Origin of the sequence: Streptomyces xylophagus (genome assembly GCF_000716435.1) — a bacterium.
GTDB lineage: Bacteria > Actinomycetota > Actinomycetes > Streptomycetales > Streptomycetaceae > Streptomyces > Streptomyces xylophagus.
On the sequence record NZ_JNWO01000006.1, the window covers coordinates 230687 to 287816 of the forward strand.

51 protein-coding genes (2 of these 51 cut by a window edge) are annotated in these 57130 nt (G+C 71.1%); 23 read left to right on the forward strand and 28 right to left on the reverse strand.

Going from position 1 to position 57130, the window contains the following annotated elements; translation table 11 throughout:
* The 5 genes from OO70_RS14480 to OO70_RS14500 form a co-directional block, all read left to right on the forward strand.
* On the forward strand, positions 1-150 hold the 3' portion of the coding sequence (locus tag OO70_RS14480) for a Cys-Gln thioester bond-forming surface protein (RefSeq protein WP_234336842.1). Its footprint begins 1266 nt before the window's first position; 150 of the gene's 1416 nt are visible here — the last part of the coding sequence; the start codon falls outside the window, past its left edge; it ends in the stop codon at positions 148-150.
* Between the two features lie 74 nt (positions 151-224).
* A complete protein-coding gene (locus tag OO70_RS14485; protein ID WP_043669620.1) occupies positions 225-845 on the forward strand; it encodes a hypothetical protein in 621 nt (206 codons plus the stop codon).
* 127 nt (positions 846-972) lie between these two features.
* Positions 973-2637 (forward strand): energy-dependent translational throttle protein EttA, encoded by a 1665-nt coding sequence (gene ettA, locus OO70_RS14490; RefSeq protein WP_078651408.1) that lies wholly within the window; start codon positions 973-975, stop codon positions 2635-2637.
* A 5-nt stretch (positions 2638-2642) separates the two neighbouring features.
* Complete coding sequence (locus OO70_RS14495; protein WP_043669622.1) at positions 2643-3056, forward strand: acyl-CoA thioesterase; 414 nt, start codon at positions 2643-2645, stop codon at positions 3054-3056.
* Positions 3053-3721 carry a hypothetical protein gene (locus OO70_RS14500; protein WP_043669625.1) on the forward strand — a complete coding sequence of 223 codons (669 nt, stop codon included), beginning with the start codon at positions 3053-3055 and terminating at the stop codon, positions 3719-3721. Before OO70_RS14495 ends, OO70_RS14500 begins: the two co-directional genes overlap by 4 nt.
* Before the next feature lie 6 nt (positions 3722-3727).
* On the opposite strand, the gene OO70_RS14505 is transcribed toward OO70_RS14500, so the two are convergent.
* The 6 genes from OO70_RS14505 to OO70_RS14520 all read right to left on the reverse strand — a co-directional run bounded on the left by OO70_RS14505 (position 3728) and on the right by OO70_RS14520 (position 11741).
* Positions 3728-4684, reverse strand: coding sequence for an ABC transporter ATP-binding protein (locus tag OO70_RS14505; protein ID WP_043669628.1), 957 nt, complete (start codon positions 4682-4684; stop codon positions 3728-3730).
* Between the two features lie 127 nt (positions 4685-4811).
* Entirely contained in the window at positions 4812-7535 is a 2724-nt protein-coding gene (locus OO70_RS14510; protein ID WP_043669632.1) for an FtsX-like permease family protein, read from the reverse strand.
* A 1-nt stretch (position 7536) separates the two neighbouring features.
* Positions 7537-7722: a hypothetical protein gene (locus tag OO70_RS54590; RefSeq protein ID WP_158711476.1), complete on the reverse strand. Its 186-nt coding sequence runs from the start codon at positions 7720-7722 to the stop codon at positions 7537-7539.
* 1 nt (position 7723) lies between these two features.
* Positions 7724-7918: a hypothetical protein gene (locus tag OO70_RS54595; RefSeq protein ID WP_158711477.1), complete on the reverse strand. Its 195-nt coding sequence runs from the start codon at positions 7916-7918 to the stop codon at positions 7724-7726.
* On the reverse strand, positions 7911-11144 hold the full coding sequence (locus tag OO70_RS14515) for an ABC transporter permease (protein ID WP_043669635.1): 3234 nt from the start codon (positions 11142-11144) through the stop codon (positions 7911-7913). Before OO70_RS14515 ends, OO70_RS54595 begins: the two co-directional genes overlap by 8 nt.
* 192 nt (positions 11145-11336) lie before the next feature.
* Positions 11337-11741, reverse strand: a complete 405-nt coding sequence (locus OO70_RS14520) for a globin (RefSeq protein WP_043669638.1) — start codon at positions 11739-11741, stop codon at positions 11337-11339.
* 85 nt (positions 11742-11826) lie between these two features.
* Here OO70_RS14520 and OO70_RS14525 point away from each other — a divergent pair, with 85 nt between their 5' ends.
* Positions 11827-12825, forward strand: coding sequence for a methyltransferase domain-containing protein (locus OO70_RS14525; protein WP_051741198.1), 999 nt, complete (start codon positions 11827-11829; stop codon positions 12823-12825).
* Here OO70_RS14525 and add read toward each other — a convergent pair.
* Positions 12822-13835, reverse strand: a complete 1014-nt coding sequence (gene add, locus OO70_RS14530; RefSeq protein ID WP_043669641.1) for an adenosine deaminase — start codon at positions 13833-13835, stop codon at positions 12822-12824. The genes OO70_RS14525 and add overlap by 4 nt on opposite strands.
* A 531-nt stretch (positions 13836-14366) precedes the next feature.
* Here add and OO70_RS14535 point away from each other — a divergent pair.
* The 6 genes from OO70_RS14535 (at position 14367) to OO70_RS14560 (ending at position 20168) form a co-directional block, all read left to right on the forward strand.
* On the forward strand, positions 14367-15407 hold the full coding sequence (locus OO70_RS14535; protein WP_043669643.1) for an aromatic ring-hydroxylating oxygenase subunit alpha: 1041 nt from the start codon (positions 14367-14369) through the stop codon (positions 15405-15407).
* A gap of 9 nt (positions 15408-15416) precedes the next feature.
* Positions 15417-16382: a PDR/VanB family oxidoreductase gene (locus OO70_RS14540; protein WP_051741200.1), complete on the forward strand. Its 966-nt coding sequence runs from the start codon at positions 15417-15419 to the stop codon at positions 16380-16382.
* Between the two features lie 129 nt (positions 16383-16511).
* Positions 16512-17615, forward strand: a complete 1104-nt coding sequence (locus tag OO70_RS14545; RefSeq protein ID WP_051741202.1) for an ABC transporter substrate-binding protein — start codon at positions 16512-16514, stop codon at positions 17613-17615.
* 86 nt (positions 17616-17701) lie between these two features.
* Positions 17702-18562, forward strand: a complete 861-nt coding sequence (locus tag OO70_RS14550; RefSeq protein ID WP_043669654.1) for an ABC transporter ATP-binding protein — start codon at positions 17702-17704, stop codon at positions 18560-18562.
* Positions 18559-19338: an ABC transporter permease gene (locus OO70_RS14555; RefSeq protein ID WP_043669657.1), complete on the forward strand. Its 780-nt coding sequence runs from the start codon at positions 18559-18561 to the stop codon at positions 19336-19338. The genes OO70_RS14550 and OO70_RS14555 overlap by 4 nt, the downstream gene beginning before the upstream one ends.
* Complete coding sequence (locus OO70_RS14560; RefSeq protein ID WP_043669660.1) at positions 19335-20168, forward strand: ABC transporter permease; 834 nt, start codon at positions 19335-19337, stop codon at positions 20166-20168. Before OO70_RS14555 ends, OO70_RS14560 begins: the two co-directional genes overlap by 4 nt.
* 82 nt (positions 20169-20250) lie before the next feature.
* On the opposite strand, the gene OO70_RS14565 is transcribed toward OO70_RS14560, so the two are convergent.
* From OO70_RS14565 to OO70_RS14635, 14 genes are all read right to left on the reverse strand, one after another.
* Complete coding sequence (locus OO70_RS14565) at positions 20251-22161, reverse strand: FHA domain-containing protein (RefSeq protein ID WP_043669663.1); 1911 nt, start codon at positions 22159-22161, stop codon at positions 20251-20253.
* Between the two features lie 61 nt (positions 22162-22222).
* Complete coding sequence (locus tag OO70_RS14570; RefSeq protein ID WP_043669666.1) at positions 22223-23569, reverse strand: vWA domain-containing protein; 1347 nt, start codon at positions 23567-23569, stop codon at positions 22223-22225.
* A 98-nt stretch (positions 23570-23667) separates the two neighbouring features.
* Positions 23668-25020: a PP2C family serine/threonine-protein phosphatase gene (locus tag OO70_RS14575; RefSeq protein WP_051741204.1), complete on the reverse strand. Its 1353-nt coding sequence runs from the start codon at positions 25018-25020 to the stop codon at positions 23668-23670.
* The gene (locus tag OO70_RS14580) at positions 25021-27555 is read right to left on the reverse strand and encodes a serine/threonine-protein kinase (protein WP_078651409.1); all 2535 of its coding nucleotides are present in this window, start codon (positions 27553-27555) and stop codon (positions 25021-25023) included.
* A gap of 26 nt (positions 27556-27581) precedes the next feature.
* Positions 27582-28910, reverse strand: coding sequence for a hypothetical protein (locus tag OO70_RS14590; RefSeq protein ID WP_199827310.1), 1329 nt, complete (start codon positions 28908-28910; stop codon positions 27582-27584).
* A 74-nt stretch (positions 28911-28984) separates the two neighbouring features.
* On the reverse strand, positions 28985-29959 hold the full coding sequence (locus OO70_RS14595; protein WP_106971681.1) for a glutamate ABC transporter substrate-binding protein: 975 nt from the start codon (positions 29957-29959) through the stop codon (positions 28985-28987).
* Between the two features lie 101 nt (positions 29960-30060).
* Positions 30061-31452, reverse strand: a complete 1392-nt coding sequence (locus tag OO70_RS14600) for a hypothetical protein (protein WP_051741253.1) — start codon at positions 31450-31452, stop codon at positions 30061-30063.
* Between the two features lie 239 nt (positions 31453-31691).
* Complete coding sequence (locus tag OO70_RS14605; protein WP_043669682.1) at positions 31692-32663, reverse strand: N-acetylglucosamine kinase; 972 nt, start codon at positions 32661-32663, stop codon at positions 31692-31694.
* A complete protein-coding gene (locus OO70_RS14610) occupies positions 32654-33919 on the reverse strand; it encodes a 6-phospho-beta-glucosidase (protein ID WP_043669685.1) in 1266 nt (421 codons plus the stop codon). The genes OO70_RS14605 and OO70_RS14610 overlap by 10 nt, the downstream gene beginning before the upstream one ends.
* A gap of 6 nt (positions 33920-33925) precedes the next feature.
* Positions 33926-34819: a carbohydrate ABC transporter permease gene (locus tag OO70_RS14615; RefSeq protein WP_043669688.1), complete on the reverse strand. Its 894-nt coding sequence runs from the start codon at positions 34817-34819 to the stop codon at positions 33926-33928.
* Positions 34820-34822: 3 nt separating this feature from the next.
* Positions 34823-35764 (reverse strand): carbohydrate ABC transporter permease, encoded by a 942-nt coding sequence (locus OO70_RS14620; protein ID WP_019065641.1) that lies wholly within the window; start codon positions 35762-35764, stop codon positions 34823-34825.
* A 7-nt stretch (positions 35765-35771) separates the two neighbouring features.
* Positions 35772-37109, reverse strand: coding sequence for an ABC transporter substrate-binding protein (locus tag OO70_RS14625; protein ID WP_043669691.1), 1338 nt, complete (start codon positions 37107-37109; stop codon positions 35772-35774).
* Between the two features lie 81 nt (positions 37110-37190).
* Positions 37191-38402: an ROK family transcriptional regulator gene (locus tag OO70_RS14630; RefSeq protein ID WP_043669695.1), complete on the reverse strand. Its 1212-nt coding sequence runs from the start codon at positions 38400-38402 to the stop codon at positions 37191-37193.
* 214 nt (positions 38403-38616) lie between these two features.
* On the reverse strand, positions 38617-39450 hold the full coding sequence (locus OO70_RS14635) for a hypothetical protein (protein WP_043669698.1): 834 nt from the start codon (positions 39448-39450) through the stop codon (positions 38617-38619).
* A gap of 351 nt (positions 39451-39801) precedes the next feature.
* Here OO70_RS14635 and OO70_RS14640 point away from each other — a divergent pair, with 351 nt between their 5' ends.
* The 3 genes from OO70_RS14640 (at position 39802) to OO70_RS14655 (ending at position 41761) form a co-directional block, all read left to right on the forward strand.
* Entirely contained in the window at positions 39802-40290 is a 489-nt protein-coding gene (locus OO70_RS14640) for a hypothetical protein (RefSeq protein ID WP_051741206.1), read from the forward strand.
* Positions 40291-40329: 39 nt separating this feature from the next.
* Positions 40330-40578: a hypothetical protein gene (locus OO70_RS14645; RefSeq protein ID WP_043669702.1), complete on the forward strand. Its 249-nt coding sequence runs from the start codon at positions 40330-40332 to the stop codon at positions 40576-40578.
* Positions 40579-41176: 598 nt separating this feature from the next.
* Complete coding sequence (locus OO70_RS14655) at positions 41177-41761, forward strand: DinB family protein (RefSeq protein WP_043669705.1); 585 nt, start codon at positions 41177-41179, stop codon at positions 41759-41761.
* A gap of 199 nt (positions 41762-41960) precedes the next feature.
* Here OO70_RS14655 and OO70_RS14660 read toward each other — a convergent pair whose 3' ends face one another.
* Positions 41961-43055, reverse strand: a complete 1095-nt coding sequence (locus OO70_RS14660; RefSeq protein ID WP_043669707.1) for a mechanosensitive ion channel family protein — start codon at positions 43053-43055, stop codon at positions 41961-41963.
* Between the two features lie 322 nt (positions 43056-43377).
* Between OO70_RS14660 and OO70_RS14665 the strand changes: the two genes are divergently transcribed.
* Positions 43378-43914: an HNH endonuclease gene (locus OO70_RS14665; RefSeq protein WP_019065631.1), complete on the forward strand. Its 537-nt coding sequence runs from the start codon at positions 43378-43380 to the stop codon at positions 43912-43914.
* Between the two features lie 92 nt (positions 43915-44006).
* Here the strand turns inward: OO70_RS14665 and OO70_RS14670 are convergent, their stop codons facing one another.
* The 3 genes from OO70_RS14670 to OO70_RS14680 are packed head-to-tail and all read right to left on the reverse strand — an operon-like array spanning position 44007 to position 46596.
* Positions 44007-45356, reverse strand: a complete 1350-nt coding sequence (locus OO70_RS14670; RefSeq protein WP_043669712.1) for a hypothetical protein — start codon at positions 45354-45356, stop codon at positions 44007-44009.
* Positions 45353-46066, reverse strand: coding sequence for an ABC transporter ATP-binding protein (locus OO70_RS14675; protein WP_043669716.1), 714 nt, complete (start codon positions 46064-46066; stop codon positions 45353-45355). The genes OO70_RS14670 and OO70_RS14675 overlap by 4 nt, the downstream gene beginning before the upstream one ends.
* The gene (locus tag OO70_RS14680; protein ID WP_043669718.1) at positions 46063-46596 is read right to left on the reverse strand and encodes a PadR family transcriptional regulator; all 534 of its coding nucleotides are present in this window, start codon (positions 46594-46596) and stop codon (positions 46063-46065) included. Before OO70_RS14680 ends, OO70_RS14675 begins: the two co-directional genes overlap by 4 nt.
* 183 nt (positions 46597-46779) lie before the next feature.
* Between OO70_RS14680 and OO70_RS55980 the strand changes: the two genes are divergently transcribed.
* The 3 genes from OO70_RS55980 (at position 46780) to OO70_RS14695 (ending at position 49641) form a co-directional block, all read left to right on the forward strand.
* Entirely contained in the window at positions 46780-47109 is a 330-nt protein-coding gene (locus OO70_RS55980; RefSeq protein ID WP_234336843.1) for a hypothetical protein, read from the forward strand.
* Complete coding sequence (malQ, locus tag OO70_RS14690) at positions 47110-49278, forward strand: 4-alpha-glucanotransferase (protein ID WP_051741208.1); 2169 nt, start codon at positions 47110-47112, stop codon at positions 49276-49278.
* A 99-nt stretch (positions 49279-49377) separates the two neighbouring features.
* Entirely contained in the window at positions 49378-49641 is a 264-nt protein-coding gene (locus tag OO70_RS14695; RefSeq protein WP_043669721.1) for a hypothetical protein, read from the forward strand.
* 67 nt (positions 49642-49708) lie between these two features.
* Here OO70_RS14695 and OO70_RS14700 read toward each other — a convergent pair whose 3' ends face one another.
* Positions 49709-50317, reverse strand: coding sequence for a TetR/AcrR family transcriptional regulator (locus tag OO70_RS14700; RefSeq protein WP_043669724.1), 609 nt, complete (start codon positions 50315-50317; stop codon positions 49709-49711).
* Between the two features lie 121 nt (positions 50318-50438).
* Between OO70_RS14700 and OO70_RS14705 the strand changes: the two genes are divergently transcribed.
* Positions 50439-51914 carry an FAD-dependent monooxygenase gene (locus tag OO70_RS14705; protein WP_043669727.1) on the forward strand — a complete coding sequence of 492 codons (1476 nt, stop codon included), beginning with the start codon at positions 50439-50441 and terminating at the stop codon, positions 51912-51914.
* Positions 51915-51939: 25 nt separating this feature from the next.
* Here the strand turns inward: OO70_RS14705 and OO70_RS14710 are convergent, their stop codons facing one another.
* Positions 51940-52434, reverse strand: a complete 495-nt coding sequence (locus OO70_RS14710; protein ID WP_043669730.1) for a MarR family winged helix-turn-helix transcriptional regulator — start codon at positions 52432-52434, stop codon at positions 51940-51942.
* Positions 52435-52555: 121 nt separating this feature from the next.
* Between OO70_RS14710 and OO70_RS14715 the strand changes: the two genes are divergently transcribed.
* The 3 genes from OO70_RS14715 to OO70_RS14725 all read left to right on the forward strand — a co-directional run bounded on the left by OO70_RS14715 (position 52556) and on the right by OO70_RS14725 (position 55703).
* On the forward strand, positions 52556-53503 hold the full coding sequence (locus tag OO70_RS14715; protein ID WP_051741210.1) for an EamA family transporter: 948 nt from the start codon (positions 52556-52558) through the stop codon (positions 53501-53503).
* A gap of 19 nt (positions 53504-53522) precedes the next feature.
* Complete coding sequence (locus tag OO70_RS14720; RefSeq protein WP_043669733.1) at positions 53523-54836, forward strand: sigma-70 family RNA polymerase sigma factor; 1314 nt, start codon at positions 53523-53525, stop codon at positions 54834-54836.
* 93 nt (positions 54837-54929) lie between these two features.
* Entirely contained in the window at positions 54930-55703 is a 774-nt protein-coding gene (locus OO70_RS14725) for an SDR family NAD(P)-dependent oxidoreductase (protein WP_043669981.1), read from the forward strand.
* A gap of 53 nt (positions 55704-55756) precedes the next feature.
* Here OO70_RS14725 and pepN read toward each other — a convergent pair whose 3' ends face one another.
* Positions 55757-57130, reverse strand: the 3' portion of a protein-coding gene (gene pepN / locus OO70_RS14730) for an aminopeptidase N (RefSeq protein WP_043669737.1). 1200 nt of this gene lie beyond the right edge of the window; only the last 1374 of its 2574 coding nucleotides appear in the window; its start codon lies beyond the right edge, outside the window — the gene reads right to left on this strand; it ends in the stop codon at positions 55757-55759.

The window sequence follows — 57130 nt, forward strand, 5'->3', positions numbered from 1 at the left end:
ACGGTGGGCGGCACCACCGTCGACACGAACCTCGCCGAGACCGGCGGCTCCGGCATCACCCCGATGATCACGGTCGTCGCCCTCGGCCTGGTCGGCATCGGCGCCACGACCCTGGTCCTGCTGCGGGACCGGAAGCCCGGGCAGGGCTGAGGAGACACCGACCGTCCGGCGGTGTCCCGGCTTCTCGGCGCAACTGTCGGCGCCTTCGGGAAGTCGTACCCGCCATGACCGAAGCACGGATACAGCACGGCGAGGGGTTGTCGCCCGGCACCCTCACCGCGGCGGGCGTCGGGAGCCTGGCTTTCGCCGCCTGGGCGAGCTGGAGCAACCTCCTGCTGCTGGTGTGGGGGCACGTGGTCCCCGGCTGGGGGGTGAGCGGGGTTCTCCTGGTGCTCGCGCTCGTTCTGTGGCGGACCTGCCTCCGGGCGGCCCGCCGGGCGGAGGTCGCGCGGCTCCTGGGGACGCGAGCCAGTTGGTGGGTGGGGCTGGTGAGCAGGGTGCTGATCGTCGTGGCGGTGTTCGGCGTCGTATGGGGAGCGGCGGGCGACCTGATCAACGAGGCGGAGTACCACGTGCTGCGCCCCACGGGACCGGGCGGCTGCACGGCCGTAGTACGGGAGACGTCGTTCCTCATGATCGGCAACGGTGAGGCGTACGCGGTGGGCCGTACCGGCCTGGCCTGGGGCGAGGCGGGCTCCTGGGTGGTCGACGACGGGTACCGGCCCGTCGCCGGCGGCACGTACAAGGTGGACTGGGAGCGGGACGGCGGTCTGCTGCTGATCAGCGGTACGAGTACCGATCCGGTGATCCGAGGGGGAATGACCGACATCGACTGCGGGTGGTGAGACAGGGCACCGACCGAACCCCCAGCTCACAGCCCCCCGACCAAACGAGTTACCACCCAGGCCGGGACCTCAGGCAGTATGGACTACATCTGCCCACTCCAGATTTCAAGCTGCCGGACGGTTTCTCTTGGCTGAGTACATCTACACCATGCGCAAGACGCGCAAGGCGCACGGCGACAAGGTCATCCTTGACGACGTGACGCTGAGCTTCCTGCCCGGCGCGAAGATCGGTGTGGTCGGGCCGAACGGTGCCGGTAAGTCCACCGTTCTCAAGATCATGGCGGGCCTCGAGCAGCCCTCCAACGGCGACGCCTTCCTGTCACCCGGTTTCAGCGTCGGCATCCTCATGCAGGAGCCGGAGCTGGACGAGACCAAGACGGTCCTGGAGAACGTCCAGGACGGCGCCTCCGAGATCATGGGCAAGCTCAACCGCTTCAACGAGGTCGCCGAGCTGATGGCGACCGACTACTCGGACGCCCTGCTCGACGAGATGGGCAAGCTCCAGGAGGACCTGGACCACGCCAACGCCTGGGACCTCGACGGGCAGCTGGAGCAGGCCATGGACGCGCTGGGCTGCCCGCCCGGCGACTGGCCGGTCGTCAACCTCTCCGGCGGTGAGAAGCGCCGCGTCGCGCTCTGCAAGCTGCTGATCGAGGCCCCGGACCTGCTCCTCCTCGACGAGCCCACCAACCACCTCGACGCCGAGTCGGTGAACTGGCTGGAGCAGCACCTCCAGAAGTACGCGGGCGCCGTCGTCGCCGTGACTCACGACCGGTACTTCCTGAACAACGTCGCCGAGTGGATCCTCGAACTGGACCGCGGCCGCGCGATTCCCTACGAGGGCAACTACTCCACGTACCTCGACAAGAAGTCCACCCGCCTCAAGGTCGAGGGCCGCAAGGACGAGAAGCGCCAGAAGCGGCTCAAGGAGGAGTTGGAGTGGGTTCGCTCCAACGCCAAGGGCCGTCAGACCAAGTCCAAGGCGCGCCTCGCCCGTTACGAGGAGATGGCAGCCGAGGCCGACAAGATGCGGAAGCTGGACTTCGAGGAGATCCAGATCCCGCCGGGCCCGCGTCTGGGCTCGATCGTCGTCGAGGTCCAGAGCCTTTCCAAGGCGTTCGGCGACAAGGTTCTCATCGATGACCTGAGCTTCACGCTGCCGCGTAACGGCATCGTCGGGGTCATCGGTCCCAACGGCGCGGGCAAGACCACGCTGTTCAAGATGATCCAGGGCCTCGAGACCCCGGACTCCGGCTCCATCAAGGTCGGCGACACCGTCAAGATCAGTTACGTCGACCAGAGCCGCGCCAACATCGACCCCAAGAAGTCGCTGTGGGCCGTCGTCTCCGACGAGCTCGACTACATCAACGTCGGACAGGTCGAGATGCCGTCGCGGGCCTATGTGTCCGCCTTCGGCTTCAAGGGCCCGGACCAGCAGAAGCCGGCCGGTGTCCTCTCCGGTGGTGAGCGCAACCGCCTGAACCTGGCGCTGACCCTCAAGGAGGGCGGCAACCTGCTGCTCCTCGACGAGCCCACCAACGACCTCGACGTGGAGACCCTGTCGTCGCTGGAGAACGCGCTGCTCGAGTTCCCCGGTGCGGCCGTGGTCATCTCCCACGACCGCTGGTTCCTGGACCGGGTCGCGACGCACATCCTCGCGTACGAGGGCGAGTCGAAGTGGTACTGGTTCGAGGGCAACTTCGAGTCGTACGAGAAGAACAAGGTCGAGCGACTCGGTGCGGACGCGGCGCGTCCGCACCGCGCCACCTACAAGAAGCTGACCCGGGGCTGATCTTCTTGCGCCACATCTACCGTTGCCCACTGCGCTGGGCGGACATGGACGCGTACGGCCACGTCAACAACGTGGTCTTCCTCCGCTATCTGGAGGAAGCCCGTATCGACTTCCTGTTCCGCCCGGAGAAGGACTTCCAGCAGGGCTCGGTGGTGTCGCGCCACGAGATCGACTACAAACGCCAGCTCGTCCACCGGCACACGCCCGTGGACATCGAGCTGTGGATCACGGAGATCAGGGCGGCGTCCTTCACCATCACCTACGAGGTGAAGGACGGCGACCAGATCTACGTCCGCGCCTCCACGGTCGTCGTCCCGTTCGACTTCGCGGCACAGCGCCCGCGCCGGATCACCGCCGAGGAACGGGAGTTCCTGGAGGAATACCGGGACGACGACGAGGAGGAGGCCGTCGCCGCATGACGGTCCTCCACCTCGCCGACGAAGGGGAGACGGCGGACTTCGCGGCCTTCCTCTCCCGGCTGCTCCACTACGACCGTGGGGCAGCGGTCCGGCTGCAGGCGGCCGGCACGGCACTCGCCGTCTTCGGCCGGCCGCCGTCCTTCGAGGTCCTCGCCATCCGCGCGGTGCGCCTCGCCAAGCCCTACGAGAACGGCCTCGACGTCACGCTCGACGTGACCGTCTCCGCCGGTGAACTCCTGGAATCCCTCGACGAGTTGGCAGCGACGGCCGGCGTACCGGCCGCGGTGACCGGCCCGCCGTGGGCCGGGGTGCTGCCGCCCCGCAGCGGCTGGACCCCCGAGCCCGGCCTGCCGGGACCGCAGGCCCTGAGCGGGATGATCGCGGCCGGGGTCGCCGAATTCCGTTCCCGCACCGAGGAGTTGACCCCCGAGGGCCGTACGCGCGCCGAACTCGACCGCATAGGGCGGGAGATCTGGTCCCGCACGGTCGGGGACACCTCACTGCCGGTCCGCGCCGTGCACGCGGCACAGTCGCTCGGATTCCTGCGCCCCGGCGGGGAGTCCGGCCTCTTCTCGTCGGGCGCGTGGCTACGACTGCGCACACCCTACGGCTCGATCGCCGTCCGCAGAGCGGGACTTGGCGCCCTCGGCGTCAGCGTGCGCTGAACAGTCTCAGTTCTGCCCGCTGTCGTCCGGCCATACGCCGATGTGGTCCGACTCCAGTTCCAGGGCCACGCGGTCCCGCATATCCAGGGCCTCGGTGTATTCGGCGGGGAGTTGGAGTCGTCCCGCCCGGTCGAGCATGGCGTACTCCCTCGCTACGACCGTCTCGTGGCCCGTCGTCGCGTCGACCTCGCTGCGCCGCAGCACCTCGGTGGAGGTGCGGCCGTCGCGGATGGCGACCGTGCGGCGGACCTCGGTGGCGACCGCCTGGTCGTGGGTGACGATCACGATGGTGGTGCCCAACTGCTCGTTCGCGGTGCGGAACGCGGCGAAGACCTGTTCGGCGGTGTGGGAGTCGAGTTCACCGGTGGGCTCGTCGGCGAGCAGGACGGCCGGGGCGTTGGCGAGGGCCACGCCGATCGCCACCCGCTGCTGCTGGCCGCCGGACATCTCCTGCGGGCGCCGGTCACGGCAGTCGGCGACCTCCAGCAACTCCAGGAGTTCCAGGGCGCGTTCGGCCTTCGCGCGGCGCCCGGAGCGGATGCCGGACAACTGCATGGGCAGGGCGATGTTCTGAGCAGCCGTCAGATAGGGCAGCAGATTCCGGGAGGTCTGCTGCCAGACGAACCCGACGACCTCGCGACGATAGGCGAGCCGGTCCTTGGCGGTCATCGTCAGCAGATCCCGGCCGGCGACCCGGGCCGCACCGGCGGTGGGCGTGTCCAGCCCGGCCAGGATGTTCATCAGCGTCGACTTGCCACTGCCCGAGGCCCCCACCAGGGCCATCAACTCGCCCTCCCGGACCAGGAGATCGAGCCCCTGCAGCGCCTGCACCTCGACCCCGTCCGTGGTGAAGATACGGACCAGCCGGTCGCAGGTGATGAGCGCGTCATGCCCGTAGGCGGGCCGGTTCCGGCTCTCGGCGGCGCGGGTGGCCAGGTCGGCGAGGGTGGGGTTCGTGGTCATCGACGCTCTCCTCGGTCACAGCCGACTGTTCGGCGACAGCCTTCAACGCGAACGCCTCCAATGTGAACGCCTTCACTACGAACGCCTTCACTACGAACGCCTTCACCACGAATGACTTCGCTACGACTCACCGCGCATCCCCCGCCCTCAACTCCCGTACGGAGCCCCGCCGTCCGGACCACCACGCCTGCACCCCCGCGACCCCCACCGCCACCACCAGCACCCCGATCGCGGGGACGGCCAGCGACACCGGATCGGTTCTCAACTGGGCCTCCCCGACAGGGTTCTGCGCCGACGCGAGTGCCACCGACGTCAGGTCGAAGCCCGGGGCGAGCAGCCGGATCGTCGCCCAGCCGGTGAGTGCGCCGCCGGCCGCCGCCAACAGGGCCTGGGGCAAGGACTCCAGCACCAGCAGACGGCGCCCCTGCGCTCGCGTGAGGCCCATCGTGCGGAGGCGGGCCAGCAGGGCGGCGCGTTCCGGGGCCGCGCGCAGGAGGGAGAGGAGCAGGGCCAGTACGGCGTACCCGGCGCCCGCCAACACCGCTGCCGTGTAGATGCGTTCGGCGCCGGACTGGAGGGGCGAGTCGACGTACCGGGCGCGTTCCTCGGCCCGTACCGTCACCCCGGCCGAGGAACCGGCCGCCTTGCGCAGCGCGGCCCCGCTCACCCGGTCGCCGGTCACCAACAGCGAGGTCGGCCGGGCCGCCGTACCGGACAGTCCGGCGCGGTCCACGACCAGGAAGTCGGCGCCGGACACGGCCGGGGTCTCGTCCCGGACGAGCGCGATCCGCACGGTGACGGCGGTGGTGTCCGGCAGCCGTACGAGGAAGGGGCGGGTGCCGTAGGCGGTCGCGACGGAAGGGGAGGCGAGGGCAGGGAGTACGGAGCCCGACCGCGTCAACTGGCTCTCGGTGAAGGCGCCCAGGCCCGTCCGGCTCGCCAACTCCGCATAGGTGCCCGGGTTCACGCCCACCAGCGGTACCGCGTCCTGACCGTCCCTCGGCTTCGCCTGGTCCGTGATGCTCACCTCGGCGAGCCCCTGGACCCCCGGCAACCGCCTTACCCTGCCGGGCAGTTCGGTCGGCAAGGGGGCGGTCGCGTCGAGGCGGGCGTCCGCGCCGACGGCGAGCAGCGCCGCGTGGTCGCGGGCGTCGCTCACGCCCGCCAGTACCGAGCCGCCGAACGCGGCCGTGGTGAGGGCGGTGAGCAGGGCGAGGAGCGGCAGGACGGCGGAGACGGAGGTGCGGCCCGCTCGGGCCAGCGACAGAGGTCCCACCACGCCCCGCAGCCGGCCGGCCGGACGGGCCAGTCGGCGCAGCAGCAGCGGATACACCCGGACCAGGACCAGTGCCGCGATCACACCCACCAACACCGGTGCCAGCGCCACCAGTTGATCGCCCGCCGAGCCGGACGTGCCGCGTCTGCGCAGGGCCTCCACCGCGCCGGACGCCACGACCAGCAGGGTGAGTTCGGCGACCGTGCGGCGCCGGGACGGGCGTACGGCCGTCACGTCCTCGCGCGGGCCGTGGACGCGTACCACCCGATGGGTCAGCGCGGCGCGTACGGGGAGTGCGGCGGACGCGGTGAGGGTGACCGCGAGGGCGGCGACGACGGCGTAGGAGCGGCGGCCCTCGGGGAGGGCGAGCAGGGCGGCGGTCAGGCCAAGTGCGCCTGCCGGTACGGCTGTTACCGCCGTCTCGGCGAGCAGGCGGGCGGTGAGGCCACGCAGGGAGGCGCCGCGGGCGCGGAGCAGGGCGAGTTCGGTGCGGCGGCGGTCCGCGGTGAGGCCGCCCGCCATGAGCAGGACGACGACGGCGACCGTGCCGGTGCCGAAGGCCGCGACGGCGGTCAACGGGCGGATACCGGAGCGGAGTTCGCCGAAGGTGGTGAACACCTCGTCGAGGCCGGTGCTCAGGTCGGTGTCGGGGGTGGTGTCGGTGCGGACCTGCTGGAGACCGGGGCCCGATTCGAGCGCGGCGACGGCGGTCTTCAGGCCGGTGAGGTCGCGGGCGTGCAGGGCGGTCGGGTCGGGGGCCAACTGCCAGTACGGGCCCGGTTTCGCGCCGGTGCCGAGAAGTGCGGGGGCCGCGTCCTGGGCCAACAGCAGTGCGCCCAGCCAGTACTTGGGCTGGTCCGGCGTCGGCAGGACGACCAGGGTCGGGGTGCGCAGCAGCGGCTGGGTCGACCAGTAGGCGCCAGCGGGGTCGCGCGGGGTGAGGATGCCGGTGATGCGGACGGCGAGCGGGGCGCGGCCCTCGCCGGGTACGTGGATGACCGAACCCACCCTGATGTGCAGGCTGTTGGCGGTCGCAGCGGTGACTGTGGCCTCGATCTCGGCGGTCTGTGAGGTGACTTGGCCGGAGGTGCGCGGCAACCGCCCTTCCCGTACGGTCGCGTGCCCGGCGAGGTCGCTCTGGGTGGCGAGGTAGACCTGCGCGGGCAGGCCGTTCGGGCGCGGTATCCAACTGTCCGGCACAGCGGGGTTGTCGGCGGGGCGCACGCCGTACGCGGACTGGGCGGGGTCGATGACCAGGGGACGGCCGACGGCCGTGCGGACCTTGTCGTACTGCGTGCGCAGTGCGGCCGGGCGCAGGGCCGCCTCGCGCTGCTCCTGCGGGAGCGTGAAGTCGGGCTGCGGGCCGGAGAGTTGGACGGAGGTCCGGCCGGGACCCGCCTCCCGCGCGGCATGGCGCAGCCCGGCGTCCTCGTACCGGTCCAGCGCACGCGGGAACGCGGCGGCCAGACACGCGGTCACGGCGACGAGCAGGGCCAGCGCCCAGGCGGTACCGGGGGCGGAGCGCAGCCGGGTGCGGATCCAGGGGGCGGGCACGGAGGAGCGCGCGGTGTCCATCTCACTCGCCTCCCTGTTCGCGGAGCGAGGTTGCCGGGTCGGGCCGTCGTAGCGCGAGCGTCGGCGTCATGGCCAGCGGTGAATTCGCCACCGGGACGAGCAGAGTCGGTGCCCAGGCGGCACCCGGGGCGGAGCGCAGGTGGGTGCGGGCCCAGGGGGCGGTTACCGAAGAGGTCGCATTCCCCATCTCACTCACCCCCCTGTTCGCGGAGCGAGGTTGCCGGGTCGGGCCGTCGTAGCGCGAGCGTCGGCGTCATGGCCAGCGGTGAATTCGCCACCGGGACGAGCAGAGTCGGCGCCAAGGCGGCACCCGGGGCGGAGCGCAGGTGGGTGCGGGCCCAGGGGGCGGTCACCGAAGAGGTCACATTTCCCATCTCACTCACCCCCCTGCTCCCGGAGCGACGTGGCCGGGTCGGCCCGTCGCAGCGCCAGCGTTGCCGTCACGATCAGTGGGGTCACCGCGACCGCCACGATCAGCAACGCCACACGGTTGACGGGCAGTTCGACCAGGACGCGCGGTACCGGGCGGGTGGCCTGGGCCGTGAGGACGATCAGGGGGATCACCGCGCGGGTCAGTACGGTCCCCAGGGCCACGCCCACGACGAGGGCCAGCGCGAGCAGGACGCCCTGTTCGGCGGCGATCATCCGGGCCAGCTGGCGGCGCGGGGCGCCCAGCGCGCGCAGCACGGCGAACTCGGCGCCGCGCTCCCGCAGGGACCCCGCCGCGCTCACCGCGAAGCCGACCGCCGCGAGCGCCGCCGCCACCAGGGCCGCCGCGGCGAACGCGGCCTCGGGGCCGGCGCCGAACGGGTCGTCGCGCAGCTCCTCGGCGATCTCCTCCCGCACCACGACCTCCCCGGGATCGACATCGGGCAGCGCGCGTACCGCCGCGGCCACCGTCGTCGCGTCGCCCGGCGCGGTCCGCAGCCACCACTCGGTGGGCGTGACGCTCGTGCCGTAGCGCGTCTCCAACACCCGGTTCACGGACCGGAGATCGACCAGCAGCGCACCGCCGTCACCGTCCTCGACGTCACCCGTCGTCGGCAGTCCGCGCACCGCCGCCACGATCCGCACCGGCAGGTTCTGCCCGCCGAGCGTCACCTGCACCTGCTGCCCGGTGCGCGCGCCCGCCGAGGTCAGGAAGCGGTCGGTGGCGACGGCCGTGATCTCGGGCGGCGCGGGCTGCACGACTCGTAGTTGCACGGAGACGGAGGCGACCGTCCAGAAGTCCTTGTCCGGGATGTACCCCGTGCCGTAGTCGACGGTCAGCGGTGCGGCCGAACTCACCTTCGGCGCGGTCGGGTTGGCGGTCGGGCCGAACGTCGCGCTGACGGACGCCCGCCCCGTCCAGGCGGCGGGCAGCGTCAGCCGCCGTACCTTTCCCGCCGGGTCCGTGGCGCTCAACTCGCTGACGGTCAGGTGGTGTTGGGAGGCGTGGTTGCCCGGCTGGGGCATGTCCAGTTGGAGTCCGGTGAGGGTCAGGGGGCCGGGTGACGCGGAGACGTCCAGCTTCAGGTCGTACTGCCGTCCGTCGGTGGGGAGTTGGCCGAGCGGCTCCTGGTACGGGGTGCCGTAGCGGTCCTCGATCGTGGCCGTGACGTCGACCGTCGTCTCCGGGCCCGTGCTGCGGATGCCCGCTCTCATCGTCAACTGAGCTGTTCCCGCCGGGATTTGGGCGCCTTTGACGCTGCCCTTCGGCGCCAGGCCGGCCAACAGGGGACCGGCGGGGCGCCCGGCCGTCAGGTCCCGCCGTACCAGTACCGCGTCCGACGCGTGTGCCGTGTCCAGCGCGAGCACCGTCGCCGTGCGGTCGCCCGAGAGGGACTGGGAGGTGCGGACTGCGGGGGCGGCCTCCCGTACGTGGGGGAGGTTCGCGTAGGTCTCCGTGCGGCCCAACCCGCCGTCCCCGGTGGCCAGTACGCGCACCGGCACACCGGCCTGGAAGTCGGCCTGGTCGCTCTGCGAGCGGTTCCAGGAGGCGCTCTGCCCGATGGCGAGCATGCCCAGCGCCAGGGCGAGCACGAGCAGCAGGACCGGCCCGGCGCCGCGCATCGGGCGGCGGCTGAACTGCCAGCCCGCCAGCGCCACCGGCAGCCCCCGCCCGGCGGTGGCCCGGCGCTCGGCGAGCCGTGCCACCGGCGGCAGCAGCCGTAGCGTCAGGACCGTGCCCGCGAGCAGGGCTAGCGCGGGGGCCGCGACCAGCATGGGATCGATGCCCAGGGTCCCGGAGTTGTCGGCGCTGACGGCGCCCGAGGTCTGCCGGTTCAGCTGCCAGTAGGCGACCCCGGCCACGACCAGCAGGCCGATGTCCGCGCCCGCGCGCAGCGGAGCGGGGAGTGCGCGGGCCCGGCCGCCCTCGAAGGAGGACGTGAGCGCGGGGAGCGTCACCGCGAGCGCGCAGCCGAGCGCGACTGCTGCCGCGACCAGCCAGACGCCTGCCCGGCCGCCCGCCGGGGTGTCCAGCCGCAGGCCGATCCGGGCCAACGCGCCGTGCCCGGCCAGCAGTTCGGTGAGCGGCCCCGCGAGCAGCGGGGCAACTGCCGTGGCCGGTACGGCGAGCAGCAGCGCCTCCGCCGCCGACAGGCCCGCGATCCGCGCCCGTGAACCGCCGCGCGCCCGCAACAACCGGCTCTCGCCCGCCCGTTCGGTGCTCAGCAGCCGGGCCACGAGCAGCAGGGCGTAGCCGGCGAGCAGCGCGAGTTGGAGCGCGACGATGAGGAGAGTGGAGCGGGAGACGAGCAACGAGCGGTCGAGCCGGTCCAGTACGTCCGGCAACGATGTCGTCGCGGCCGTCGTCCCGCTCAGCACGCTCGCCCTGCGCACTGACGCGCTGCCGGTGCGGGCCGCCTCGCGCAGCGCGCCGATCCGCCCGGTCGTCACCGTGGAGAAGTCGGCCGACGCGAGCCACGCGGACGGCCCGGCGCTCAACCCGGCGAGGCTCGTGGGATCGGTGAGCAGCGGGCCGTAGGTCGTGAAGCCCGCCGTGCTGAGGCCGCGGCCGCGCAGGTCGTCCAGGAGCCAGTAGGCGGCGCTCGCGACGGCGGGCCGGTAGACGCCGGTGACGAGGATGTGGGCCTTGGGACCGCTGAGCCGGTTCGCGAGGGTGAGGCGCGTACCGGGTTTCACGCCGAGGCCCTCGGCGGCGGTGCGCGGCAGCGCGACCTCGATGTCCCCGGAGCCGGAGCCCGCCGCGTGCGGGAACCGCCCCGCCACCAGCCGCACCTGCGTCCGGTCCAGCGCCCCGAAGTAGGTGAGATCCGGGTCCCCGGACCGCTCGGCGCGCGGCTGGAGCGAACGCGGCAGCGCGTACGGCCCCGACCGCTTCAGCGTCCGCACGGTCACCGGCAGCCCGTCGAAGGTCCGCCCGGCCGCTTTCCGTACGGCGGTGTCGGCGGCCGCGCGGTCGGCGGGCGGGACGTCGGCCTTGACGATCAGGGCGGTGTCGGGGGCGTTGCGGGCGTCGTTCAGGGAGTGCTGGAGCGCCGCGTCGCCGATCGCGCCCGAGTAGGCGGTGAGCGTCGTGAGGACCGCCGTGGTGAGCAGGACGGTGAGCAGCGCGGCGGCCAGCAGCAGGCGGTGCGCCCGCGCGCGCACCAGGACGAACCCCACCCGGCCCCCCGCCGTCGTCCGGATCTACCCTGGCGATGCTGCCAGAGGGGACCGGCGGTGAGTAACCGTTTGCGACCACTGCTTGACCGGATCGTGATCGGATATCGGCGCCCTGTGACCGGAATCCGACGTTCAGTGAACGGCGATCAGCCGACCGTGTTCAGGCCCCGACGCATTCACTCCCCGCCGTGGTCAGCCCGCCGTGTTCACCATCGAAGCGGCGGCGTACGTCAGGTAGTTCCACAGCGTGTGCTCGTGCTCCTCGGACAGCCCGAGCTCGTCGACGGCGACCCGCATGTGGCTCAGCCACGCGTCGTGCGCGGCCTGGTCGACCTGGAACGGCGCGTGACGCATCCGCAGACGCGGGTGACCGCGGTTGTCGCTGTACGTCGTCGGGCCGCCCCAGTACTGCATCAGGAACAGGGTGAAGCGCTCCTCGGCCGGGCCCAGATCCTCCTCCGGGTACATCGCCCTCAGCAGCGGGTCCTCGGCGACACCCTCGTAGAAACGGTGCACGAGCCGGCGGAAGGTCTCCTCCCCGCCGACCTGCTCGTAGAAGGTCTGCTCCTGAAGCGTGCCGCGCGGAATCTCTTTCACGCTCCCATGGTCTCAGACAGGGTGACCCAGGACTCCAGACTTAGGACCGCTCGCCTCCCGCCCCCCACCGCAGGACAGTGGACGTATGACCGCGCACGCTCTCGACAAGGATCTGGAGGCCGTCGCCGTCTCCGCGCGGGCGGAGCTGGTGCGGGTGATCGGGGCGAGCGGGGCCTGGGACGCGGAGCCGGGGTGGCGGGCGGTGTTCGAGGCGGTGCCTCGGCATGTGTTCGTGCCGTACTACTACGTCGGGTCCGCGGGCGGGTACGAGCGGCTGTGGCGGGACAGTCCCGACCCGTGGACGCGGGAGCGGTGGCTGCGCGGGGTGTACGCCGACGCGCCGCTGGCCACGCGGTTGCGGGACGGGGAGTTGGTGTCGTCCAGCAGTCAACCCTCGCTGATGGCAAGGATGTTGGTCGAGCTGGGGGTGGCGGACGGCGACCGGGTGCTGGAGATCGGCGCCGGCACCGGCTACAACGCGGCGCTGCTCGCCCACCGGCTCGGCGACGACCTGGTGACCACCGTCGATCTGGAACCGGAGATCACCGAGTCCGCGCGCACCCACCTCGCCGACGCCGGGTACCGCCCGGCCGTCGTCACCGGCGACGGCACCCGAGGAGTCCCCGAACACGGCCCCTACGACCGGATCATCGCGACCTGCACCCTGCCGACGATCCCGCGCGGCTGGCTCGCCCAGTGCAATCCCGGCGCCCGCATCCTCGCCCCGCTCGCCACCGGCCTGATCGCGCTCACCGTGCGGGACGCCGAGCACGCCGAGGGCACCTTCCTGAACACGGCCGCGTACTTCGTGCCGCTGCGCGGCGCCGAGCCCGGCCCCGGGGACGACATCCCGCACCGGGCCGGCGACCACGAGCTGTTCCGCTTCCTGCTGACCCTCACCCACGGGACCCTCGAACCGCAGGACGCGCGTGAGTTGTGGGAGCGCGAACTCCGGCCCAGGCGTGAGCGCTACGGCGTCACGGTCGCCGGTGAGCGGGTATGGGCGTGGCTGGACGATCCGGAAGGGCCGTACATCTGGCCCCTCCGCTCCGGGCGACGACGGGAATGCGACGACAGGGCCTAGGGAGTGCGGTAGCCGGCCAGTTCGGCGAGGTAGGTGTCCTTGACGGCGTCGGGCAGCCAGGCCACCTCGAACGCGTTGCGCTGCAGTTGTACGAGCTCTGCCGGGGTGAGCGGAGTGGTGGCCTGCACCGCGAGAAGGTTCTCGGTGACGTAGCAGCCGTTCATGTAGGCCGGATCGTCGGAGCTGACGGTGACCCGAAGTCCGTCGTCGAGCATCTCGCGCACGACGGCCAGGCCGTCGGGGCCGCGCACATAGCTGTTGGAGACCGGGCAGACGGTCAGGCCCAGGCCGCGTGCCTTGATCTCGTTCCGCAGGTCCTCGCTCTCCAGGCAGTTCACGCCGTGGTCGATCCGGTCCACCCCGATGACGTCCAGGCACTGACGGATGTGGTCGAGGGAGTTCTTCTGGTCCAGGTCGCAGTGCATCGTCAGCTGGTAGCCCTCCGCCCGTGCGCGTGCGAAGACGGCGGCGAACTTGGCCGGGGGGTTGTCCCGTTCGTCCGAGTCCAGCCCGACCCCGATGATCCATTCCCGGTGGGGAAGGGACTCCATCAGCGTGGCCATCGCGTACTCGGCGGAGAAGTCCCGCATGAAGCACATGATGAGCTGTGCCCGTACGTCGAGCAGTCGGCGCGCGTCCATCAGCGCCCGGCGCAGACCGCGGATCACCGTGCCGAACTCGACGCCGCGGGAGGTGTGGGCCTGCGGGTCGAAGAAGATCTCCGCATACCGGATGTTCTGCTCCTTCGCCTTGCTCAGGTAGGCCCACGCCAGGTCGTAGAAGTCGGCCTCCGTCAGCAGGACCGACATGCCCTCGTAGTAGCAGGCGAGGAACGACGGAAGGTCGTTGAACACATAACCGGCCCGCATCTCGTCCGCGTCGGCGTACGGCAGCGAAACGTTGTTCCGGGCCGCGAGGGCGAACTTCAGTTCCGGCTCCAGCGTGCCCTCGATGTGCACGTGCAGCTCGCACTTGGGCAGCTGTGAGATGAAGTCAGTCAGGTCTGTCACGAGTCCTCCGTGAACAAGGGGGAGACACTTCCGATCAGCGGAAATATCCATCATTCAGTTCCTGCGCATTGTTTTCGTGATGTGTAGCTTGCGTAAGATTTCCCCACTCCTGGTGACTGCGGTCACAACCAGGGCACGGAATCCGTAAGTAACAAATGCGGAATCCCTGGGCAATCTCCGTGCGTCACGCTCGCCCTGGTCGTCCGGCGAAGGAAGTCGGCACTGAGCGGGGAGGGAAACGCGATGAGCCTTGTCCGCGAATGCTGCGTGGATCTCCGGTGCCGTGTCCACCAGTCGGCCTGGACGCGGGGACGGGTGGCGCACGGTTCCCATCCGGCGTCCGAGAGCTCGCACGCCTGACCGCGCACCGGTGACCACGCCCGGCCTCGCGGTTCCGCAGTGTCGCTCTCTCCGGACCGGCCGCCGGCCGGGGCTTCCCCGTTCACCGCTCCTGACGCCGTCGTCCAGGCACATGGCACCCACGGGTGCTCGCCGAGCCGTTCCGGCCGCGTTACGCAGAAGGACCTACGTATGACCACTGCTCCCTCCCGGCCCGCCCTGCCCCGGGACTGCACCTTCGACGCCGACGACTGGGAGATCCTCGCCCGGCACTGGTATCCCGTCGCCCTGTCGAGCGAGATCGGCGACGCTCCGACCGCCGTGCGCCTGCTCGACGAGACCCTCGTGGCCTATCGGGTGGGCGGCAGCGTGGTCGTGGCCCACGACATCTGCCCGCACCGGGGTGTCCCGCTCAGCCTCGGCGGCGGCGACGGGAACGGCATCACCTGCGCGTACCACGGGCTGCGCTTCGGCGAGGGCGGGCGGTGTGTGCGGGTGCCGGCGCATCCCGAGTCGAAGATCCCGTCCCGGCTGCACCTGCGGACCTACCCCGTCGTCGAACGGTACGGCCTCGTGTGGACCTGCCTGCGACCGGCTCCCGACGCCGACCCGGTGATCCCGGCCATGGCCCACTGGGACGAGGCGGGCTTCCAGCGGATCAACTGCCCCTGGATCGACATCGCAGCCTTCGCCGGCCGCCAGGTCGAGGGCTTCCTGGACGTCGCCCACTTCGGCTTCGTCCACCTCGACTCCTTCGGCGACCCCGAGAACGTGGAGGTCCCCGACTACATGCCGGTCCGCCACCGGTACGGCCACTCCGTCGACTACTGGAGCACCGTCGGCAACTACCCGCACGGCACCAAGGAAGCCCCGCCCGGCTTCCGTTGGCTGCGCCGCTTCGACGTGCACCTGCCGTTCACGGCCACGCTCGTCGTGCACTTCCCCGACGGCGGACTGCTCAACATCATGAACGCCGCCTCTCCCGTCTCCGCCCGCCGGACCCGGATGTTCGCCCCCATCGCCCGCAACTTCGACACCGACCAACCCGTCCAGGCCGTATACGACTTCAACCGCACGGTCTTCGAGGAGGACCGCGCGGTCGTCGAGGTGCAGAAACCCGAGAACCTCCCCCTCGACCCCCGACTCGAGGTCCACATACCCGCCGACCGCAGCTCCATCGCCTACCGCCGCGGCCTGCGCGACCTCGGCCTGAGCCACTTCTTCACCGCGTAGGGGCCCGCCGTGCAGACCCTCGACGTCATCGTCCACTCGATCTCGCTCACCTCCGCGACCAGCCGCAGCTACGAACTCCGGGCGGCGGCCGGCGGCACCCTCCCGTCCTTCGAGGCCGGCGCCCACATCGACGTACACCTCGGGCCCTCCCTCATCCGCCCGTACTCCCTGTGCAACTCCCCGCAGGACAACGGCCGTTACCTGATCTGCGTACGGCGCGACGATGCCGGGCGGGGCGGCTCCCGCACCCTGCACCACGACCTCACCGTGGGCCGGCGGCTGCGGATCTCGCCCCCGCGCAACCACTTCCCGCTCGTGGCAGCCGAACGTCACGTGCTCGTCGCGGGCGGCATCGGCATCACACCCCTGCTGTCGATGGCCGAAGCCCTGGCCGCGCGGGGAGCGTCCTTCGTCCTGCACCACTACACCTCAAGCGCCGCGGAGACCCCGCTGCTGGAACGGCTCCAGTCCTCCGTCTTCGGCGAGCGGACGGTGATCCACCACAGCGACCAGGGGGACAGCATCCGCACGGGGCTGCCCGCCGAACTCCTGGTCCCGGAACCGGACACGGCCGTCTACGTCTGCGGGCCCGACGGCTTCATGACCCACATCGTGACCGAGACGACCGCCGCGGGCTGGCAGCCCGGCCAGCTGCACACCGAGCGCTTCACCCCAGCGGCTCCGCCGGCCGCCGCGGACGAAGGCGCCGGCGAGTTCACCGTACGGATCGCGAGTACCGGCATCGGCTACGCCGTCCCGGCCGACCGCACCATCGCCGACGTCCTCACCGCCCATGGCGTCGAGGTCGAGCTCTCCTGCGAACAGGGCATCTGCGGCGCCTGCCTCACGCCCGTCCTCGACGGCGAACCCGACCACCGCGACGAGGTCCAGACCCCGGACGAGCGCGCGGCGGGCGACCGGATCACCATCTGCTGCTCCCGCGCCCGCACCCCAGAACTCCTCCTCGGCCTCTGACCCGGGGTCCCCGACCCCAGGTCGCCGTCCGACGGAGACCGGCCCGGCACCGTCCGGGCCTCGCCCCATCGAAGTTCCTCAGGTCCGCCAGGAGCCGGTGCCCACCCGGCCAGTGAAAGGAAACGCGCAATGACCAGAAGCACGAGCAGTGACGGCAGAGCGTTCGCCGCCACCGACCGCCGTCTCTTCCTCAAGCGGGGACTGCAGCTGGGCGGCGCCGTGCTGCTCGGCGGCCCGCTGCTCGCCGCCTGCGGCGACTCCGACTCGTCCTCCTCCGGCTCCTCCTCGTCCTCCGGTTCCAAGAGTTTCGGTGAGCTGACGCTGCGGCTGTCCTGGATCAAGAACGTCGAGTTCGCGGGCAGTTACATCGCGGACAGCAAGGGCTACTACACGGCCGAGGGCTTCTCGAAGGCCACGCTGATCGGTGGCGGCCCGTCCGCGACACCGATGGAGACGGACGTCGTCACCAAGAAGGCGCTCGTCGCGATCAGCGCCCCCGACATCACCGGCGCCGCCGTCGCCAAGGGCGCGCCGCTGAAGATCATCGGCGCGCAGTACCAGAAGAACCCGTTCTGCATCATGTCGATGGCCAAGTCCCCGATCACCAAGCCGGAGGACATGTACGGCAAGAAGATCGGCGTCCAGGCGGGCAACGAGTCCATCTGGGCGGCGTACATGAAGGCGACCGGTCTTGACGCGTCGAAGATCACGAAGGTACCGGTGCAGTTCGACCCGCTGCCGCTGACCCAGGGCACCGTGGACGGCTGGTTCTCCTTCGTGACGAACGAGCCGAACACGCTGCGCCTGAAGGGCTTCAAGGTCGCGACGATGCTGCTCGCCGACACCGGCTACCCGCTGGTCTCGGAGACGTACATCGTCCGCCAGGACACCATCGACAAGAAGCGCGACCTGCTCAAGGCGTTCCTGCGCGCGGAGATCAAGGGCTGGAAGGCGAGCATCGCAGACCCGGCGCTCGGCGCGAAGCTCGCGGCCGAGACCTACGGCAAGGGGCTCGGGCTGACGACCGCGGAACAGACCCTGGAGTCCAAGGACCAGAACGACCTGCTGGTGAGCGCGGACACCAAGAAGAACGGCCTGTTCACCATCACGCAGACGCTGATCGAGGAGAACCTCAAGACGCTGAAGTACGGCGGCCTCGACATCACCGCCGCCAAGCTCTTCGACCTCTCGATCCTCGAAGAGGTCTACAAGGAAGACCCCAGCCTGATCTGAGGCCCCCGGCGGTACCGGTGCGGCCCCGTCGGCCCGCCGGTACCGGCTCACCCCTACCCGCCCGCACCGCACCCAGAGGTCACCTGATGAGTACCGCAGCAGCCGTACCCGAAGCATCCGACGACTCCGGAGGACCGGCCGCCGCCGGCACCGGTCTGTCCCTGCGCGGGCTGAGCAAGGAGTTCAAGCTCGGCCGACGCAGCGTTCCCGCGCTGGCCGGCGTCGATCTGGACACCGCCGAGGGCCAGTTCCTCGCGCTGCTCGGACCGTCGGGCTGCGGCAAGTCGACCGTGCTGCGGATCCTCGCCGGGCTCGACAGCCCGACCGCCGGTACGGCGCTCGTCCACGGCGAGGACCCGGAGGCGGCCCGCAAGCGGCACCACCTGGGCATAGCCTTCCAGGACGCCGCCCTGCTGCCGTGGCGCTCGGTCGCCGCCAACATCCGGCTCCCGCTGGAGATCAGCGGCATCAAGCCCGACCCGGCGGCGATCGCCGACATCATCAAGCTGGTCGGCCTCGAAGGCTTCGAGAAGGCCCGCCCCGCCCAACTCTCGGGCGGCATGCGGCAACGTGTAGCAATCGCCCGCTCCCTCGTCGTAGACCCCAAGGTGCTGCTGCTGGACGAGCCGTTCGGCGCGCTGGACGACATGACCCGCCAGCGGCTCAACCTCGAACTCCAGCGCATCTGGCAGGCCCGCGCGGTGACCACCCTGCTGGTCACCCACTCCATCAACGAGGCCGTACTGCTCAGCGACACCGTCGCCGTCATGTCCCCCCGGCCCGGCCGGATCGTGGAGGTCGTCACCATCGACCTGCCCCGGCCGCGCACCCCGGAGATGATGCGTTCGCCCGAATTCCACGCGTACGCCGACCAGTTGTCGGAGCTCCTGTTCGGCCGCGCCGAGACCCCCGCCGAAGCCGCCGTGCCCGCGCCGGAGGCGTCATGAGTGCGCGGCGTTCCGCCTGGACGGGCGGGGCGATCGGCATCGCCGCGCTGATCGGCGCGTGGTCGCTGCTGTCCACCACGGTCGTCGGCCCGGGGGACGGAGTGCCCACCCCCTGGGCGGTCGTGGCGAGCGTGTTCGACGACGGCTGGTCCTTCTACGGCCCCCACGTCACCCAGACCGTGGGCGAGGCCCTGACCGGGTACCTGATCGGCAACGGGCTGGCGCTGGGCCTGGCGGTGCTGGTGCTGCTGGTGCCCGTCCTGGAGCGGGTGATCACGCAGATCGCGGTGGCCTCGTACTGCCTGCCGATCGTGGCGATCGGCCCGATCCTGTCCCTCGTCCTGGACGGGGACAAGCCGATGGCGGCGATGGCGGGGCTGTCGGTCTTCTTCACCACGCTCATCGGCGCGCTGCTCGGCCTGCGCTCGGCCGACCCGGTCACCCTCGACCTGGTACGCGCCTACGGAGGCGGCCGCTGGCAGCAGATGCTGCGGGTCCGGCTGATCTCCGCGCTGCCCAGCACGCTGGCCGCACTCAGGATCGCCGGTCCGGCGGCGCTGCTCGGCGCGATCATCGGCGAGTACCTCGGCCGCGTCGACAGCGGCCTCGGCATCGCCATGACCATCGCGCAGCAACAGCTCGACGTGCCCCGCACCTGGGGCATCGCCCTGGTCTCGGGCGCGGTGGCGGGCGTCGCGTACGGCGCGGTCGGGCTCGTCGCCCGCTACGCCCTGCCGTGGTCGCGTACGACGACAGTGGAAGGCGGAGGCGCATGAGCACCGCGACAGAGACGGCAAGGGTCCCCGTGCTGCGCTTCGCGACGGGCGTGCTGCGCCCCTTGCTGAACGTGGTCGTGACGATGACGGCCGTCATCGTCCTGTGGATCATCTTCCTGCAGGTCTACGACCTGGACCCGCTGGTGGCCAAGTCGCCGGTCGACATCTTCCACTACCTGTTCACGGGCGCGGACGCGGGCGCCCACCGCTCCCTGGTCGCCTCGGGCCTGGGCCGCACCCTGCTCGACGCCGGCCTCGGCTTCGTCGCCGGGCTGGTGGCGGCGGTGGGCGTGGCGGTCGTCTTCGTCCTCCTCCGCAGCGTCGAGCAGGCCCTGCTGCCGATGGCGGTCGTCGTACGGTCCGTGCCCCTGGTGGCGATGACCCCGCTCATCACCCTCGTCTTCGGCCGCGGCCTGATGGCGACGACCGTCATCAGCGGCCTGGTCGTCTTCTTCCCCGCCCTGGTCACCATGACCTTCGGCCTGCGCTCCGCCTCCCGCCAGGCGGCCGACCTGTGCCGCGCGTACGGCGCCGGCGGCTGGACGATCGCCCGCAAGGTCATGCTGCCCAGTGCGGTCCCGGCGTTCTTCGCCAGCGCCCGGGTCGGCGTCCCCGGAGCCCTGATCGGCGCGATGCTCGCCGAATGGCTCTCCACCGGACAGGGCCTCGGCTACGCCATGCTCAAGGACTCCTCGACCTTCGACTACGACCACCTCTGGGCCTCGGTCGCCGTCCTCACCGCGGTGTCCGCGCTGGCGTACAACATCATCGCGTCCGTCGAGACCGTCGCCCTGGCCCGCTTCGCACCCGACATCCGCCCGGGCACGTGACCTCTACGTCCCCGTGTGGAAGTTCCGCACGGGGACGGCCTGGCGGGACGTGCCGGATCGGTACGTCCCGCTACGACAGGTCCTAGCCCCGGCGGACCGTGATCGTCGTCCACGCGCCGACGTGCACCCGGTCGCCGTCCTGCAACGGCACCGGCACGAAGGGCTGGATCGGCTCCTCGCCGCCGTTGACCGTCGTACCGTTCGTCGAGTTCTGGTCGACGACCGCCCAGCTGCCGTCGGGCTGCTGGACCAGTACCGCGTGCTGGTGCGAGACGCCCGGGTCCTCCGGCGGCACCGACAGGTCGATGTCGGGGGACTCGCCGGTGGAGTGCCGGCGGCGGCCGATGGTGATCTGGTTGCCGGTGAGCTGGCGCTGCTGCTCGGGGGAGTACGCGGGCAGGTTGAGACCCGCGGCCTCCGGGCCCGAGCGCTGCATCATCGCCAGGAAGTAGTCGCGGTCCGGGCCGATCGTCGCCAGCCAGGTCGTCGGCTGCTGCTGGTACGCCGGGCGGGGCGGGGGCGGGGCCTGGGTCGGACCGGGCTGCGGATAGCCGTAGCCGCCACCGCCCTGACCGGGGCCGCCGAGGCCGCCCGGGCCACCGGGACCGCCCGGGGAGCCGGGGGTCGGCGGGGAGATCACCCAGTCGTCGTCACCGCCGCCGAAGGACGGGCCGCCCTGCTGCGGACGGTTCGTCTCCTGCGGGAACCCGGGCGGGGCCGCCGGAGCGGACTGCTGGTACGCCTGCGGGGCGCCGCTCGTCCGACCGGGACCCGCGGGCGGGGTCGGTCCGGGCGGCGGCGGGATCGGCCGCGACGGGTCGGGGCCGAAGTTCGGGGGACCCTGCGGGTTCGAGGGCTCGTTGCCGAACGGTCCGGGCGGACCCTGCCGCTCACCGCCGAAGGTACCGGGGCGGCCACCGCCGAACTCACCCTGGCCGGGGCGCTCGTTGCCGAACTGGCCGCCGGGACCGGGGGATTGCTCGTTGCCGAACCCGCCGGGCCGGCCGGACGCCTCGTTGCCGAAGGGCGGCGGCGAGGGCGGGCCGGAGGGGTCATTGCCGAACGGCCGGGGCTGACCGGACGGGTCGTTGTTGCCGAAGGGAGCGGGACCGCCGCCCTGACGCTCACCACCGAAGCCCTGCGGGCCGGGTCCACCAGGACCGCCGGGCCCACCTTGCCGCTCGTTCCCGAAACCTTGCGCGCCCGGGCCACCGGGACCGGCAGGACCACCGGGACCGCCCTGGCGCTCATTGCCGAAGCCCTGCGAACCCTGACCACCAGGGCCGCCCTGACCACCGGGGCCACCAGGTCCACCGGGTCCGCCTTGGCGTTCGCCGCCGAAGCCCTGCGAGCCAGGACCGCCCGGAGCACCGGGACCGCCCTGTCGCTCGCCACCGAAACCTTGGCGCTCGTTGCCGAAGCCCTGCGCGCCGGGACCACCGGGTCCACCCTGCCGCTCGCCACCGAAACCACCGAAGCCATCGGGGCCACCAGGCCCACCGGGGCCGTTCGGACCCCCAGGCGCACCGGGGCCGCCAGGGCCTCCCTGCGTGCCGGGCGCACCGGGTCGGCCCGTCGGCTCGCTGCCGAACGGGGGTATCGGCTCGGCCGGGCGGTTCATCTGCGAGGGGCGCGAACCCTGGTACTCGTACGAGTCACCGCCGAACGTCGGACCGGGCGGCGGCTGCTGGAAGCGGGCCGCCGGGCTCGGGCCGGGGTTCGCCGGGCGCGGGGCGGCCGGGGTGTAAGAGGTCGCCGTGTTCGTGAGGAAGTTCCACCGGCACTCCTCGCAGAACGGCGCACCGCCCTCACGGGGCGTACGGCACTGCGGGCAGAGCTCCGCCTCGGCGCTCGGGCGCGCGGGCGGCGGGAAGCCGTAGCCGCCGCCGGGGGGCGGGGGAGGGGGCGGGGGCACGGCACCGGCCATGCGGTGACCGCAGACCTCGCACCAGTCGTCGGAACCCGACTGGTGTCCGTTCGGGCAGGTCGGCATGTCGGCGCGTCCCCCTTTCTCACAGGGTCAGGCTTGGTCGAACCGGGTCGTTCCGGCTAGGTCACTTCTTTACACGAACAGTCTTTGTGGACCGTGTCTCGAGAGTCATCTCGTCGGCCTCCGCGACCTTCGCCTTCAGTCGCACAGTACCCGCCGCGGCATCGACCACGTCCACCACCTTCGCAAGCAGTTTCGCAGTATCCGCGTTTCCGGAGACGCTGGCGAGCTGAACGGCCCGTCCCAGTTTGGCCGTTGCTCCATCGACATCACCCGATTTGCGGAGATCGAGCCCTTGTTGGATGACTTGTGCCAATTCTGCCTGGCCGGTGTAGTGCGCGACCTGGGGATTGATGGACGTGGACGCGACCATGTCGTCGGTCCAAACGGCCTTCACCAGGCCCTGCGCGCCCAGGTTTTGCGTACTTCCGTCGGGCTGCGGGACGACCAGGGAGACCCGGGCGGCGAGCATCTCCTGGCCGATGCCGGCCTCGGGGACCTCGACGCAGACGTGGTAGTCACGGGACTCGTCTCCCCAGGACCCGGTGGGGTAGTCCCCGGCGCGGGGCCCCGCCTCGGCGCGGCGGTCGGTCAACTCCTCGACCCTGGGCGCGACTTGCTTGACGAACTTGATGGCCGTGCCCACCGGCGTCCACAGCCGCAGCGCTACGTCCGCGACCTCCTTGCCCATCGCCGTCTCCATCATCTGCGTGAAGTCGGTGGCGAGGTTGGCCGGGTCGGCGACGATGTCGGCGGTGCCGAGCAGCGCGGAGGCGATCCCTGTGACTTCTTTCACTTCCCAGTCGGTGCCGACGCCTCGCGCGTCACAGGTGAAACGTCCGGCGCAGGAGTCGAGGGCGGCCTTCAGGTCCTCCGGCGCCTCGTGCTCGTTGCGGCCGTCGGTGAGCAGGATGCCGTGGCGTATGGAGACGTCCGCCGAGGACAGCAGCCGGTCGGCGAGACGCAGCCAGGTGCCGATGGCGGTGCCGCCGCCCGCGCTCAGCTTGCGCAGCGCCTGCTTGGCCTGGTCGCGGGTCCGGGAGTCGGCGACCGCGAGCGCGCCACCGCCCGGATAGACCTCCTTGGCGACATGTGTGCCGCCGATCACCGCGAAGTGCACCCCGTCGCGCAGGGTGTCGATCGCGGCGGCCGTGGCGTCCCGGGCGTTGCGCATCTTGGTCGGCGGGTAGTCCATCGACCCCGAACAGTCGACCATGATCGCCACGGCCGCGTCCGGGCCCTGCCCGGCCGAGTACAGATGGGGCGCCGCGACCGGGCTGCCGATGGTGCCGCCGCCGGTCGAGGTCACCGTGACGATCGCGTTGACCTCACGACCGCCCTCCGGCAGGTACTCGTTCTGGTACACGTCGACCGAGAACTGTGGCACGTTCGACTTCGAGAAATTGGCCATACCTACTCTGATCCCCCTCAAATCCCCCACCTGGATGGGGTGATGACTATGTGCGGACCGGTCCCCACCGGTCCGAGGCCGCCCCCGTTTGTACGGCCTCAGCCGATTACTGCCCCTTGAGGCGGGGCCGGGAACGGCACGACGGCCACTGTTACGTTGTCGTGGCCCCCGCCGTCCAGCGCGTGGCCGACCAGGACCTGGGCGCTGTGCAGCGGGCGGACCATGGCGTCGGGGGGGACGACCTCGGCCATCTCCTCGGCGGACTCCGCGTAGTTCCACAGACCGTCCGTGCACACCACCACTACACCCGGCCGGTCCGGCTTGAAGGAAGCGGTGTGCGGCTCCAGTTCGTACGCGTCCGCGCCGAGCCAGCCGGTGATCGCGTGGGCGCGCTCGTCGGCGTAGGCCTCCGCCTCGCTCATCAGGCCCGCGGCGACCATCTGGGCCGCCCACGAGTCGTCCTCGGTGAGCCGGGCCGGCGGTGAACTGCGGTCCACCGGGATCCAGTAGGCGCGGCTGTCGCCGACCCAGCCGACGACGAGGAGGGTCGGGGTGACGACGGAGCCGACCAGGGTGCAGGCCGGCGCGTTCTGGTGCGGGGCGTGCTCGCGGGCCGTCGCGGGCTCCTCGGCAAGGGAGTTGACCGCGTGCGAGGCCGCGACGATCGCCTCGTGCATCGCCGCCTGCGGATGCGTCCCCTGCGGCAGCGCGGCCAGCAGCGACTCACCCGCCTTCTGCGAAGCGGCCAGCGACGCCGCGTCGGGCCGCGTCGCCGAGGACACCCCGTCACACACGACCGCGACGAGCGCGGGCGCCCCGTCGGGCAGCACACACTGTCCTACGGCGAAGGCGTCCTCGTTGCGATGGTGGCGCAGCCCGCGGTCGCTGACCGCCGCGAGCGGGCCCAACTCCTGTTCCATGTGGTCGCGTTCGCGGGGCTGGGCGTGCCCGCAGTTCTCGCAGTAGCCGTCCGGGTCCACCCGGCCCGACCGGCAGGCCACGCACACCTTGGTGCCCTCGGCCGGTGTCTGCAGGTCGGCGGCGACCCGCGGGTCCGGCGCCTGGAGCGGGTACTCGTCGGGCTCCGGCGGCCGGTCGAACCGTACGCCCGTGGCCGGGGAGACCGGTGAACCGGTGGGCGGCAGCGGGGCGTTGGACGGCAGCGGGGTGCCGCCCGAGTCCGTGCCTGCCAGGTCCGTCGGCAGATGGACCGTCGGCGGGCTCTCGGGGCCCTCCGGCTGGGGTACCACGGGCCAGTCCACGTCCGCGGCCTCCTCGGGCGGGAGCGGCACCACGCCGTTCATGGTGAGCGTCGGATGGTCGTCCGGCGGCGCGGGCACGGCGGACAGGTCGTATCCGCACGCACCGCAGAAGCGGTCACCCGACTCGAGCGGCTCCTCGCAGCTCGGGCAGGTCGACAAGGCCTTCGGCTGGGGCATCTGCGACATCAACTACACCCACGTCCGGGGGCGGTAACGGTTGGCACGTTCCACCAGGTCGATCCTCTCCTCGCCGCCCCGCGCCAGCCGGGCCAGCGTGCGGTACGAACGCTCCAGGCCGAAGCGGAGTCCCCGCTCGTCCAGCTCGCTGCCGAGCAGCTCCCGCCGCGTCGACGGCACGGAACCCTGGCCTCCGGAGAGTATCCAGTCGAGGGCACAGCCGAGGACCTCGGCCGACAACCGCTCCCGCCGGACCGCGTCAAGACCGTATCCCTCCAGCGCTTCCACCTGTCCGGCGGCGGCGCTCAGATCGTCCAGGAACGGCGTGTCGCCGGCCGCCGCGGTCCGCTGCCGAAGCCGCGCCCGTACGGCGGCCACGCGCGCGGCAGTGTAGTGGATGGATGCCTCGGGCACCGACTCCAGCGTCCGTACGGAATCCTGCCGGTCGCCGGTCGCGAGCTGGACGCGGGCCAGGCCGAAGGCCGCGCTCACATAGCTCGGGTCGGTCGACCACACCAGGTGGTAGTACTCCGCCGCGTTGTCCAGCTGGCCCAGCACCTCGGCGCACAGCCCGAGGGCCAGCTTCGGCGCGGGCTCGCCCGGGAAGGCGTCGTAGATCGCGTCGAAGGACAGCGCCGCGGCTTCGTAGTCGCGGGTCGCCAGCGCGGCCACGCCCCGGTACCAGACCACCCGCCAGTCGTCGGGCCGCTCGTCCTCCAGCTTCGCCAGGGCGTCGAGCGCGGTGTACGAGTCGCCGTTCTCCAGCCAGGCGCGGATCTGTCGCAGCCGGGTCTCCACGGACGGCGACGGCGCGGACGCGAGGGCGCCGAGCAGTTCGGTCGCCGCGGTCGCCATCAGGCCCGCCAGGAAGCCCGCGTTGGGGTCGGTCGGGTCGACGTGCGGGACGGGCAGGGCGAGCGCGACGGCGGGGGAGTCGACCGTCTTCACGATGCTCGGGGTACTGCCGTTGAGGGCGTCCGCGGCGGCGGGCAGTGACGTGGCGGCGGACAGGCGTGCGGCGGGGAGCTTCGTGGACGCCAGGGCCTTCTTCCCCGGCCGCGCCACCCGCGCCCCCAGCCGCGACACGTCCCCGTCCAGCGGCGGCACCAACTCCGTGTCCGTGACCTTCAGTTCGGGGCCGAACAGGGTCGACAGGGACGGGCGGGCCCGGCCGGTCTGCAGGGAGACGACCTCGCGCAGGACGCCCGTCAGCTGCTCGGCCATCTCCTGCGCGGAGGCGAACCGGCGGGCCGGGTCGGGGTCGGTGGCGCGGACCAGGAGCCGGTAGAACGACTCGTAGCGGCGGAAGACCTCGATGTTGTCCGGGTCGGGCAGGGAGTCCACGAAGACGTTCGTGTAGCCCTGGAAGTCGAAGGTCATGACCGCGAGCGTGCGGGCGACCGTGTACAGGTCGCTCGCCACCGACGGGCCGACCTCCGCGACCTCGGGCGCCTGGTATCCCACCGTGCCGTAGATGGCCGACTCGTCGTCGTCCATTCTGCGCACCGCGCCCATGTCGATCAGCTTGAGCTGGTCCTCGGTCTGGATCGCGTTGTCGACCTTGAAGTCGCAGTACAGCAGGTTGCGGCTGTGCAGGTGACCGAGCGCCTCCAGGGCCTCGATGCCGTACGCGCAGGCCTGCTCCACCGGCAGCGGATCGCGCTTGCCGGACTCCGTACGACGGTCGTTGGCGATCTCCTTGAGGGACTTGCCGCCGACGTACTCCATGACGATGTACCCGTCCAGCGAACCCGTCCGCTGGTCCAGGTGCTCCACGAAGTTGTAGATCCGCACGATGTTGGCGTGCTCGATCTCGGCGAGGAAGCGCCGCTCGGAGATCGCCGCGGCCATCGCGTCCTGGTCGCCGGTGTCCAGGAGGCCCTTGAGGACCACCCAGCGGTCGGAGACCGCGCGGTCCACCGCGAGATAGACCCAGCCCAGGCCGCCGTGCGCCAGACAGCCCACGACCTCGTACTGCCCGTGCACGACGTCGCCCTCGGCCAGCTTCGGCGAGAACGAGTACGGGTTGCCGCACTTGGTGCAGAAACCCTCCGTGCGCCCCGGGCTGTCGCCGCGCGAACGCCCCACCGGCGCACCGCAGTCCGAGCGCGAGCAGAACCGCTTGCGCTCGGGCACCTCCGGGTTCTCCAGGACCATCTCGCGCGGGTCGGGCCGCGGCACCCCCGGCACCTGCACCAGGCCGACCCCGAGCCGGCCCCGGCTGGAGGTCCCCGACGAGGAACCGGAGCTGCGCACCGACACCGAACGGCTGGAGGACCGTCCCGACTCCGAGCGCGAGAGCCGTCCCGACACCGAGCGCCGTGACTTCGACGACTGTGACGACGTACGCGAACTGCGGCTGCTGGGACGGGAACCGCTGCTCCCCCTGCCGCCGCCGGTCATTCCGGTGGGCGGCGAACCCAGCGCCCCGTTCGACGACACCACCGGCGCCAGACCGCACGTGTCGCAGTACAGCTCGCCGCCGCCCACGTCCTCGTACGAGCCCTCGCAGTCGGGCCGTTGACACTTCTGCTGTGCCTCACTCATGACCGACCCCGCTTCTCCCTCGTCACTCACGCGCCCGGCCCCCTCTGGTCCTCGGGACCGCCCTGCGGCTGCCGCGGAGCGCTGAACTGCTCGGCGGCGGCGTGCTGGTAGCGCAGCACCGCCTGTTCGGCGACGCGCAGGTCGCAGGGCGCGCTCCACAGCATGCGGCGCGCCGCGTCGTACCGCTCGATCAGCAGCGGGTCCTCCGCGAGGCCGTGCCGGGCGACCTTCGCCTTGTACGCGTCGAGGCGGCCGCGCAGCTCCGCGCGGACCGCCAACGGCTGGGTGACCGCCGTCAACGACTCGCGGGCGCGCAGCAGTTCGTCCTCCGCCTTCTGCTCCAGGGACTCCAGGAGCGGGGACAGCCGGTGCCACTGGGCGTGTCTGCGGTACTCCGCGGCCGTCGACAACTGCTCCTGGAGCACGGTCGGCGGTCCGCTGACCACCGGCACCTCGGTGGCGGCGATCTTCGCGAGGACCTCACCGCGCGCGGTGCGCGCCTCGGCGAGCGTACGGTCCGCGCGGGACAGCACGTCCCGCAGCTTCACCAGCCGCGCCTCCGCGTCCTGCCGGACGGTCAGTACGGCGTCGATCTCACGGCGTACGTCCTCCAGGGCGCGTGCCTCCCGGTCGTAGACCGTGGTGTCGGGCCTGCCGCCGCCGGGTGCCGAACTGCCCTGCGCCCGCACCCAGAAGGCCAGCGGGTCGGAGATGACCCGCTCGCGCAGCTCGGTCAGGGTGCTGGTGATGCGCTCCAGGTCGTCGCCCGCCGGGTGTTCGCCCGGGCGCACGCCGACGGAGTGGGCGAGCTGGCGGGTGCGCTGCAACTCCGCGGCCAGTAAATCGATCCGGGCGGGCAGCGCCGACCACACCGCGTCGGAGGTGACGACCATGTCCAGCGAGTTCGCGTACAGGTCGTTCATCTCGTCGACCAGCGCGCTCAGCGAGAACTGGTGGCTCAGCTTGCTCGAACCGCCGGTCAGCGTCGGCATGTTGGCGGTCGCCGTGGTGGATCCGGCGACCGTGACGGACTCGCCGCGCAGCAGCTCGGTCAGCTCGACCAGGTCCTCACGGCTGGACCAGCGGCGCCGGGAGCGGATGCTCTGGGCGGCGCGGAACGCGTCCGTGTAGGCGTCGAAGTACGCCCACAGCAGCGTGATCGACGCGTCGGTGGACGCCCAGCGCTCCTTGGTCGTGCCGGTCAGCTCGGCGCCTTCGAGGAGTCTGCGGCCCGCGTGGTCCTGCAGGGCGAGGAGCGAGGTCTCGATGGCCTCGTGCTCCGCGCCGAGCCGCGCCAGCGCACGGTCCACCTCGTCCCGGTCCATTACCGGCCCGGGGGGTCCCGTGACGCCCATCGATCACCTCTCGCTGCGTTGTGTTCCGTCTGATCCGTCTAAGTCCGTGTCGTCGTTCGGTAGTTGATGGACAGTCACTTGTAGTGCGGAGTGGGCGGGTCGGCCGACGAGGAGTCCTTACCCAGGGTGGGCAGCAACCATTTCGTGTAGGACGCACGCCAGCCGTCGGGGCTGGTGCGATAGGTCTCCAGTATTCGGTTGACCCGCTGTACCAGATCGGTGGCGCTCTTGTTCATGGCCACGCCGTAGTACTCGGTGGTGAAGGGCTTGCCCTTCAGCTCCACCGTCGGGTCCTGCGCGGCCTGGCTGGCGGCGAGCGCGCTGTCGGTCACCACCGCGTCCGCCTGGCCGAGTTGGAGCTCCACCAGGCAGTCCAGCTGGTTGGGGACGGGCGTCAGGATGTCCACACTGGCGGGGATCGTGTGGTGCGTCTTGTCGTAGTTCAGCCGCTTGTTGGCCGTGGAGGTCGCCGCCGAGCACACCCGCTTGCCGGCGAGCGAGCTGTTGTAGCCCGTGATCGTCGATTCCTTCGGGGCGAGGACCTGCTGGCCGGTGAGGAAGTACGGGGCGGAGAAGGCGACGTCCTTGAGGCGGTCGCAGTTGATCGTCATGGTGCGGACCACCATGTCGACGCGCTTCCCCTGGATCGCCGGGATCCGCTCGTTGGTCGGGATGGCCAGGAACTGGACGCTCTGGGCGGTGTAGGAGCTGCCGAAGATGTCCTTGGCGATGGCGGTGACGAGGTCGATGTCGAAGCCCGCCAGGTCGCCGGAGGCGCTGTTGGGGTCGCGGTAGCCCCAGCGGTAGCTGTTCTGGTCGACGCCCACCTTCAGCACGCCCCGGGCCTTGATGGCCTTGATCGTGTCGCCCTCGGCGTCCGACGGGGCCGGGCTCAGGTTCTGGGCGGTGCTGTCCGTGCAGTTGTCGGCCCTGGCCTGGGTGCCCTGGACCGTGCGCTGTCCGCCGAGGGCCGTGCCGGCCTCGCCGCGCGACTGGGTGAGCGGCAGCAGCAGGACGAACGCGACCGCGAGGACGCAGACGACCGCCATCGCGCCCACCCCGCCCCAGCCCCTCAGGCTGGCCCGCAAGCGGCGCACAGCGCTCAGGCGGCGAAAAAAGTCACTGCGTGCTCGCATCGTCACGCCCCCTCTCACCGGTACTCCGACAGCCTGCGCCCGATGCCCAGTACGGCGCCGGCCGCGCCGAGCACCGCGAGCACCGCGGCGCCGACGGTGAGGCCGGTCATGGCGTCCAGGCCGTCACCCGCGGACCGCTGGAACTCCTTGGTCTCGTGGTCCAGCGCCTTGTCCAGCGAGGCGTCCACGGACTTGAAGCACTCGGCGGTCGCGTCGCCCGTGCCGATGACACCGTCGCGGGCCTTTTGGTAGTCACCCGCGTTGTTGGCCTCGCTGACCTTCTTGTGCCGGGCGATCCACACCGTCATGGAGCTGTTGGCGACCGCGACGGGCCCCCGGCCCGCGGAGTCGTCGGCGAGCGAGTCGGCCAGTGTCAGGCCCTTGCCCAGCGCGGCGATCTCCTGGTCGTATCCCCAGTCGTAGGCGTCCATGACCGTGCCGTCCGCGAGTTCGTGGGTCTCGGCGCCGCGGCTGACCAGGGTGAGGTTCTCGTCGCTGCGCGCCTTGAGGGAGGCGATGCGGGCGTCGTGCAGCACGTTGAGCGACTTGACCCCGTGGTCGTACGAGTCGTTGAGGCCCGCGCGGGCGACGGTGTGGCCGACGACCACCCACAGCAGGACGACCGCGGTGGTGGCGGAGGCGGCGACCAGGCCCTGGTTCAGGACCCGGTTCGTGCGCTGGTAGTTGCGCCGCTGGGCCCAGGCCAGGCCGCCGAGGGCGAGGACCCCGAGGGCGATCGCGGCCCACGGGTACGGTGTCGCGTCCGCGTAGTCGGCGCTCAGCCGCTGGTTCTCGTTCTTGTAGAGGTCCTGGGCCTTCGGGAGCATCTTGGTCTGCATGGTGTCGTTCGCGGCGCGCAGATAGGCGCCGCCCACCGGGAAGCCCTGCCTGTTGTTGGCGCGGGCCGACTCGACCAGGCCCTTGTACTCCGGCAGCAGTTCGTTGAGCTGCCTGATGGTGGTCGCGGACGACGAGCCCGGGTCGGCGTTGGCGGCGGCGGTGACGAGCTTCGCGGCGGCCGTCCTGATGTCGAGCTCGTACTGGTCGCGGGTCGCCGTGGTCTCCTGCAGGCCCGCCAGATAACCGGTGGCCGCCATGGTGTTGGCGTCCGCGAGCGAGCGGTAGATGTCCGCCGCGTCGGAACTGAGCGGCTGGCTGTGGTGGAGCACGTCGTCGGCGGCCGTCGCCCGGCTGTCGGTCTGCCAGGCGGTGACCGCGCCGAACGCGACCACCAGCACGGCCAGCAGCGCGCCGATGGCCCGCAGCCGGCCCGGCTCGGTGGTGGCTGCCGCGCGCAGCCGGTCGACGCCCTCGGCGAGCGCCGTACGGCGCGCGGGCGTCGCGTCCGGCGTGCGCCGGGGCGCGGGCGCCCCCGGCCGGCTCGACTGCTGCGGCAGCACCGGCATCGTGGGCACGCCGGAGCCCGGTGGCGCCGTGCTGCTCTTCGGCGGTTGTGTCACTGCTGACCTCCCCCAGGGTCACCCCGTCGCCGCAAGTATCGCCGCCAGGACTGACATTCCGCACCGGTCTTCACTGGATCTTGATCGGATCGCAGCGCGATGACCGGATTTCCGGCACCACACAACGCCCCGTACCGCCCCCCTGTCCATGAATACGCCGTGGGAATCTGTTCGGTTCCCGGGCGTCAGTGCTCGTAGTGGGCCCGCGCCCGGACGTGCGCCTCGGCCGGTGCGCCCACGTGGTCCAGGCCCAGCAGGACGGACCCGAGGACCGGCCGCGCGGTGACGACCGTGGCCACCGCCTTGGGCGCCCGGGCGGCCAGCAACTCCCTTATACGGTCGTCCAGTTGGGGGTGCCGGGCGGCGAGGATGCTGCCGCCGAGCAGCACCGGTGCCTCCTCGTCGAGCAGGTCCAGGCGGGTCAGCGCGACCGTCGCCATCGCCACGACCTCCTCCGCCAGCCGGTCGACGATGGCGCGGGCGACCGGGTCGCCGTCCACCGCCGTCGCGAACAGCACCGGCGTCAACTCGTGCCGGCGATGGTGCGCGACGTGTTCGAGATGCAGGGCCTCGATGAGGTCGTACATCGACTCCAGACCGAAATACGCCGGGAGCGTACGCGCCAGGGCCGTAGGACCACCGCGTCCGTCCTCCGCGCGCGCCGCGTGCCACAGGGCCTCCTCCGCCAGGCCCCAACCGCCGCCCCAGTCACCGGAGATACGGCCCAGCGCCGGGAAGCGGGCGGTACGGCCGTCGGGCCGCATGCCGGCGCAGTTGATGCCCGCCCCGCAGACCACGGCGACTCCGCGCGGCTCGGGGATGCCCGCCCGCAGCACCGCGAACGTGTCGTTGCGCACCTCCACACTCGTGCCCCACGCGCGCGCGTGCAGCGCGGTCGCCAACTGCTCCTCCTCCACGGGGAAGTCGGCGTTGGCGAGACAGGCCGACACATGCTCGACCCTGCCCACCCCGGCGTCCGCGAAGGCGCGGGCGACCGTCTCCCCGAGGGCGTCCACGGCCGTGTCGATCCCCACGACCGGGGGCCGGAACCCGCCGCCGCGGGCCGTGGCGAGGACTTCTCCGTCGGCCGCCACGACCGCGACGTCGGTCTTGCTGTTGCCCGCGTCGATGGCGAGGACACTTGCGGTCAGGCCCACGCGAGGTGCTCCCGGTTGTGCGCGATCAGCTGGTCGGTCAGGGCTTCGGCGTACTCGTACTGGCCGATCAGGGGATGCGAGAGCAGCGCCCGGAACACCCGGTCCCGGCCGCCGCGCAGCGCGGCCTCCAGGGCGAGGTCCTCGTACGCCGTCACGTTGGCCATCAACCCCGCGTACAGCGGGTCGACTTCGGCCACGGGCAGCGGAGTCGGCCCCTTCGCGCCGATGGCCGCCTGCACCTCGATGACGGCGTCGTCCGGCAGGAACGGCAGCGTCCCCTTGTTGTACGTGTTCACCACCTGGTACGGGCTCCCACCCCCGCCGAGCAGCGCGGCGGCCAGGTCGACGGCGGCCTCGGAGTAATAGGCACCCCCGCGCTTGGCGAGCAGCGCGGGCTTCTCGTCGAGCGCCGGATCGGCGTACATCTTCAGCAACTCACGCTCCATCTCCGCCACTTGGGAAGCCCGCGACGGCTTCGTCCGCAGCTCCCGTACGACCTCGTCGTGCGCGTAGAAGTAGCGCAGGTAGTACGACGGGACGACGCCGAGCCGGTCGAGCAGCACCCGGGGCAGGCTCAGGTCGGCGGCGATGTCGTCGCCGTGTTCGCCGAGCAGCTTGGGCAGCACGTTCTCGCCCTCGGGACCGCCGAGCCGCACACCGGTTTCCCAGGTGAGGTGGTTGAGGCCCACATGGTCGAGGTGCACATCGTTCGGGGTGACCCCGAGGAGTCCGGCGAACTTCCGCTGGAAGCCGATCGCCACGTTGCACAGGCCAACTGCCTTGTGGCCGGCCTGGAGCAGGGCGCGGGTCACGATCCCCACCGGGTTGGTGAAGTCGATGATCCAGGCGTCCGGGTTCGTACGGCGGACCCGCTCCGCGATGTCGAGGACCACCGGCACGGTCCGCAGCGCCTTGGCGAGGCCGCCCGCGCCGGTCGTCTCCTGCCCGACGCAGCCGCACTCCAACGGCCACGTCTCATCTTGCTCGCGCGCCGCCTGCCCGCCGACGCGGAGCTGGAGCAGCACCGCGTCGGCGCCCTCGACACCGGCGTCCAGGTCGAACGTCGTCACGATCTTGCCCGGGTGCCCCTGCTTGGCGAAGATCCGGCGGGCCAACCCGCCCACCAGCTCCAGGCGTTCGGGCGCCGGGTCGACGAGGACGAGTTCCTCGACGGGCAGGGTGTCCCTCAACCGGGCGAAGCCGTCGATGAGTTCGGGTGTGTAGGTCGAGCCTCCGCCGACCACGGTGAGTTTCATACGTGGTTAACCCTTCACTCCGGTGAGCGTGACGCCCTCGACGAACGCCTTCTGCGCGAAGAAGAACACGAGGATCACGGGGGCCATGACCAGCACGGTCGCGGCCATGGTGAGGTTCCAGTCGGTGTGGTGCGCGCCCTTGAACGACTCCAGGCCGTAACTCAGCGTCCAGGCACCAGGATTCTCCGATGCGTAGATCTGCGGCCCGAAGTAGTCGTTCCAGGCGTAGAAGAACTGGAACAGCGCTACGGCCGCGATCCCCGGCTTGGCCATCGGCAGGACCACCCGCACGAGCGTCTTGAAGTCGCCGCAGCCGTCGACCTTCGCCGCGTCCAGGTACTCGTTCGGGATCGTCATCAGGAACTGGCGCAGCAGGAAGATGGAGAACGCGTCCCCGAACGCCATCGGGATGATCAGCGGCCACAGCGTGCCCGACAGGTCCAACTGCTTGGCCCAGAACAGGTACATGGGGATGATCACGACCTGCGGCGGCAGCATCATCATCGAGATGACCAGCATCAGGGACAGATTCCGGCCCCGGAAGCGGAACTTGGCGAGCGCGTACGCCACCGGGATCGACGACACGACGGTCAGGACGGTGCCGAGACCGGCGTAGATCAGCGTGTTCTTCCACCAGGTCAGGAAGCCCGGAGTGTCGAAGACCTTGCGGTAGTTGCCCCACTCCCAGGTGTGCGGGATCAGGTCGCGGCTCAGGGCCTGGCTGTCGCTCATCAGCGAGGTCAGGAACACGAACACGAACGGGAGCGTGAAGAAGAGGGCCGCGGCGACGCCGAGCGAGTGGACCGCGATCCACTCCATGAGCGCCTTGCGGCGGGCGACGCGCTCGGCGGGCGTCACCGGCGCCCGCAACTCCACGGGCTTGTCCAGTACTTGGGCCATGGGTCAGTCACCTGCCAGGTTGAGGCCGCCCCGGCGCCGCATCAGGAACGCGGTGAACACCATTGACAGGGCGAAGAGGACGAGTGCCACCACGCAGGCCGAGCCGTAGTCGAAGCGCTGGAAGCCGAGGTTGTAGACGAGCTGGGGGAGGGTGAGCGTGGACTTCTCCGGGTAGCCGGGCTCGAACTGCGTGCCGGCGCCCTGGATCACGCCGGACGCGACCTTCCCGGCGATGAGCGGCTGTGTGTAGTACTGCATGGTCTGGATCACGCCGGTGACGACGGCGAACATCACGATCGGCGAGATGTTCGGCAGCGTGACGTACCGGAACCGCTGCCAGGCCGAGGCGCCGTCCAACTCGGCCGCCTCGTACTGCTCTTGGGGTACGTCGAGCAGTGCCGCCATGAAGATGACCATGAGGTCGCCGATGCCCCAGAGGGCGAGCAGGGTGAGGGCCGGCTTGGACCAGGTGGGGTCGTTGAACCAGCCCGGGGCCGGGATGCCGACCTTCTCCAGGATCGAATTCACCGGCCCGGTACCGGGGTTGAGGAGGAACGCGAACGCCATCGTGGCCGCGACCGGCGGGGCGAGGTACGGCAGGTAGAAGAGGGTCCGGAAGACGCCCGTCGCCGTCTTGATCTTCGTGATCAACAGCCCGACGCCGAGCCCGAATACGACCCGCAGCGAGACCATCACCACGACCAGCCACAGGGTGTTGCGCATCGCGGGCCAGAAGTACGGATAGTTCTTGAAGACGTACGTCCAGTTCTTCGTCCCCACCCATGTCGGCGGCTTGAAGCCGTCGTAGTGCATGAACGAGAAATAGACCGTCGAGATCAGCGGATACGCGAAGAAGACCGCGAAGCCGATCAGCCAGGGCGACATGAAGGCGAGAGTCCGAAGCGCCGACCGGCGGCGCTTCGACGCCAGCGTAATAGTGCTCATCCTGCGGCTACTTCGCCTGCGCGATGTCGGTGTCGATCTGCTTGGCGGTGCTCTTCAGGGCCGAGTCCAGATCCTTCACCTTGCCGCTCTCGTAGTCGTATCCGAGGTTCTGGATCGTCGCCAGATACACACCGCCGTTGATGGAGGCGGGACTTGTCGTCGAGTACTGGTTCGACGCGATGTCCAGGAACGTCTTGAAGCGCGGGTCGTACTTCAGCTTCGGCGACTTGAGGGCGGCCAGCGTGGAGGGCACGTTGTGGATGGCGTTGGAGAAGCCGACCACCGCGTCCGTGTCCGTGGTGATGTACTTGACGAACTCCCAAGCGGCGTTCTGCTTCTTGCTGTTGGCGGCGATTCCGGCGATCGTGCCGGTGATGTAGCCCTTGCCGTACTGGGCGACCTGGTCGTCCGGGACGGGCAGCGGGGCGACGCCGATGTCGAGCTTGGGATTCGCGGCCGAGGCCATCCCGAGCCGCCACTCGCCGTCGAGCTGCATCGCGACCTGACCGGTGTGGAAGGGGTGCTTGTCGCCCCACTCGTCACCGAGCGTGGAGCGGTAGCTCTCCAGCTTCTTGAAACCGCCGAGTTCGTCGACGAGCTTCTTCTGCAGCGTGAACCCGGCCTTGAACGCGGGGTCCGTGGCGAGCGCCGACTTTCCGCTCGTGTCGAAATAGGTCGGCGAGAACTGCGCGAAGAGGTGCTCGGTCGTGGTCTCCCAGCCGTGGTAGTCCGGCATGAACCCGAGCTGGGAGTACGAGTCGCCCTTGGTGATCGTCAACTTCTTGGCGTCGGCCTCGAATTCGGACCACGTCTTGGGCGGGCTGGTGATGCCGGCCTTCTTGAACTCCGTCTTGTTGTAGTAGAGCCCGTACGCGTCGCCCAGCAGCGGTGCGGTGCAGCGGTTGCCGTCGAACTGGGTGTACTCGTTCATCGCCTTGGGGAACGTCGCCTCGGCGTCGATGCCGTCCTTCTTGAAGAAGGGGTTGAGATCGACCAGGGCGCCCGAGGAACAGAACTTGCCGACGTTGTTCGTGGTGAACGACGAGATCACGTCCGGCGCCTTGTCGCCGCCGGTGCGCAGCGCCTGGTTGATCTTGTCGTCGGTCATGTTGCCGACGACGTTCACGTGGATGTTGGGGTGCGCCTTCTCGAAGCCGGCGACCAGCGACTTCACGGCGCTCAGCTCGGACGCGGCGCTCCAGGCGTGCCAGAAGTTGATGGTGACGTCCTTCGAGGCGTCGTCGGAGGCGCCGGACGAGGACTGGCCGGTACAGGCGGTGGCCAGGAGGGCGATGGAGGCGGAGGCGGCGAGGGCGGTAGCCGCTTTCCGGGATATTCCGGGCATGGCGAGGTCTCCCAAGGGCGGGGCGGGGTGGATGCGAGGAGGGGGAGGGTGGTGCGAGGGGGGAGTACGGGGGTGCGGGAGTCAGCGCGAGGTGTCGAAGACCTCGTCACGGGTGGCCGCCAGCGCGCTCTCCAACGCGCCGCGCAGCACGGGCTGTTCATGGACGTCGCCGACGACGAGCCGGGGCCGCGACGCCGCCAGCTCCTCCAACTCGGCCTGGACGAGGGCGCGTAGTGGTTCGCCGCCCGCGGTCAGCGAGGCACCGCTGAGGACGACGAGTTCGGGGTCGAGCACGGAGACGAGCGAGGCGAGACCGGTCGCGAGGTGGGTCGCGTAGATCTCCAGGAGCCGCCGCTCGGGCCCGCTCGTGCGGTCGGCGGCGGTGGCGACGAGGGCGGCGGCGACCTCGGCGTGCGTACCCGTCGGAATCTCGGTGATGCCGAGTTCGCGGGCGAGTTGGGGCAGGGCCTGTGAGCCTGCCAGTGCCTGGTAACCACCGCTGTTGGCCTTGGTCACCTGGCGGACCAGGGGTGCGCCCGGCACCGGCAGGAAGCCGACCTCGCCCGCACCGCCGGTCCAGCCGCGGTGCAGCCGGCCGCCGAGGACCAGGGCGGCGCCGAGCCCGCCCTCGTTCCACAGCAGCACGAAGTCGCCGTGCCCGCGGGCCGCGCCGAGCCGCTGCTCCGCTATGGCGACGAGGTTGACGTCGTTCTCGTACTCCACCGGCATCGGCAGCGCGGCGGCGAGTTCGTCGAGGAGGGCGGGGGAGTGCCAGCCCGGCAGGTGCGAGGCGTAGCGCAGCCGGCCGGTGTTGGGGTCGAAGGCGCCCGGGGTGGCGATGACCAGGCGGTGGACGTCGTCGCGGGCGAGCCCGGCGGCCTTCACCGCACCGTCGAGGGCATCCGTCACCTGCCGTACGACGGGCTGAGCGGGCCGTCGGCCGGGTGTGGCGAGCTCGAACTCACCCACTGTCCGGCCGGTGACGTCGGCGACGGCGGCGCGGATGCGCTCCGGCGTGACGTCGAGCCCGGCGGCGTACGCGGCACCCGGATTGACCACGTACAGCTGGGCGTTGGGGCCGGGCCGCCCCTCGCTCGTCCCGGTGGCGAGGACGAGCCCCGCCGCTTCCAGTCGGGCGAGCAACTGGGAGGCCGTCGGCTTGGAGAGGCCGGTGAGTTTGCCGATCCGGGTACGGGACAGCGGACCGTGCTCCAGGAGGAGGTCCAGGGCGGCACGGTCGTTCATGGCGCGCAGGACGCGGGGGGTGCCCGGGGTGCCGGAGGTTCCTGCCATGTCGACGCCACCTGCCTCTCGAACTCTCGAACCACCCAGCGTGTCACGTGATCACTGTTAGGAAAGTTTCCTATTGGGTGGGAGGAACGTAAGCCCGGGACGAAGGGGGCGTCAATAGAGACCGCCCCCGAGGCAACAGACTCGTTACCTGCGGGGGCGGTGGGGGAGGTGCGGGTGTCACCGGGCAGGTGCCGCCCGGTGCCGTACCGGCGTGCTACTGAACGTCGATGTAGTCACCGGCGGCAGTGGCCGCGCCGGTGGTGGCGGTACCGGCGAAGACGTAGCGGAAGTAACCGTCCTTGGTCGCCGTCACGGTCGTCTTCAGCGCACCACCGGTCGTGGAGGTGACCGTCTTCACGGTGCTGTAAGTGCTCGAACCCTTGGCCCGGAACTGCAACTTGGCCGGCTGCGAGACGTACCCGGAGTACTTCCCGGTCTCCCAGTTGGCACGGGTCAGCGCGCCGGTGACCGTGATGGTCTTGCCCTTCTTCACCGGCTCCGGCGAGGCGTTGACGGTGAGCTTGGCGGCGCGCTGCACCTTGACCTTGCCCTTGTTGCCCCAGGCCGCGAAGTCGGTGGAGTAACTGATCTGGTCGTCCGAGTCGTCCAGGTCGGAGTCGATGTGGGCGTAGAAGCCGGCGACCTTCCAGGTGGTCGCGTCGGCCGCCTCGTACAGGCTGTCCCCGGGGTCGATCGTGATCGTGTCGGAGCAGGACTCGGTGACCGTGGTGTCCGTCGTCGCGGTCGTCGTGCACGTCGGCGACATGTCCGCGTCGATCTCGTTGTCGAAGGCCCCGAGTGAGCCGCGGTAGAGCATGACCCCGGCGAACGTCTTCTTGTTGTCGATCGTCACGTCGGACGGCCGCGTCAGCGTGTACGTGACGGGCACCTTCACCGTCGCGGTCGTCCCTACGACGATCGCCTTCCCCTTGTTGACCGTCACGCCGGAGTAGACCAGGGCCGGCGTCGCGGCCTGCGCGAGCGGCGCGGCCAGACCGGTCAGGGCCAGGGCACCGGTCAGGGCGGCGCCGATGGCGAGTTTCCTCATTCTTGTCCCCACATTCGAAACGGACCCCTGGGCGTTGCGCTCCAGAACAAGGGCCCGTCGTGGGGCGACCTTAGGCATGGGGAGGCTGCGATGAGAATGAGAACAAGCTGTGAAGATGATCGCGTCACGGGTTCATCACGATGGGGAAAGCCGCAGGTGGGAGCGGGTGACAGGGATTTGGCCGATCTGCCGGAATTGCGACGCCTGTTGGGCGCTTTTCGGCCTCTGCGCCCCCGCTCCCGAGGCCGATTCGTGATGTGGACGAACCTGACCTGCCAGCCGCCTCACAGATTCCTGACTTTTGATCAACCCCGTTTACGGGACATGGGGAACGGTGAGCGGGGTGCGGACATGAGCGTGTTGGCGGAGTACCGGCGGGAGGCGGCGGGCGTGCTCGCCGTCAACGTCGTATGGGCTGTCGCTGTCGCGACCCGCCCGTCGCTACGGCGACGGGCCCGCACCGCGGGCATCCCTCTCACCCCCGACGTCCTCGCCCGCCGCCAGATCCGCCAACTCCGCGTGCTACGGCCCTCCATGGGTTGGTCGGACCGGATGCGCACGGAGTTGAAGGCATCGGGCCGTGTCTCCGTCACCGCGGAGAAGGGGCGCGAGGAGATCTGGTTCCACTGGCGGCCGGGGCGGCGTAGGCACACGGTGTGGGGGTCGATCACCTTCGATGAAGCTTCGGGGACGGTCCGGCTCGACCTGCGGGACGGCGCGGCGTACACGGGGGGCGCGGAGTTGCGCAGGGGGTCGGCGTTCGTCGCGTTGTGCCAACTGGCCCGGGAGTTGGGGCTGGTGGAGGCCGAGGGCCGGTGGACGGGCGGGGATCAGGCGTGACATTCGTCGACGACGTCCTGAGCGGTCGAGCGTCGCTTGATGACGTCGACGGCTGTCGGGGCCGGTGGGACGAGGCCGAAGACGACGGTGTGGAGTCTCGGCGAGCGGTATGCCGAGGAATGGGCTTGCTGTGCGGGTGAGTTGGGCGTGGAGCAGGCGCGCGTCGGTCAGCGCAGGGTCGCGGTGAGCTTCGTCAAGACCGTCTCTGCGGAGTGGGTGCTCGGCTCCGACCCGGCTACGGCGAATCCGCTCGGGCGCGAGGGAGTGACAGGAATGACGCTGGCGTAGGCACGTGCCACAAGGGCGCTCGGTGAGCGGAAGGGGCGGCCGGTGACCATGCCGTACGCGCAGGGGATCGTGGTGGTTCAGGTGAGCTGGTTCGGACAGTGCTTCACCGGCCACGCGGCGGCGACGAGCGGGGGCACAGGTGAACGAGCAGTCCTGGTACGGCGTCCGGTGTGTGTTCCGGCATCGCCGACTCGGGGTCTACGAGGAGCGGGTGACCCTGTGGCGGGCCCGGTCGCTCGACGAGGCGGTCGGGCGTGGGGAGTTGGAGGCGCGCGAGTACTGCGCGGACCTCGACAGCGTTGAATACGTTGACTTCGCCGAGGCGTACCGGATGGACGGCGACCCGGGGGAGGGCGCCGAGGTCTTCTCCCTCATGCGGGAGAGCGGGTTGCCGGCGGGTGACTATGTGGGGCGGTTCTTCGATACGGGGGCCGAGCGGAATGGGCCGGGGATAGGAGGTTGTCTCACGTGGCACGTTGCGCGAGCTTCTTGTAGCAGGTCAGGGCGGCGGCCATGGCCAGGCCTCGGCTCTGCCGGTCGTTGCGGACCACTTACGGGATCTTGAGACCGCGAGAAGCCCATGGCAGGCTCGTGCCGCATGATCGATGAATTCGCGAAAGACAACCTGCACGGGAGACTGCGGCGGGACCGCGAGGCGCTGCTCTGGAAACTCGACGGCTTGTCCGAATACGACGCCCGCCGGCCTCTGACGGCGACCGGGACAAACCTCCTCGGCCTGGTCAAACACGTGGCCACCATCGAGGCCAGGTACTTCGGCGAGGTCTTCGACCGACCTTCCCCGGAACCGCTGCCCCGGTGGCAGGACTACGACGGCAACGACCTGTGGGCGACCGAGAACGAGACCCGCGATCAGATCATCGCGTTCTACCGGCGCACATGGGAACACTCGGACGCGACGATCAACGAGCTTCCCCTCGACGCCCCCGGCCACGTGCCGTGGTGGTCGGAGCCTCGTCCCAACACGAACCTTTTCGCCGTCATGGTCCATGTCCTCGGCGAGTCCATCCGGCATACCGGGCACGCCGATATCCTCCGCGAGGGCCTCGACGGCCGGACCGGGGTGCGTGCCGAATACGAGCAGCGAATCGACGGGGAAGCCCGTGCCGCCTACTGCGCGAAGATCGAGCAGGCCGCCAGGTCGGCCGCACCGATCAAGGCCTAGGGAGCCGGCCGCCCTGTGACGTCGGCTGCTGCGGGCGGTGCGGCACGAACTCGGGGCCCGGGGCGAGGGAGGCTGGACCCCGGTGATCGTCGACGCGGCCTCCGTTCGCGCCTCACCTCGTACGCCCGCGCCCGGCCCCGTACACCCACGCCGTACCCCCCGTAGGACTACCGCCCCCGTACGATTCCCCCCTGTACCCCTACCGCGTCCCCGGCCGCTGCGAAGAAATGGGCGAGGTATTCGCCACCTGAGGCGAGTCCGAGTTCGAGTACACCGACGGCGCCGCGACCGACTCCGTCGGGTCGCTCTGGTCGTCGACCGGGTTCGCCGTCGCGCCGCCGACGATGCGGATGTTCGCCTCGTCGAAGGCCCGCTTGACCCGCCACCGGAGCTCTCGCTCGACGCTGACCGACTTGCCCGGCATGGTCTTGGCGGAGAGGCGGACGACCATCGAGTCGATGAGGACGCTGTCGAGGCCGAGGACCTCGATCGGGCCCCAGAGGAGCTCGTTCCAGGGCTCCTCCTTGCTCATCTTCTCCGTGACCGCGTCGAGCGTGGCCTTCACCCGGTCCAGGTTCTCGGACGCCTTCACCGTGACGTCCACGCCTGCCGTGGCCCAGCCCTGGGACAGGTTGCCGATGCGCTTGACCTCGCCGTTGCGGACGTACCAGATCTCGCCGTTGTCGCCGCGCAGCTTGGTCACGCGCAGGCCGACCTCGATGACCTCGCCGGAGGCGACGCCCGCGTCGATCTGGTCGCCGACGCCGTACTGGTCCTCGAGGATCATGAAGACGCCGGAGAGAAAGTCCGTGACCAGGTTCCGGGCGCCGAAACCGATCGCCACGCCCGCTACACCGGCGGACGCCAGCAGCGGGGCCAGGTTGATCTCGAACGTGCCCAGGATCATCAGCGCCGCTGTGCCCAGGATCACGAAGGACGCAACGGAGCGGAGGACGGAACCGATCGCCTGCGAGCGCTGGCGGCGGCGTTCCGCGTTCACCAGGAGACCGCCGAGTGCCGTGCCGTCCACCGACTCGACCGTGCGGTTCATCCGGTCTATCAGCTTGGTGATCGCCCGCCGCACCGTCATTCTCAGCACCGCCGCGATCACCAGGATCAGCAGCACCCTCAGACCGATCGCCAGCCATGTGGACCAGTTCTGCTCCACCCAGCTGGCGGCATTGGTCGCGCTCTCCTGGGCGTCCTGGAGAGAGGGCACGGTCACCGTGGTCTCCGAGGGGCTCGGGGACGGCGACGGTGAAGCGGCGGCCAGTAGGACGGCGGACAAGGACACGGCAGGTACCTCCAGGTGCTGCGTCTGCCTCCGGCATGGTCCGACGGGGAAAGGTCACGAATAGGTCACCGGGAGGGCAGGCCCACCACACTATCGGGGCATCGTGTGTGGATCGTTGCCGAGTTCGGGGGAGAGGCCGTGCTCAGCAGGGAATGAACAGGTGGGACGAACCCACGGCCGTCCCGGGGATGAATCACATGTGGTCGAAAACACTCCCAGCCCGTTACCGGGACATGGTGGCGCTTCCACCAGGCATGAGGGGAGACTGACTACAGATCGTCCCGGCGCGAGCCACGCGCCGCCGACGCACAAGGAGGCATCCGTGCCGCATGTCCTGGTCCTCAACGCGTCGTACGAGCCACTCGGCGTCGTACCGCTCCGCCGCGCGCTCGTCCTCGTCCTGGAGAACAAGGCTGTCTCCCTTGAGGAATCCGGCGCCTATATGCACAGCGCAACCGTCACAGTCCCCGCACCCAGCGTGGTCCGGCTCAAGCGATTCGTACGGGTTCCCTATCGGGGGCCCGTTCCTCTCACCCGGCGGGCGCTGTTCGCGCGCGACGGGGGCCGGTGCATGTACTGCGGTGGCGTCGCAACCAGCGTCGACCATGTCATTCCGCGCAGCCGCGGGGGCAAGCACGCGTGGGACAACGTGGTGGCGTCCTGCCGCCGCTGCAACCACACGAAGGCCGACCGACACCTCTTCGAGATCGGCTGGCGGCTGCGCCACAAACCCGCCCCACCCACCGGCCTGGCCTGGCGCATCATCGGGACAGGTCATAGGGACCCGCGCTGGCTGCCGTACTTGCAGCCCTACGGCGCGGAGGACGCGATGGCCCGGATCGACGGCATCTCCGCCTGACGATCCGGGCTTTTGTGTACCCACTCCCAGTGAGTACGGCGGCACAGCGGCACGGTCCGGCCCCGGGAACCCCCGTTCCCCGGGGCCGGCCGTCATGCGTACCGCAGCTCGCCCGGCCGCACCGAGCGCCGCAGCAGCGGCAGTGACGTGGCCGCCGCCAGCAGGCAGGCCGCGTAGACGCCGACCGGGACCAGCAGCGCGGTGTACGGCAGGGGCGCGGCGACGTGGTCCGACATGGCGGCGCCGTACCAGATGCTGATCGCGGTGCCGCCCAGGCCCGCCACCGCGATCGCGGGGAACAGCGGCAGCGCGGTCTCCAGGAGCAGCGCCCGGGCCAGCACGGCGTGCGGCACCCCGGCGGCGACCTGCGCGGCCAGGCCCCGGCGCCGGGTGGCCAGGGACTCGGCGGTGCCGACGGCCAGGCCCGTCAGGACGAGTGCGAGGGCGACGAGGATCGCGGCGGCGGTCAGGTCGATGCCGGTCGTGTAGTAGGACATGCGGGTGCCGAGGCTGCCCTCGCGCCGCATCTGGTCCAGGCCCGCGAGCAGCACCTGTCGTACGCCCGCGAAGCCCGAGCCGACGACCGTCACCAGCAGCACCGCCGCATGGGTGCGGGCGGTCGACCAGGGGTCCTCGCGCAGCCGTTCCGCCGCGATCAGCAGCGCGGGGCGTCCGGTGCCGGCCGCGAAGCCCTCACCCAGTTGGCGGGACGAGGCCCCGGAGAGCCAGATCGCGATCAGGCTGAACAGCACCGCCAGGACCACTACCGTCACCGGGCCGAGGCCGAAGGACACCGGGCTGCCGAGGACCGGGGTCAGCGCGATCGCCGCCACCGTCGCCGCGAGCAGCTTGGTCGCCGTACGGAACAGTGGCCCCGGCCCGTGCGCGGGCCGCACCCGCCGTAGCCGCCCCAGCGGTTCGGCCACCACCCGCCGCAGCGACACGGCACTCACGACCGCGCCCAGCACCGGTACGGCCGCCGCGACCAGGACGACGCCGGCCCAGGCCGTGGCGTACGGCAGCAGCGCCACTACGGCCGTCGTCGCCACCACCGAACCGGCCAGGCAGGCGAGCCCCGACTCCAGTGCCGCGATCCGCCGCACCTGCCCGGGCGTCGCCCCCGCGAGCCGCAGCGCGGCCAGCCGCCGGTCCCGGTGCACCGCCCCGATCCGCGCGCACTGCCCGAGGAACCCAAGCACCGGGATGAGCAGCAGGCCGAGTGCCAGACTCACGTTCCGCCGGTCACTGGGGGAGTCGAACAGCCCCGACCCGAAGGACACGGAGTAGAACCCGTCCAACGACAGCAGCGCTACGACACCGAGTCCGATCCCCGTCGCCAACGCGGCCCCGACCGCCGTGAGCCCGACCCGCCACCACTCCCGCCGGTCCGAACCCCGGGTGAGCAGCCACGCCAGCCGCAGATCCGAGAGGAACGCGCTCATGCGGCCACCCCCGCCGTCGCCACGGTGCCGTCCGCCAGCCGGATCTCGCGGTCGGCGTACGCCGCGACCTGCGCGTCATGGGTGATCAGCAGGACCGCCGTACCGGACTCACGGGCCGTACCGATCAGGGCCGTCATCACCTGCTCGCTCGCCAGGGAGTCCAGGGCGCCGGTCGGTTCGTCCGCGAAGACGATCCTCGGGCCGGTCACCAGGGCCCGGGCGAGAGCCACCCGCTGGGCCTGGCCGCCGCTCATCTCGCCCGGCCGCAGCTCGGCCTGCCCACGCACCCCGAACCGCTCCAGCCACTCACCGGCCCCGGCCCGGGCGTCCGCACGCGAGGCGCCCGCGAGCAGCAGCGGCAGCGCGACGTTGTCGACGGCCGTCAGCTCGGGTATCAGCTGTCCGAACTGGAAGACCACCCCGAACTCGGTGCGCCGCAACTCGCTGCGCCGCTTCTCAGGCAGCCCGTCCAGCCGCTCCCCGGCGTACGTCACCGTCCCCTCGTCGGGGCGGACGATCCCGGCCAGGCAGTGCAGCAGCGTGGACTTGCCGCTGCCGCTGGTCCCCGTGACGGCGAGGATCTCCCCGGCGCGCAGGTCGACCGAGGCGCCGCTCAGCGCCAGGGTCCTGCCGTGCGCCTTGACGAGATCACGGGCCGAGAGGAGCGGCACCGGCGGGGTGTCCTCCGGGAGGTCTTCCCTGTTGCTCATGCTGTGTCGACCTCCGCGGTCAGAGTGGTCAGCCGGGCCGCCGTCGTCGCCATCCAACGGAGGTCCGCGTCAAGGTGGTTGAGGGCGTAGTCCGCCGAGAGCACGGTCGCCAGATCGGTGCCCTTGGCGGTCTTGACCGCCGTGAGTTCCCGCATCCGCTCCATATGGGCGGCGCGTTGGGCCCGGAGATACGCCTCCGGGTCGCCGCCGGCCAGGATCGAGACGACGACCTTGGCGAAGATCTCGTTCGTCACGAAGGGCGCGGGCGGCGCGATCTCCCCTGCCCACAGGGCGAGTTCACGCGAACCGTCGGCCGTCGAGCGGTACGTCGTCCGTTCCGGGCCGCCGTCCGAGTCGGTGCCGTCGACCTCCGCGAGACCGTCCCGGACCAGCCGTTGCAGGGTCGTGTAGACCTGCCCGTACGCCAGCGGCCGGGCCTGCGGGAATCGTTCGTCGTGGCGTCGCTTGAGGTCGTAGCCGTGGCTCGGTCCTCCGGCGAGCAGGCCCAGCAGGATGTGGCGGGTGCTCATGCCGCTCAGTATGCACCGGATACATGTACTGAGTGAATAGTGATCAGCGGGGAAACTGCGGGGGAGTGGGGGGAGGGAGTGGCTGCGGTGCCACCCTTACCCCACCCTGGAGGTCTGCCGTCGCGCCCACTGGGTAGGGCTGCGGTAACCCGCCCGTCGCCCGTACCCGACAAGGAGGCCCCCGTGGCCGCAGCATCGGCGTCACTTCCGCTCCCGGCCCGTTCCAAACGCACCGCGGAGCCGTCCGCCGACCCCGCACCTGACCTCTTCTTCGTCGACTCCGAGGGCGCCTGGGCCGAGACCCCGCTGACCAGCGAACCCCCGCTGGCCGACGCCGAGCCCCTCACCAGCGAGCCGCCACTCGCCGACACCGCCCCGCTGACCAGCGAGTCCGCCACGATGGACGCGCCACTCACCAGCGAGGCCGGCCCGATCGACGACCCGATGACGACGAGCGGTGAATTCGCCGCCCTCGTCGACCCGTTCGCCGCCCCGGACTCGACGAGGCCCTAGATGACAGCACCCCGGCCGGCCGAGACCCTCGGTGAGGAACTGTCCCAACTCGCCGAACTGCACGGCGTCGCCACCGCCTACAGCCCCTCCCCGGACCGCGCGGTCCCGGCCTCGCCCGACGCGGTCGTCGCCGTCCTGGCCGCCCTCGGCGTCGACGCGAGCACCCCGCAGGCCACCCGCGCCGCGCTCGCCGCCCGCCAACAGGAGCTGGCCGAACGGCTGTTGCCGCCGACCGTCGTGGGCCGCCCCGGCAGCACGCCCGCCGCGCTCGACGCGCTGCCCGAGGGCACCCGGCTGCACATCGAGACCGAACAGGGCGAGACCCGGGCGAGCGCCGAGCAACTCCCGCCCGGCATCCACCACTTGACCGCCACCGCGCCGGACGGCCGCAGCGCCGAGGCCCATCTCGTCATCGCCCCGGACCGGTTGCCCACGCCCACCGGACGGTCGTACGGGCTGATGGTGCAGGTCTACTCCCTGCTCTCCCGGCACTCCTGGGGCATGGGCGACCTCGGCGACCTCGGCGAGCTGACCGCCTGGGCCGGGCGGGCGCTCGGGGCCGGATTCGTGCAGGTCAACCCGTTGCACGCGGCCGTACCCGGCGCGCCCACCGACCCGTCGCCGTACCGCCCGTCCTCCCGCCGCTTCCCCGACCCGGTGTATCTGCGGGTCGAGGACATCCCCGAGTTCGCGTACGCCGAGGAGCCCGAGCGGCTGCACGGACTCCTCGAACGGGCCGCGCGGCTGCGTGAATCCGTCCTGGAGAAGGGCGCGTTGATCGACCGGGACGCCGTGTGGGAGCTGAAGCGGGAGGCACTGGAACTCGTACGGGAGGTCCCCCTCGGGCCCGGACGACGGGCCGCCTACGTCGACTTCCTCGCCCGGGAGGGCGAGGCGCTGGAGGACCACGCCACGTGGTGTGCGCTGGCCGAGGTGCACGGTTCCGACTGGCACCGCTGGCCCGCCGCCCTGCGCGACCCGCGCTCACCCGAAACCGCCCGCGCCCGCGCCGAGTTGATGGACCGCGTCGACTTCCACTCCCGCCTCGCCTGGCTCACCGACACCCAACTCACCACCGCCCAGCGGGCCGCACGGGAAGCGGGCATGCCGGTCGGGGTCGTTCACGACCTGGCGGTCGGGGTGCACCCGGACGGCGCCGACGCGTGGGCGCAACAGGAGTACTTCGCCGCCGGCATGTCGGTCGGCGCACCCCCGGACGCCTTCAACTCCCTCGGCCAGGACTGGGGGTTGCCCCCCTGGCGCCCGGACCGGCTGGCCGAGTCCGGCTACGCCCCGTACCGCCGTCTGCTCCGCGCGCTCTTCGGTTACGCGGGCGCCCTGCGCATCGACCACGTCATGGGCCTCTTCCGCCTGTGGTGGGTCCCGCAGGGCCGACCCCCGACCGAGGGCACCTACGTCCGCTACGACGCCGAGGCCATGCTCGCCGTCCTCGCGCTGGAGGCCTCGCGTGCCGGGTCGGTGGTGATCGGCGAGGACCTCGGGACCGTGGAACCGGGTGTACGGGAGACCTTGCAGGAGCGCGGGGTGCTCGGCACGTCGGTGCTGTGGTTCGAGCGGGACTGGGACGGCGACGGCCGTCCCCTCGCCCCCGAGAAGTGGCGCGCCGACTCGCTGGCCACCGCCACCACCCACGACCTGCCGCCCACCGCGGCCCGGCTCACCGGCGAACACGTCGAACTCCGCGACCGGCTCGGCCTGTTGACCCGGCCGGTGGAGGAGGAGCGGGTCGAGTCGGCCACCGACGTGGGGGAGTGGCTGGCCCTGCTGTCCCGGCTCGGCCTCTTCGAGCAGGCGGCGGGCGGCGGCCGTCCCGCGTCCGAGGAGGAGGCCGAGATCCACGCCGTTCACCGTTTCCTGCTCCGCACCCCCGCCCGCATGATCGGCGTCTGGCTCCCCGACACCGTCGGCGACCGCCGCCCGCAGAACCTGCCCGGCACGTGGGACCAGTATCCGAACTGGCGCCTGCCCATCGCGGACGCGGACGGGCGTCCCATGACCCTGGAGGAACTCGCCGCGTCGCCGAGGCTGCACGCGCTGGTGGATGTGCTGCGGGTGGGGTTGGGGGAGGGGACGGAGAGCGGTTCGGGAACGGGCGCGGAATCGGGCTCCGAATCGGGCTCGGCAGTCGGTGAGGAAGGCGGCCCGTAGGCAGTGAAGGGCAGTGAAGAAAGGGGCCCGTGACGCCCGTACGCCCCATACGGCACCCCCGGGCGCGCGGCTCGTTCGGGCGTTCGCTACTTTTGCGGTGTGGACAAGAAGAACGCCCTGCGCGCCGGCGCCCTGGCTGCCGGTACGACGCTGATGATGCTGCTCATGACGTCCCCCGCGCTCGCGCTCACCCGCGACGACGGTGACGACCCGGGTTCCGGCCTGAGCGTCGCCGAGACGCTGGGGCTCTATGTTCTGATCCCGCTCGCCCTGTTCTCGATCATCGCGGGCCTCGTCCTGGCGCTGGACAAGTCCAAGGACCGCGCGCCGAAGGCCAAGGCCACCACCGGCACGAAGGCCTGACCTCAGGTTTCCCGGAAGGCGCCCGCATCACCCACGGCGGTGAGGCGGGCGCCTTCGGCATGTCCGCTCACGGGCTCGGCGCCGTGAGGTAGCGCTGCACCGTGGGCCCGAGCCAGGCCACGATCTCCTCGCGGGCCAGCGCCACGGTCGGCGGGAAGCGCAGCACGTAGCGGGTGAGCGCGAGCCCCAGGAGCTGGGAGGCGACCAGCCCGGCACGCGCCGGCGCCTGCTCCGGGTCGGGGCACGCCTGCCGCGCGACCGGCAGCAACTGCTCCCGGAAGATCTCCTGCATCCGCTCGGCCCCGCCCTGGTTCGTCGCGCCGACCCGGAGCATCGCCGTCAGCTCCTCGTTCTCCTCCCACATGGCGAGGAAGTGCGTCACCAGCGCCCGGCCGACCTCGTCCCGCGCGGCCGAGGTCAGGTCCGGCAGCTTCAGGTCGTAGGAGACGGCCGCTGCGAAGAGCCCCTCCTTGTTGCCGTAGTAGCGCATCACCATCGACGGATCGATCCGTGCGTCCTTGGCGATGGCGCGGATGGTGGCGCGTTCATAGCCGTCGGCGGCGAAGCGCTCGCGGGCGGCTTCGAGGATGGCGGCGCGGGTGGCGTCGGAGCGGCGAGGGCCGGGGCTGGTGCCGTCGGTGCCGGAATCTGTGCCGTTGCTGGCGCTGTCGTTCATGCCAACAAGCGTAGGCCAACACGTGTTGACAGTCCAGGGGGCGGGTTCTAGTCTCGTCAACGAGTGTTGGCAAACGAGCGTTGGCAAACAGGCGTTGGAGATACGGCACTAGGAGGCCACCATGAACGGCAACAGCACCCGCACCCGCACCGGCATCGACAACCCCGACCGCACCGTCATCGTCGTCGGCTCCGGCCCCACCGGCCTGCTCCTGGCCGGTGACCTCGCCACCGCCGGTGTCCCGGTCACCGTGCTGGAGAAGCGCCCCGAGAAGATCAGCAACCTGTCCCGCGCGTTCGTCCTGCACGCCCGCACCCTGGAGCAGCTCGACGCCCGCGCCCTCGCCGACGACCTCGAAGCCATCGGTCAACCCCTCGACCGGCTCCGCCTTTTCGGCCGCCTCACCATCGACCTCGCCCCCCTCCCCTCCCGCTTCAACCACCTCCTCGTCCTCCCGCAGTACGAGGTCGAGAAGGCGCTGCGGCGGCGCGCGGCCGAGGCGGGCGTGGACTTCCGGTACGAGACCGAGATGACCGGGCTGTCGCAGGACGCGGACGGCGCGACCGTCGAGACGCGCGGGCCCGGCGGGGTGTCCGAGTCGCTGCGCGCCGCGTACGTCGTCGGCGCCGACGGGATGCGCAGCGCGGTGCGGGACGCGATCGGGCTGCCCTTCCCCGGCCACTCCGTCATCCGGTCCGTCGTCCTCGCCGACGTACTGCTCGACGAGAAGCCCGACACCCTGCTCACCGTGGCCACCGTCGGCGACGCCTTCGCCTTCATCGCACCCTTCGGCGACGGCTACTACCGGGTCATCGGCTGGAACCGCGCGCACGACGTCGCCGACGACGAGCCCCTCGACCTCGACGAGGTCAGGGAGATCGCCCGGCTCGCCCTCGGCCGCGACTTCGGGATGCGCGACGCCCGCTGGATGTCCCGCTTCCACAGCGATGAGCGCCAGGCACCCGCCTACCGGGTGGGCCGCGTGTTCCTGGCCGGCGACGCCGCGCACGTCCACACCCCGGCCGGCGGCCAGGGCATGAACACCGGCCTCCAGGACGCGGCCAACCTCGGCTGGAAGCTGGCCGCGGTGCTCAACGGCCACGCACCCCGGACCCTCCTCGACACCTACCAGGCCGAGCGCCACCCCGTGGGCAAGGCGGTCCTGCGCAGCAGCGGCGGCATCGTCCGCCTCGCCATGGCCAAGCGCCCCTGGACCGTCGCCCTGCGCGCGGCCCTCACCACCGTCCTCGACCACGTACCCCCGGCCCGCCGCAAGGCCCTCGGCCAACTCACCGGCATCGGCTACGCCTACCCGGCCCCCCGAGGCGCCCACCACCTCGTCGGCACCCGCGCCCCGGACGTCTCCCTCGCCGACACCGGCCGCCTCTACGAGGCGCTGCGCGGCGGCCGGTTCGTACTGATCACACCGGAGCCGTACGAGAACCAGGCCACCCGCAAGGACCGGCTGGCCGTGGAGCGCTGGGCGAGCGACCGTCGTACGGCACTGCTGGTGCGGCCGGATGGGTATGTGGCTTGGGCGGCGGACACCGCCGAACCGGCCGAGATCGAGGCGGCGCTCGCCGAGCACGTCGGCTGAACGGGCCCGCCCGGAGCGGGACTTGCTACCGCTCGGTCGAGGTCAGCAACTTCCGCAGCAGGTCGGCCAGTTGGGCGGCCTGTTCGGTGTCGAGGCCGGACAGGGCCGCCGTCTGGGCGGCGAGCCCGGAGCCGACCGCCTCGTCGATCAGCGCCAACCCCTTCTCCGTCAGGGTGACTTGGAGGCCGCGGCGGTCGTGCGGGTCGGGGGAGCGGCGGAGCAGGCCGGCCCGTTCCAGTTTGTCGAGGCGGCCGGTCATGCCGCCCGTGGTGAGCATCAGCGTCGCGGAGAGCTCGCGCGGCGAGAGGGTGTACGGCTCGTCGGCCCGGCGCAGGGTCGCGAGGACGTCGAACTCGCCGCGCGAGATGCCGTGCGGCGCGTACGCCTTCTCCATGCGGTCGCCCATGGCCCGGGAGAGCCGGAAGATCCGTCCGAAGACCTCCATCGCGGCGGTGTCGAGGTCGGGCCGCACCGCCGCCCACTGCTCGACGATCGCGTCGACGGGGTCCTTGTCGTTCATGGGACGAGTATCCGCCGGTCAGCAGGTCGGTCGCAAGAAAGTGGATCACAGGTTAGTAGCTTGACGGTAACTGGCTTAGCGCTAAGCTAGTTACCAGTGACCTACCTGAAGGGTGCGTCCCATGACGACCACCAGCCGCCCCGCCCTCATAGCCCTCACCGCCCTCGCCCCTGTCTCCTGGGGCACCACCTACGCCGTCACCACCCAGTTCCTCCCGCCCGACCGCCCCCTCTTCACCGGCCTGATGCGTGCCCTCCCCGCCGGTCTGGTGCTCCTCGCGCTCGCCCGGGTGCTGCCGCGCGGTGCCTGGTGGTGGAAGGCGACGGTGCTTGGCGCGCTGAACATCGGCGCCTTCTTCCCGCTGCTGTTCCTGTCCGCGTACCGGCTCCCCGGCGGTATGGCGGCGGTCGTCGGCTCGGTAGGGCCGCTGATTGTCGTGGGCCTCTCGGCAGGTCTGCTGGGGCAGCGGCCGACGGCCCGCAGCTTGCTCACCGGCGCCGTCGCCGCCTTCGGTGTCAGTCTCGTCGTACTGAAGGCGGCCGGGGCGCTCGACCCGGTCGGCGTGCTCGCGGCCCTCGCCGCCACCGCCTCCATGTCCACCGGCACCGTGCTGACCAAGCGGTGGGGCCGCCCCGACGGCGTCGGCCCGCTCGCCCTCACCGGCTGGCAGCTCACCGCGGGCGGGCTGCTGATAGCCCCCGTCGCCTTCCTGGTCGAGGGGGCGCCGCCCGCGCTCGACGGGCGGGCGGTCGGCGGTTACCTGTACCTCGCGCTGGCGAACACGGCGATCGCGTACTGGCTCTGGTTCCGCGGCATCGGCCGGCTCTCCGCCACCCAGGTCACCTTCCTCGGCCCGCTCTCCCCGCTGACCGCGGCCGTCGTCGGCTGGGCGGCGCTCGGGCAGGCGCTCACGCTGGTGCAGGTGGCGGGGATGGTGGTGGCGTTCGGAGCGACGGTGGCTGGGCAGATCGGGTCGCGGACCCCTGCCGTTCCCGTTCGGGAGGTAGCGTCACGCGGGAATGCCGTGACGCAACGCGGTGAGGCAGTGGCTGTGACGCGACACCCGTGAAGCAACGCCGGAGGCACCCGTGGCCGAAGAATCCTGCCCCAGTTGTGGCAAGCCGCTCACCGCACGGGCGGGCCGTACCGGACGCCGGTCCGTGTACTGCTCCGCCGCCTGCCGGCAGAAGGCCTACCGGGAGCGGCAGGGGAGCGTCGGGGCCGGTGTCGACGGGCTGATCAAGGAGATCGGGCGGCAGGTGGAGGAGCTGGTGCCGCAGCCACCTTCCGTCTTCTACTCCGGTGTGACGGAACTGTCGTCGTCCGTCGCGCGGCTGAGGCGGGTGGCGCGCACGGCACGCGACACCGCTCGGGAATCCGTCACGCAGGTGCCCGTTACGGAAGTCCCCGCCGTTGCCGAAGTCCCGCTCGACGAAGGTGACTTCGCCGCCCTCGTCGAGTCGCACCGCCGTGAGATCCAGGTCCACTGCTACCGCATGACCGGCTCGTACGACGACGCCGAGGACCTGGTGCAGGAGACGTTCCTGCGGGCCTGGCGGGCCCGGGACACCTTTCAGGGGCGGGCCGGTGCCCGTACCTGGCTGTACCGCATCGCCACCAACGCCTGCCTGGACTTCCAGCGCCGTACGGCCCGCCGCCCCAAGCGCTACGAGCCGTTGCCCGGCATGAACCACGGTGGCGGGGAGCCGCCCGCCCGTATCACCTGGCTGCAGCCGTATCCCGACGACGAGTTGCCCTCCGCCGAGGAACAGCCGGAGGCCGCCGCGGTCTCCCGCGAGACCCTCGAGCTGGTCTTCCTGGCCGCCGTCCAGCATCTCCCGCCGCGCCAGCGCGCGGTGTTGGTGCTGCGGGACGTGCTCGGGCTGACCGCAGTCGAGACCGGCGAGGCCCTCGACATGACCGTGGCCTCGGTCAACAGCGCGCTGCAACGCGCCCGCCCCACCCTGCGCGACCGGCTGCCCGGCCGGCGCGCGGACTGGACGGCCGATGGGCCCACCGAGCACCAACGCACCCTGGTCAAGCGGTACATGGCCGCCGCCGAGCGTCTCGACCTGTCCGAGGTCGCCAACCTGCTCAGCGAGGACGTCACCCTCACCATGCCGCCGAACCCGTTCTGGTTCACCGGCCGCGACGCACTCGTGGAGTTCCTGAGTGTCAGCCTCGACGCCAACTCGCCCATGTTCCTAGGACATTGGCGGCACCTCCCCGCCCGCGCCAACGGGCAGCTCGCGGCCGGGGGTTACGTGCGCCGACCCGGTACGACCGTCTACCGCGCCCAGGTCCTCGACGTGCTCCGCTTCGGCGCCGACGACCGGATCGTGGAGATCACCTCCTTCGAACCGCACCTGTTCCCGGCCTTCGGACTGCCGCTGAGGTTGTGAGCGATGAGTGGGGGGCTCCTTGTGCGTCTGTATGGCCGACACGAACGACACGTACATCACGCCCCGTACGTCACGACCCGCAAGGAGATCACCATGCTGCTCACCGACAAGACCGCGGTCATCTACGGCGCCGGCGGCTCGATCGGCGGTGCGGTCGCCCGCGCCTTCGCCGCCGAGGGAGCCCGCGTCCACCTCGTGGGACGCACCCGGGAGACGCTGGAGGCCGTGGCCGCCCACATCAAGGACATCGGCATCAAGGACGCCGAGGTGGCCGTCGTCGACGCCCTCGACGAGACGGCGGTGACGGAACACCTCGCCCGCGTCGGGGACATCGACGTGTCCTTCAACCTTGTCTCGCGCGGTGACGTACAGGGGCTGCCGATCACCGAGATGCCCGTCGACGACTTCCTGCGGCCCGTCCTCAACGGCACCCGCGCCAACTTCATCACCGCCCGCGCAGCCGCCCGCCGCATGGCCGAGCGAGGCTCCGGTGTCGTCCTCACCCTCAACAGCGGTTCCGCGCACGGCAGTCCGATGATGGGCGGCACCGGTCCCGCCGACGCGGCGACCGACAGCCTCGTGCGCAACCTGGCGATGGAGCTGGGCCCGCGCGGGGTGCGTGCGGTTGGTCTGTGGGCCGCGGGAATCCCCGAGACGCTCACGATCGAGAAGCTCGGCAAGGTCAACCCCGACCTCAACGAGGCGGCGATCCAGGGCATCCTCGACCAGCTGTCGAGCCTGCGCATGACCCGCCGCAACCCCACCCTCGCCGAGATCACCGCGACCGCCGTGTTCCTCGCCTCGGACCACGCGGCGAGCATCACGGGCACGTTCGTGAACGTCACCGGCGGGATGTTCCCGGGGTGACGTCAAAGGGCGCCCGGCGAATCGCCGGGCGCCCTTCGTCGTCGTAGAACCGCTTACGAAGCAGCCGCGTCCGCCGCCTGGGCCTTGAGCGCGCGCTCCACGCCCGAGCGGGACTCCGAGACCAGGCGGCGCAGGGCCGCGTTGGGCTCGGCGGCCGTCAGCCAGGTGTCCGTGCGGTCCAGGGTGTCCTGGGAGACCTGGATCGACGGGTAGAGACCGACCGCGATCTGCTGGGCGATCTCGTGCGAACGGGAGTCCCAGACCTCCTTGACCGCCGCGAAGTACTTCTCCGTGTACGGCGCCAGCAGTTCGCGCTGGTCGGTCTGGACGAAGCCCGAGATCACCGCTTCCTGAAGGGCGTTGGGGAGCTTGTCGGACTCGACGACCTGTGCCCAGGCCTCCGCCTTCGCCTCTTCGGTCGGGCGGGCGGCACGGGCGGTCGCCGCGTGGCGCTCACCGGCGGCCGTCTTGTCCCGCTCGTACTCGCCGGCGATCTCCGCCTCGTCGAACCGGCCCACGGACGCGAGGCGTTCGACGAACGCCCAGCGCAGTTCGGTGTCGACGGCCAGTCCCTCGATCGTCTGGGTGCCCTCCAACAGGCCGTCCAGCAGGTCGAGTTGCTCCGGCGCGCGGGCCGCGGACGCGAACGCGCGGGCCCACGCCAGCTGTTGGTCGCTGCCCGCCTCGGCGGCGCGCAGATGTGCCAGCGTGGCGTCCGTCCAGCGGGTGAGCAGGGCCTCGCGGGCGGCCGGGTCGGCGTACAGCTCGATCGCCAGCTTCACCTGCCGCTGGAGCGACTGCACGACACCGATGTCGGACTCCTTGCCGATGCCCGACAGGACGAGGGAGAGGTAGTCGCGGGTGGCGAGTTCGGCGTCGCGGGTCATGTCCCAGGCCGAGGCCCAGCACAGGGCGCGGGGGAGCGAGGACTCGAAGTCGCCGAGGTGCTCGGTGACGAAGGCCAGCGACTGCTCGTCGAGACGGACCTTCGCGTACGACAGGTCGTCGTCGTTGAGCAGCACCACGTCCGGGCGGCGCTTGCCGACGAGCTGCGGTACGGCGGTCAACTCGCCGTCCACGTCCAGCTCGACGCGCTCGTCGCGCACCAACTTGCCGGTGTCCTCGTCGAGTTCGTACAGGCCGACCGCGATGCGGTGCGGGCGCAGGGTGGGTTCCCCCTTGGCGCCGGCAGGCAGGGCCGGGGCCTCCTGGCGGATCGCGAAGGCGGTGATGACACCGTCCGCGTCCGTCTCGATCTCCGGGCGCAGGATGTTGATGCCGGCCGTCTGCAGCCACGCCTTCGACCAGGCGCTCAGGTCACGCCCGGAGGTCTCCTCCAGCGCGCCGAGCAGGTCGGACAGGCGGGTGTTGCCGTACGCGTGGCGCTTGAAGTACGCCTGCACGCCCGCGAAGAACTCGTCCATGCC

What these genes read in the sequence shown, in the direction of transcription:
- OO70_RS14485 (WP_043669620.1), top strand. Translation starts at nt 225, where the DNA reads ATGACCGAAGCACGGATACAGCACGGCGAGGGGTTGTCGCCCGGCACC.
- OO70_RS14500 (WP_043669625.1), top strand. Translation starts at nt 3,053, where the DNA reads ATGACGGTCCTCCACCTCGCCGACGAAGGGGAGACGGCGGACTTCGCG.
- OO70_RS14505 (WP_043669628.1), bottom strand. Translation starts at nt 4,684, where the DNA reads ATGACCACGAACCCCACCCTCGCCGACCTGGCCACCCGCGCCGCCGAG.
- OO70_RS14510 (WP_043669632.1), bottom strand. Translation starts at nt 7,535, where the DNA reads ATGGACACCGCGCGCTCCTCCGTGCCCGCCCCCTGGATCCGCACCCGG.
- OO70_RS54590 (WP_158711476.1), bottom strand. Translation starts at nt 7,722, where the DNA reads ATGGGGAATGCGACCTCTTCGGTAACCGCCCCCTGGGCCCGCACCCAC.
- OO70_RS14525 (WP_051741198.1), top strand. Translation starts at nt 11,827, where the DNA reads ATGACCGCGCACGCTCTCGACAAGGATCTGGAGGCCGTCGCCGTCTCC.
- OO70_RS14535 (WP_043669643.1), top strand. Translation starts at nt 14,367, where the DNA reads ATGACCACTGCTCCCTCCCGGCCCGCCCTGCCCCGGGACTGCACCTTC.
- OO70_RS14545 (WP_051741202.1), top strand. Translation starts at nt 16,512, where the DNA reads ATGACCAGAAGCACGAGCAGTGACGGCAGAGCGTTCGCCGCCACCGAC.
- OO70_RS14550 (WP_043669654.1), top strand. Translation starts at nt 17,702, where the DNA reads ATGAGTACCGCAGCAGCCGTACCCGAAGCATCCGACGACTCCGGAGGA.
- OO70_RS14555 (WP_043669657.1), top strand. Translation starts at nt 18,559, where the DNA reads ATGAGTGCGCGGCGTTCCGCCTGGACGGGCGGGGCGATCGGCATCGCC.
- OO70_RS14560 (WP_043669660.1), top strand. Translation starts at nt 19,335, where the DNA reads ATGAGCACCGCGACAGAGACGGCAAGGGTCCCCGTGCTGCGCTTCGCG.
- OO70_RS14565 (WP_043669663.1), bottom strand. Translation starts at nt 22,161, where the DNA reads ATGCCGACCTGCCCGAACGGACACCAGTCGGGTTCCGACGACTGGTGC.
- OO70_RS14570 (WP_043669666.1), bottom strand. Translation starts at nt 23,569, where the DNA reads ATGGCCAATTTCTCGAAGTCGAACGTGCCACAGTTCTCGGTCGACGTG.
- OO70_RS14580 (WP_078651409.1), bottom strand. Translation starts at nt 27,555, where the DNA reads ATGAGTGAGGCACAGCAGAAGTGTCAACGGCCCGACTGCGAGGGCTCG.
- OO70_RS14590 (WP_199827310.1), bottom strand. Translation starts at nt 28,910, where the DNA reads ATGGGCGTCACGGGACCCCCCGGGCCGGTAATGGACCGGGACGAGGTG.
- OO70_RS14595 (WP_106971681.1), bottom strand. Translation starts at nt 29,959, where the DNA reads ATGGCGGTCGTCTGCGTCCTCGCGGTCGCGTTCGTCCTGCTGCTGCCG.
- OO70_RS14600 (WP_051741253.1), bottom strand. Translation starts at nt 31,452, where the DNA reads ATGCCGGTGCTGCCGCAGCAGTCGAGCCGGCCGGGGGCGCCCGCGCCC.
- OO70_RS14610 (WP_043669685.1), bottom strand. Translation starts at nt 33,919, where the DNA reads ATGAAACTCACCGTGGTCGGCGGAGGCTCGACCTACACACCCGAACTC.
- OO70_RS14615 (WP_043669688.1), bottom strand. Translation starts at nt 34,819, where the DNA reads ATGGCCCAAGTACTGGACAAGCCCGTGGAGTTGCGGGCGCCGGTGACG.
- OO70_RS14620 (WP_019065641.1), bottom strand. Translation starts at nt 35,764, where the DNA reads ATGAGCACTATTACGCTGGCGTCGAAGCGCCGCCGGTCGGCGCTTCGG.
- OO70_RS14625 (WP_043669691.1), bottom strand. Translation starts at nt 37,109, where the DNA reads ATGCCCGGAATATCCCGGAAAGCGGCTACCGCCCTCGCCGCCTCCGCC.
- OO70_RS14630 (WP_043669695.1), bottom strand. Translation starts at nt 38,402, where the DNA reads ATGGCAGGAACCTCCGGCACCCCGGGCACCCCCCGCGTCCTGCGCGCC.
- OO70_RS14635 (WP_043669698.1), bottom strand. Translation starts at nt 39,450, where the DNA reads ATGAGGAAACTCGCCATCGGCGCCGCCCTGACCGGTGCCCTGGCCCTG.
- OO70_RS14640 (WP_051741206.1), top strand. Translation starts at nt 39,802, where the DNA reads ATGAGCGTGTTGGCGGAGTACCGGCGGGAGGCGGCGGGCGTGCTCGCC.
- OO70_RS14645 (WP_043669702.1), top strand. Translation starts at nt 40,330, where the DNA reads ATGACGTCGACGGCTGTCGGGGCCGGTGGGACGAGGCCGAAGACGACG.
- OO70_RS14655 (WP_043669705.1), top strand. Translation starts at nt 41,177, where the DNA reads ATGATCGATGAATTCGCGAAAGACAACCTGCACGGGAGACTGCGGCGG.
- OO70_RS14670 (WP_043669712.1), bottom strand. Translation starts at nt 45,356, where the DNA reads ATGAGCGCGTTCCTCTCGGATCTGCGGCTGGCGTGGCTGCTCACCCGG.
- OO70_RS14675 (WP_043669716.1), bottom strand. Translation starts at nt 46,066, where the DNA reads ATGAGCAACAGGGAAGACCTCCCGGAGGACACCCCGCCGGTGCCGCTC.
- OO70_RS14680 (WP_043669718.1), bottom strand. Translation starts at nt 46,596, where the DNA reads ATGAGCACCCGCCACATCCTGCTGGGCCTGCTCGCCGGAGGACCGAGC.
- malQ (WP_051741208.1), top strand. Translation starts at nt 47,110, where the DNA reads ATGACAGCACCCCGGCCGGCCGAGACCCTCGGTGAGGAACTGTCCCAA.
- OO70_RS14700 (WP_043669724.1), bottom strand. Translation starts at nt 50,317, where the DNA reads ATGAACGACAGCGCCAGCAACGGCACAGATTCCGGCACCGACGGCACC.
- OO70_RS14705 (WP_043669727.1), top strand. Translation starts at nt 50,439, where the DNA reads ATGAACGGCAACAGCACCCGCACCCGCACCGGCATCGACAACCCCGAC.
- OO70_RS14710 (WP_043669730.1), bottom strand. Translation starts at nt 52,434, where the DNA reads ATGAACGACAAGGACCCCGTCGACGCGATCGTCGAGCAGTGGGCGGCG.
- OO70_RS14715 (WP_051741210.1), top strand. Translation starts at nt 52,556, where the DNA reads ATGACGACCACCAGCCGCCCCGCCCTCATAGCCCTCACCGCCCTCGCC.
- OO70_RS14725 (WP_043669981.1), top strand. Translation starts at nt 54,930, where the DNA reads ATGCTGCTCACCGACAAGACCGCGGTCATCTACGGCGCCGGCGGCTCG.